The sequence below is a fragment of the Mucilaginibacter sp. genome (assembly GCF_025359345.1).
GTDB lineage: Bacteria > Bacteroidota > Bacteroidia > Sphingobacteriales > Sphingobacteriaceae > Mucilaginibacter.
Genome location: NZ_JANYGQ010000023.1, coordinates 1 through 57,671, shown reverse-complemented (window position 1 = coordinate 57,671; position 57,671 = coordinate 1). Strand labels below are relative to the sequence as shown.

53 protein-coding genes (1 of these 53 running past the window's edge) are annotated in these 57,671 nt (G+C 42.9%); 33 read left to right on the top strand and 20 right to left on the bottom strand.

Annotated features, from left to right (window positions below; all coding sequences use genetic code 11):
- Positions 1 to 622 carry the 5' portion of a beta-phosphoglucomutase gene (gene pgmB / locus Q0R52_RS15120; protein ID WP_295795732.1) on the bottom strand. Its footprint begins 29 nt before the window's first position, so 622 of the gene's 651 nt are visible here — the first part of the coding sequence; its start codon is at positions 620 to 622; its stop codon lies beyond the left edge, outside the window.
- 271 nt (positions 623 to 893) lie between these two features.
- The gene (locus Q0R52_RS15115; RefSeq protein WP_295795730.1) at positions 894 to 2,747 is read right to left on the bottom strand and encodes a glycoside hydrolase family 13 protein; all 1,854 of its coding nucleotides are present in this window, start codon (positions 2,745 to 2,747) and stop codon (positions 894 to 896) included.
- A 223-nt stretch (positions 2,748 to 2,970) separates the two neighbouring features.
- Here Q0R52_RS15115 and Q0R52_RS15110 point away from each other — a divergent pair, with 223 nt between their 5' ends.
- Positions 2,971 to 4,089: an AbiH family protein gene (locus Q0R52_RS15110; protein ID WP_295795728.1), complete on the top strand. Its 1,119-nt coding sequence runs from the start codon at positions 2,971 to 2,973 to the stop codon at positions 4,087 to 4,089.
- A gap of 10 nt (positions 4,090 to 4,099) precedes the next feature.
- Here the strand turns inward: Q0R52_RS15110 and Q0R52_RS15105 are convergent, their stop codons facing one another.
- The gene (locus Q0R52_RS15105; protein ID WP_295795724.1) at positions 4,100 to 4,690 is read right to left on the bottom strand and encodes a DUF6624 domain-containing protein; all 591 of its coding nucleotides are present in this window, start codon (positions 4,688 to 4,690) and stop codon (positions 4,100 to 4,102) included.
- 117 nt (positions 4,691 to 4,807) lie between these two features.
- Between Q0R52_RS15105 and Q0R52_RS15100 the strand changes: the two genes are divergently transcribed.
- The 8 genes from Q0R52_RS15100 to Q0R52_RS15065 all read left to right on the top strand — a co-directional run bounded on the left by Q0R52_RS15100 (position 4,808) and on the right by Q0R52_RS15065 (position 10,225).
- On the top strand, positions 4,808 to 5,245 hold the full coding sequence (locus Q0R52_RS15100; protein WP_252787707.1) for an SRPBCC domain-containing protein: 438 nt from the start codon (positions 4,808 to 4,810) through the stop codon (positions 5,243 to 5,245).
- Positions 5,242 to 5,565: a metalloregulator ArsR/SmtB family transcription factor gene (locus Q0R52_RS15095; protein WP_295795720.1), complete on the top strand. Its 324-nt coding sequence runs from the start codon at positions 5,242 to 5,244 to the stop codon at positions 5,563 to 5,565. The genes Q0R52_RS15100 and Q0R52_RS15095 overlap by 4 nt, the downstream gene beginning before the upstream one ends.
- 12 nt (positions 5,566 to 5,577) lie before the next feature.
- A complete protein-coding gene (locus tag Q0R52_RS15090) occupies positions 5,578 to 5,859 on the top strand; it encodes a hypothetical protein (protein ID WP_295795718.1) in 282 nt (93 codons plus the stop codon).
- A gap of 14 nt (positions 5,860 to 5,873) precedes the next feature.
- Complete coding sequence (locus tag Q0R52_RS15085; RefSeq protein ID WP_295795716.1) at positions 5,874 to 6,227, top strand: VOC family protein; 354 nt, start codon at positions 5,874 to 5,876, stop codon at positions 6,225 to 6,227.
- Positions 6,228 to 6,387: 160 nt separating this feature from the next.
- Positions 6,388 to 7,638 (top strand): DUF2130 domain-containing protein, encoded by a 1,251-nt coding sequence (locus tag Q0R52_RS15080; RefSeq protein ID WP_295795714.1) that lies wholly within the window; start codon positions 6,388 to 6,390, stop codon positions 7,636 to 7,638.
- A 141-nt stretch (positions 7,639 to 7,779) separates the two neighbouring features.
- A complete protein-coding gene (locus tag Q0R52_RS15075) occupies positions 7,780 to 8,478 on the top strand; it encodes an SDR family NAD(P)-dependent oxidoreductase (RefSeq protein WP_295795712.1) in 699 nt (232 codons plus the stop codon).
- 296 nt (positions 8,479 to 8,774) lie between these two features.
- Complete coding sequence (locus Q0R52_RS15070; protein ID WP_295795711.1) at positions 8,775 to 9,587, top strand: sterol desaturase family protein; 813 nt, start codon at positions 8,775 to 8,777, stop codon at positions 9,585 to 9,587.
- 35 nt (positions 9,588 to 9,622) lie between these two features.
- The gene (locus Q0R52_RS15065) at positions 9,623 to 10,225 is read left to right on the top strand and encodes an outer membrane beta-barrel protein (RefSeq protein WP_295795709.1); all 603 of its coding nucleotides are present in this window, start codon (positions 9,623 to 9,625) and stop codon (positions 10,223 to 10,225) included.
- A gap of 249 nt (positions 10,226 to 10,474) precedes the next feature.
- Here Q0R52_RS15065 and Q0R52_RS15060 read toward each other — a convergent pair whose 3' ends face one another.
- Positions 10,475 to 12,637: a glycoside hydrolase family 3 C-terminal domain-containing protein gene (locus Q0R52_RS15060; protein ID WP_295795707.1), complete on the bottom strand. Its 2,163-nt coding sequence runs from the start codon at positions 12,635 to 12,637 to the stop codon at positions 10,475 to 10,477.
- A 1,131-nt stretch (positions 12,638 to 13,768) separates the two neighbouring features.
- Here Q0R52_RS15060 and Q0R52_RS15055 point away from each other — a divergent pair.
- Positions 13,769 to 13,936, top strand: a complete 168-nt coding sequence (locus Q0R52_RS15055) for a transposase (protein WP_295795705.1) — start codon at positions 13,769 to 13,771, stop codon at positions 13,934 to 13,936.
- A 525-nt stretch (positions 13,937 to 14,461) separates the two neighbouring features.
- Here the strand turns inward: Q0R52_RS15055 and Q0R52_RS15050 are convergent.
- The gene (locus Q0R52_RS15050; RefSeq protein ID WP_295795704.1) at positions 14,462 to 15,079 is read right to left on the bottom strand and encodes a Crp/Fnr family transcriptional regulator; all 618 of its coding nucleotides are present in this window, start codon (positions 15,077 to 15,079) and stop codon (positions 14,462 to 14,464) included.
- A 106-nt stretch (positions 15,080 to 15,185) separates the two neighbouring features.
- Between Q0R52_RS15050 and Q0R52_RS15045 the strand changes: the two genes are divergently transcribed.
- Complete coding sequence (locus Q0R52_RS15045; protein WP_295795702.1) at positions 15,186 to 15,911, top strand: hydrolase; 726 nt, start codon at positions 15,186 to 15,188, stop codon at positions 15,909 to 15,911.
- Positions 15,912 to 16,072: 161 nt separating this feature from the next.
- Positions 16,073 to 16,810: a pirin family protein gene (locus tag Q0R52_RS15040; protein ID WP_295795701.1), complete on the top strand. Its 738-nt coding sequence runs from the start codon at positions 16,073 to 16,075 to the stop codon at positions 16,808 to 16,810.
- Between the two features lie 651 nt (positions 16,811 to 17,461).
- Here Q0R52_RS15040 and Q0R52_RS15035 read toward each other — a convergent pair.
- The gene (locus Q0R52_RS15035; protein WP_295795699.1) at positions 17,462 to 18,754 is read right to left on the bottom strand and encodes an Ig-like domain-containing protein; all 1,293 of its coding nucleotides are present in this window, start codon (positions 18,752 to 18,754) and stop codon (positions 17,462 to 17,464) included.
- A 729-nt stretch (positions 18,755 to 19,483) separates the two neighbouring features.
- Here Q0R52_RS15035 and Q0R52_RS15030 point away from each other — a divergent pair.
- Both Q0R52_RS15030 and Q0R52_RS15025 read left to right on the top strand, forming a co-directional pair.
- On the top strand, positions 19,484 to 20,098 hold the full coding sequence (locus tag Q0R52_RS15030; RefSeq protein ID WP_295795696.1) for a hypothetical protein: 615 nt from the start codon (positions 19,484 to 19,486) through the stop codon (positions 20,096 to 20,098).
- A 36-nt stretch (positions 20,099 to 20,134) separates the two neighbouring features.
- Positions 20,135 to 20,944: a nitrilase-related carbon-nitrogen hydrolase gene (locus Q0R52_RS15025; RefSeq protein WP_295795693.1), complete on the top strand. Its 810-nt coding sequence runs from the start codon at positions 20,135 to 20,137 to the stop codon at positions 20,942 to 20,944.
- Between the two features lie 58 nt (positions 20,945 to 21,002).
- On the opposite strand, the gene Q0R52_RS15020 is transcribed toward Q0R52_RS15025, so the two are convergent.
- The 3 genes from Q0R52_RS15020 to Q0R52_RS15010 form a co-directional block, all read right to left on the bottom strand.
- Complete coding sequence (locus Q0R52_RS15020; protein ID WP_295795691.1) at positions 21,003 to 21,962, bottom strand: nitrilase family protein; 960 nt, start codon at positions 21,960 to 21,962, stop codon at positions 21,003 to 21,005.
- Between the two features lie 152 nt (positions 21,963 to 22,114).
- Positions 22,115 to 22,921 (bottom strand): helix-turn-helix domain-containing protein, encoded by an 807-nt coding sequence (locus Q0R52_RS15015; protein ID WP_295795690.1) that lies wholly within the window; start codon positions 22,919 to 22,921, stop codon positions 22,115 to 22,117.
- 141 nt (positions 22,922 to 23,062) lie between these two features.
- Positions 23,063 to 23,245 (bottom strand): hypothetical protein, encoded by a 183-nt coding sequence (locus Q0R52_RS15010; protein WP_295795689.1) that lies wholly within the window; start codon positions 23,243 to 23,245, stop codon positions 23,063 to 23,065.
- 232 nt (positions 23,246 to 23,477) lie between these two features.
- Between Q0R52_RS15010 and Q0R52_RS15005 the strand changes: the two genes are divergently transcribed.
- The 3 genes from Q0R52_RS15005 to Q0R52_RS14995 all read left to right on the top strand — a co-directional run bounded on the left by Q0R52_RS15005 (position 23,478) and on the right by Q0R52_RS14995 (position 27,185).
- A complete protein-coding gene (locus Q0R52_RS15005; RefSeq protein WP_295795687.1) occupies positions 23,478 to 24,563 on the top strand; it encodes a hypothetical protein in 1,086 nt (361 codons plus the stop codon).
- An 84-nt stretch (positions 24,564 to 24,647) separates the two neighbouring features.
- Entirely contained in the window at positions 24,648 to 25,148 is a 501-nt protein-coding gene (locus tag Q0R52_RS15000) for a cupin domain-containing protein (protein WP_295795686.1), read from the top strand.
- 141 nt (positions 25,149 to 25,289) lie between these two features.
- Positions 25,290 to 27,185 (top strand): PAS domain S-box protein, encoded by a 1,896-nt coding sequence (locus Q0R52_RS14995; RefSeq protein WP_295795684.1) that lies wholly within the window; start codon positions 25,290 to 25,292, stop codon positions 27,183 to 27,185.
- 199 nt (positions 27,186 to 27,384) lie between these two features.
- Here the strand turns inward: Q0R52_RS14995 and Q0R52_RS14990 are convergent, their stop codons facing one another.
- Complete coding sequence (locus Q0R52_RS14990) at positions 27,385 to 28,425, bottom strand: patatin-like phospholipase family protein (RefSeq protein WP_252787726.1); 1,041 nt, start codon at positions 28,423 to 28,425, stop codon at positions 27,385 to 27,387.
- Positions 28,422 to 28,934 (bottom strand): hypothetical protein, encoded by a 513-nt coding sequence (locus Q0R52_RS14985; RefSeq protein ID WP_295795680.1) that lies wholly within the window; start codon positions 28,932 to 28,934, stop codon positions 28,422 to 28,424. Before Q0R52_RS14985 ends, Q0R52_RS14990 begins: the two co-directional genes overlap by 4 nt.
- Before the next feature lie 170 nt (positions 28,935 to 29,104).
- Between Q0R52_RS14985 and Q0R52_RS14980 the strand changes: the two genes are divergently transcribed.
- The 3 genes from Q0R52_RS14980 (at position 29,105) to Q0R52_RS14970 (ending at position 34,680) form a co-directional block, all read left to right on the top strand.
- Positions 29,105 to 31,600, top strand: coding sequence for a gliding motility-associated C-terminal domain-containing protein (locus Q0R52_RS14980; protein ID WP_295795679.1), 2,496 nt, complete (start codon positions 29,105 to 29,107; stop codon positions 31,598 to 31,600).
- Positions 31,601 to 31,754: 154 nt separating this feature from the next.
- Positions 31,755 to 34,193 (top strand): penicillin acylase family protein, encoded by a 2,439-nt coding sequence (locus Q0R52_RS14975; protein WP_295795678.1) that lies wholly within the window; start codon positions 31,755 to 31,757, stop codon positions 34,191 to 34,193.
- A 148-nt stretch (positions 34,194 to 34,341) separates the two neighbouring features.
- Complete coding sequence (locus Q0R52_RS14970; protein WP_295795677.1) at positions 34,342 to 34,680, top strand: hypothetical protein; 339 nt, start codon at positions 34,342 to 34,344, stop codon at positions 34,678 to 34,680.
- Positions 34,681 to 34,769: 89 nt separating this feature from the next.
- Here Q0R52_RS14970 and Q0R52_RS14965 read toward each other — a convergent pair whose 3' ends face one another.
- Positions 34,770 to 35,444, bottom strand: a complete 675-nt coding sequence (locus Q0R52_RS14965; protein WP_295795675.1) for a lipid-binding SYLF domain-containing protein — start codon at positions 35,442 to 35,444, stop codon at positions 34,770 to 34,772.
- A gap of 159 nt (positions 35,445 to 35,603) precedes the next feature.
- Between Q0R52_RS14965 and Q0R52_RS14960 the strand changes: the two genes are divergently transcribed.
- Positions 35,604 to 36,581 carry an acyl transferase gene (locus Q0R52_RS14960; protein ID WP_295795673.1) on the top strand — a complete coding sequence of 326 codons (978 nt, stop codon included), beginning with the start codon at positions 35,604 to 35,606 and terminating at the stop codon, positions 36,579 to 36,581.
- A gap of 58 nt (positions 36,582 to 36,639) precedes the next feature.
- Entirely contained in the window at positions 36,640 to 37,320 is a 681-nt protein-coding gene (locus tag Q0R52_RS14955) for a PH domain-containing protein (RefSeq protein ID WP_295795672.1), read from the top strand.
- Positions 37,321 to 37,392: 72 nt separating this feature from the next.
- On the opposite strand, the gene Q0R52_RS14950 is transcribed toward Q0R52_RS14955, so the two are convergent.
- The 3 genes from Q0R52_RS14950 to tyrS are packed head-to-tail and all read right to left on the bottom strand — an operon-like array spanning position 37,393 to position 39,680.
- Positions 37,393 to 37,854, bottom strand: coding sequence for an RES family NAD+ phosphorylase (locus tag Q0R52_RS14950; protein WP_295795670.1), 462 nt, complete (start codon positions 37,852 to 37,854; stop codon positions 37,393 to 37,395).
- A gap of 6 nt (positions 37,855 to 37,860) precedes the next feature.
- Positions 37,861 to 38,379, bottom strand: a complete 519-nt coding sequence (locus Q0R52_RS14945) for an antitoxin Xre-like helix-turn-helix domain-containing protein (RefSeq protein WP_295795669.1) — start codon at positions 38,377 to 38,379, stop codon at positions 37,861 to 37,863.
- Between the two features lie 17 nt (positions 38,380 to 38,396).
- A complete protein-coding gene (gene tyrS, locus Q0R52_RS14940; protein WP_295795667.1) occupies positions 38,397 to 39,680 on the bottom strand; it encodes a tyrosine--tRNA ligase in 1,284 nt (427 codons plus the stop codon).
- Between the two features lie 272 nt (positions 39,681 to 39,952).
- On the opposite strand from tyrS, the gene Q0R52_RS14935 reads away from it, so the two are divergent.
- The 4 genes from Q0R52_RS14935 to Q0R52_RS14920 all read left to right on the top strand — a co-directional run bounded on the left by Q0R52_RS14935 (position 39,953) and on the right by Q0R52_RS14920 (position 43,578).
- On the top strand, positions 39,953 to 40,624 hold the full coding sequence (locus tag Q0R52_RS14935; RefSeq protein ID WP_295795666.1) for a hypothetical protein: 672 nt from the start codon (positions 39,953 to 39,955) through the stop codon (positions 40,622 to 40,624).
- A 180-nt stretch (positions 40,625 to 40,804) separates the two neighbouring features.
- On the top strand, positions 40,805 to 42,781 hold the full coding sequence (rpsA, locus tag Q0R52_RS14930; protein WP_252787738.1) for a 30S ribosomal protein S1: 1,977 nt from the start codon (positions 40,805 to 40,807) through the stop codon (positions 42,779 to 42,781).
- Positions 42,782 to 42,886: 105 nt separating this feature from the next.
- Complete coding sequence (locus tag Q0R52_RS14925) at positions 42,887 to 43,189, top strand: hypothetical protein (protein ID WP_295795662.1); 303 nt, start codon at positions 42,887 to 42,889, stop codon at positions 43,187 to 43,189.
- Positions 43,186 to 43,578: an ACT domain-containing protein gene (locus Q0R52_RS14920; protein ID WP_295795660.1), complete on the top strand. Its 393-nt coding sequence runs from the start codon at positions 43,186 to 43,188 to the stop codon at positions 43,576 to 43,578. Before Q0R52_RS14925 ends, Q0R52_RS14920 begins: the two co-directional genes overlap by 4 nt.
- Before the next feature lie 193 nt (positions 43,579 to 43,771).
- Here the strand turns inward: Q0R52_RS14920 and Q0R52_RS14915 are convergent, their stop codons facing one another.
- Positions 43,772 to 45,394 carry an aminopeptidase P family protein gene (locus Q0R52_RS14915; RefSeq protein WP_295795658.1) on the bottom strand — a complete coding sequence of 541 codons (1,623 nt, stop codon included), beginning with the start codon at positions 45,392 to 45,394 and terminating at the stop codon, positions 43,772 to 43,774.
- 327 nt (positions 45,395 to 45,721) lie between these two features.
- Here Q0R52_RS14915 and pyrR point away from each other — a divergent pair, with 327 nt between their 5' ends.
- The 4 genes from pyrR (at position 45,722) to Q0R52_RS14895 (ending at position 49,310) form a co-directional block, all read left to right on the top strand.
- The gene (gene pyrR, locus Q0R52_RS14910) at positions 45,722 to 46,264 is read left to right on the top strand and encodes a bifunctional pyr operon transcriptional regulator/uracil phosphoribosyltransferase PyrR (protein WP_295795657.1); all 543 of its coding nucleotides are present in this window, start codon (positions 45,722 to 45,724) and stop codon (positions 46,262 to 46,264) included.
- A 128-nt stretch (positions 46,265 to 46,392) separates the two neighbouring features.
- On the top strand, positions 46,393 to 47,319 hold the full coding sequence (locus Q0R52_RS14905) for an aspartate carbamoyltransferase catalytic subunit (RefSeq protein WP_073404884.1): 927 nt from the start codon (positions 46,393 to 46,395) through the stop codon (positions 47,317 to 47,319).
- A 376-nt stretch (positions 47,320 to 47,695) separates the two neighbouring features.
- Positions 47,696 to 47,848 (top strand): hypothetical protein, encoded by a 153-nt coding sequence (locus tag Q0R52_RS14900; RefSeq protein ID WP_295795653.1) that lies wholly within the window; start codon positions 47,696 to 47,698, stop codon positions 47,846 to 47,848.
- 40 nt (positions 47,849 to 47,888) lie between these two features.
- Entirely contained in the window at positions 47,889 to 49,310 is a 1,422-nt protein-coding gene (locus tag Q0R52_RS14895) for a serine hydrolase domain-containing protein (RefSeq protein ID WP_295795651.1), read from the top strand.
- Positions 49,311 to 49,522: 212 nt separating this feature from the next.
- Here Q0R52_RS14895 and Q0R52_RS14890 read toward each other — a convergent pair whose 3' ends face one another.
- A complete protein-coding gene (locus tag Q0R52_RS14890) occupies positions 49,523 to 50,422 on the bottom strand; it encodes a LysR substrate-binding domain-containing protein (RefSeq protein WP_295795650.1) in 900 nt (299 codons plus the stop codon).
- Positions 50,423 to 50,531: 109 nt separating this feature from the next.
- Between Q0R52_RS14890 and Q0R52_RS14885 the strand changes: the two genes are divergently transcribed.
- The gene (locus Q0R52_RS14885) at positions 50,532 to 50,876 is read left to right on the top strand and encodes a hypothetical protein (RefSeq protein WP_295795648.1); all 345 of its coding nucleotides are present in this window, start codon (positions 50,532 to 50,534) and stop codon (positions 50,874 to 50,876) included.
- 133 nt (positions 50,877 to 51,009) lie between these two features.
- On the opposite strand, the gene Q0R52_RS14880 is transcribed toward Q0R52_RS14885, so the two are convergent.
- From Q0R52_RS14880 to Q0R52_RS14870, 3 genes are all read right to left on the bottom strand, one after another.
- Positions 51,010 to 51,639: a class I SAM-dependent methyltransferase gene (locus tag Q0R52_RS14880; protein WP_295795646.1), complete on the bottom strand. Its 630-nt coding sequence runs from the start codon at positions 51,637 to 51,639 to the stop codon at positions 51,010 to 51,012.
- Positions 51,640 to 51,909: 270 nt separating this feature from the next.
- Entirely contained in the window at positions 51,910 to 54,087 is a 2,178-nt protein-coding gene (locus tag Q0R52_RS14875) for a P-loop NTPase fold protein (RefSeq protein ID WP_295795644.1), read from the bottom strand.
- A gap of 667 nt (positions 54,088 to 54,754) precedes the next feature.
- A complete protein-coding gene (locus Q0R52_RS14870; protein WP_295795641.1) occupies positions 54,755 to 55,765 on the bottom strand; it encodes an aspartate-semialdehyde dehydrogenase in 1,011 nt (336 codons plus the stop codon).
- Positions 55,766 to 55,980: 215 nt separating this feature from the next.
- On the opposite strand from Q0R52_RS14870, the gene Q0R52_RS14865 reads away from it, so the two are divergent.
- A complete protein-coding gene (locus tag Q0R52_RS14865) occupies positions 55,981 to 56,931 on the top strand; it encodes an NAD-dependent epimerase/dehydratase family protein (RefSeq protein WP_295795640.1) in 951 nt (316 codons plus the stop codon).
- A 170-nt stretch (positions 56,932 to 57,101) separates the two neighbouring features.
- Positions 57,102 to 57,671, top strand: a 570-nt coding sequence (locus tag Q0R52_RS14860) for a YebC/PmpR family DNA-binding transcriptional regulator (protein ID WP_295795638.1), incomplete at its 3' end; no start/stop codon positions are given.

Below are 57,671 nucleotides of genomic sequence, written 5' to 3'. Positions count from 1 at the left end.
TTTTATCCAGCCCACTCACCACTATATTAGCTCGGTTCAGCACCGCCGGTTCACCAATGCCCACTACCTTCATGCCGCCGTTTATAGCTGCTTCCACACCTGCTATGGCATCCTCAAACACGACACACTCGGCGGGACTTACCCCTAACGCTTCAGCGCCTTTTAAAAACACTTCAGGGTCGGGTTTGGCCTTGCTTACATGGTTACCATCAACAATGGCATCAAACAGGTGCGCCATGTTTATTTTAGCCAGTATGGTTGATGAATTTTTACTGGCCGAGCCCAACGCCGTTTTTATCCCGGCAGCGCGGCAAGCCTCTAAAAATTCTTTGGCGCCCGGCAATATTTCCGCGGGTGTCATCTGGTTTATCATGTCGACATACCAGTTATTTTTCTGCGTAGCCAGTTCGGTTTGTTCTTCAGCGGTTTTGGTAACGTGATTAAGCTCCAATATTATCTCCAGCGAGCGTACGCGGCTTACGCCTTTCAGCAATTCGTTGTCGTGTTCTGTAAAGCTAAGGCCAAGCTGATCGGCCAGGCGTTTCCACGCTTTATAATGATAAACAGCCGTATCAACTATCACACCGTCGAGGTCAAATATGCAGGCTTTTATAGTACTCATTTTTTTAGTTGGCAAATTTAATTAATTAGGGTATAGTTACTTACACATTTCTCAGCGACAACTATTTTTACGAATTCCCTAATTAACCGTACAAAAATCATCGTTCAATTGTTAAATCCTAAATTACTTAGGCTCATTTTATTGTGTATCGTTCGCCTCACCCTGCCCTCTCCAAAGGAGAGGGTTCAAAAAGAGCGCAGCTAAGTCCTCTCCTTTGGAGAGGATTATTACATGAGGGCTGCGCCGTTTAGGTGAGGCGAACCCATCCTGCTTATTTATCCCCCAGCTCCAAAACCAAAGTCGATTTTGGGCCGACAGTGAGCTTCGACAAATCCAAACTTTCGCCGGTGATAACGTTTTTTGCAGTTTTTACATCTTTTATCCGTTCGTCGTAACGGGCGGTTGGGGTGGTTACTTCTTTATCATTGCTGTTGTAAACCACCATTACCGTTTTTTTGGCATCGTACCTGAAGTACACGTATATGCCATACTCCGGCAGGTATTGCATCATTTTACCGTTGTGTAAAACAGGGGTGTTTTTACGATAGTTGGCCAGTTTGCGCACATAGTTAAAGGCATCATTTTCCTTGTCGTTGCGGCCATCAGCAGTAAACTTATTGTTTTTATCACCATTCCATCCGCCGGGGAAATCCTCACGCACCAGGCCGTCGGGGTTTGAGTAATTTTTCATTAAAATCTCGTCGCCATAATACATTTGAGGCACACCGCGCAGCGTCATCAGCATAGCCATCGCCGATTTGTATTTATTAATGTCTTCGCCCACCATTGATAGCGCACGGCTCATATCGTGGTTATCTAAAAATATGGTGTTACGGGTAACGTCCTGGTACATAAAATCCTGCGCGATGGTGGTGTACAGGTGGGTAACGCCGTTATCCCAGCCGTCGTGGCCATTCAGCGCCTCATAAATGGCATCTTTAACAGCGCCATCGGTTATTGCAGGCAGGTGGGTATCAAAGCCACGGTTAATGGTGTTGCCCTGTGTAAAGTAGGCCTGTGTGTAAGGTAGCGGCGTAAGCACCTCGCCGAATATTGTCATCTTCGGAAATTCAGCTTTCACATCAAGCGCCCATTTAGCCATGTAGGCTGGGTCGTTGTACGGGTAAGTATCAAGCCTCAGTCCATCAACACCGGCGTATTCAATCCACCAGATATGGTTTTGGGTCAGGAAGTTTTGAACGTAAGGGTTGTTTTGGTTCATATCCGCCATACGGTGGTCAAACCAGCCGTCAAGCATCAGTTTACGGTCAATCGCCGATGCGTGGGGGTCCATCACAGCCTCATATTTAAAGTTCGACCTTGTATATTGGGGCCATTGGTGCACCCAGCTTTTCATTGGCATATCCAAAATGGTGTAGCCTTCGGTTCCGGCGTGGTTGTGCACCAGATCCATCACCACCTTCATGCCCATAGCGTGGCATTTATCTACAAATTGTTTATACAATGCATTGGTGCCATAACGGGCGTCAATTTTATAATGGTCGGTAACCGCATAGCCGTGGTACGACGCATGGGGTTCGTCATTTTCGATTGCCGGAGTAAGCCATATCGAGGTAATGCCAAGGTCTTTCAAATAATCAAGGTGATTAATAATCCCCTGCAAGTCCCCGCCATGGCGGCTGAACATCGAATCGAGGTGGATGCCCTGCTCGCGCATATTATTAAACGAGTCGTTTGCCAGGTCGCCGTTTGCAAAGCGGTCGGGCATTATCAGGTACATTAAATCTTTGGTGGTAACACCTTGCGCGCGATTGGGCGAATGGTCGCGGGCTTTCAGCGCATAACTATAAATTAACGGCTTTTCACCGGCTTTAAGAAACTTTATCGGGAACGTTCCCGGTGTAGTACCCGAAGAAACGCGTAAATCCACAAATAAGTAATTAGGATTTTCAACTTTGTGCACCGCAACCAGCTTTACACCGGGGTAGTTTAGCTCCACTTTGCGGGCGGCAATATCGTTGCCATGCACTATCAATTGCACGTTAGGATTCTGCATACCAACCCACCAAAACATGGGTTCTACGCGTTCCAGCGCAGGAACCTGCGCAAATGAGCCCATTGCCATACACAGGCAGCAAGCCGTAAAAAACAATACTTTTTTCATACCAGGGTTTACCAGACTATAATTGGAGAGGCCGACGAATTTTTCGGGCGGCCGCGTTTCAAATTTAAAATAAAATTGATTTGTTGTATGGAAAATTGAAATTTAGTTTGCACCGAGGATTTCAAGATGGATTATCGTTTTAATTAAATTAATGGAAACTAAAAAATTATGCGAAAGATAATGCGGCTTTGAATTTTTACATAGCTTAGAACAAAGATTTTTTATGAATAGGTTGATACTTCTCGGCAATGGATTCGATTTAGCGCATGGAATGAAAACTGGCTATAATGACTTCATTTTATGGTATTTAAAGTGCCGATTTCAAATTGCGTATGACGACCATCAATATCAGGATGAGTTGATATCTCTTAAGCGCGATTGGTTAAACGAAACTTTGCAATTCGGTAACACAATTAACGGCGTATCAGAATACATTGACTATTACTATAAAAATGGCTTCAATGACTTACTTTCAAATAGAGATCTCACAATTTATTCTACAAATTACCGCCCATTTTTTAAAGTCGAATTAAAATCCATCTTTTTGAAACGTTTGCTACTAAACTGCAATAGTGCAACTTGGGTAGACATTGAAAATGAATATTATGAAGAACTAAAGCGAATATTGGAATCGAAACATGAGGAAAACAAATTCAAAGAACTGTCTGAGCTAAATTTGACACTAAAAGTATTGATTAACTGTCTTTCAGAATATTTAAAGACAATCAACAACATTCCTACGATAAAGGGTTATTTGTCAATTTTTGAAGAAGAAATATTAAAGGATGATATAGCAACTATTGAATTGGCTGAAAATATACTGCCAATTAATACAAAAGTTCTTAATTTTAATTATACCTCTACGATCCAAAATTATCTAGTTAAGAAAGCTCCACACTTCTCTAAGTTTTCAGCTGACGTTAATTATATCCATGGTAGACTAAGCGACGACAAAAATCCTTTAATCTTTGGATTTGGAGATGAGTTAGACGAATTTTACCTAAGGATGGAACATGAAAAAACGAAAGGTTTTTTAGATTACATCAAATCTTTCTGGTATTTTAAAACATCTAACTATCACGATTTAATTCGATTCATCGATAGTGACGATTTTCAAATCTTTATCCTAGGTCATAGTTGTGGTTTGTCTGATAGAACAATGTTGAATATGATTTTCGAGCATCAGAATTGCAAATCGATTAAAATCTTTTATCATAAACACGACGAGAGAACAAACTTCACCCATCTGACTCAGGAAATTTCTAAACATTTTAGAAATAAAGGCGAAATGAGAAAAAAAATTGTGTCTTTTGATCGCTCATCGCCAATGCCGCAAATTTAAATTATGGCAATCATTCAAACCTCTTTAAATAAACCTCCAATGGCTCCATTCCCATCTTTTTCCTCAATGCGTTAACCTGTTTAGGATATTTTAACGGAAAAGGGGTCGCTTTATGCGTTTTAGGATTGGTGCGCACCTGTGTGCCGTAGATCTGCTTTTGCTTTTTGTTTACCAAAACCCTGTCGGTTAGCAAAGCATATTCTTCCTTGCCGGCGTTATTCTTCGCTACCTCAATTTTCATTAAAGCCAGAACCCGTTCCTGGAAAGCGATATCATCGTCGCAATGATCTACTATCGCCCAAAAATCTGTCGACCACTCTCCTACCAGGTTAAAACCTGGATAGCCATATTTTTTTATAATAGCTTTTGCCTTTATTTGGTTGATACTATCGGCTTCCGCCCATTTTTTTTGAATGGTTTCTTCGCTGTAAGCGGATGGCTGCTGCTTTGCAAGCTTAGCCTCTTCTTTTCGCCAAAACTGGTCGTCCTTAAACATCGAATCTATTTTTTGGATGAGCAGGGTATCATGCTTAGCTGTTTGGGCGGACGATTTTGCAGCGATGAAAATGCAGGATAAAATAATGATGATTAATATTTTCATTTTAATCGATTTAAAACTAAAGATATAGTTTTTAAATCGAGAAAAAGAATATTATAAATTTATTTGTGTAACCCAAACGTTACTTATATATTTGCGTAACCCATAAGTTACGCGTTTATGCAGCGAGACCTTGTTATTAAATGGCATTTTCCGCACCCTGCTGAAAAAGTTTGGGAGTGCCTTACCACGCCCGAACTGATTAGCCAGTGGCTGATGAAGAACGATTTTAAACCCGTGGTGGGCCATAAATTTAACTTCCACACCAAGCCGATCCCGAAAATGGGCTTCGATGGCATTGTTTATTGCGAGGTAACGGAGATTGTACCCGGTAAGAAACTGGTTTATACCTGGAAAGGCGGATCCGCGCCTGACAACCTTTCCCTTGATACCATATTAACGTGGACACTTACGCCGCGGGAAGATGGCACTGAACTGCTATTGGAACACAAGGGCTTTAAAGGGTTTAAAAACTATATTACCAGTATATTTATGGGCAGCGGCTGGCGCAAACATATTCCCGGCCGCATGGCTCAGGTTTTAAATGAAATGAAATGAGAACAATGTTAGACCCCTTCCAGGCTATTGCCGACCCGAGCCGCCGCGAGATTTTGATGCTGCTTACCAAAGACAAGCAAACTATAAACGGACTTGCCGGCAATTTTGATATGAGTCGGCCAGCTGTATCAAAACACGTTAAGGTTTTGTACGATGCCGGGCTGATCATCATAAACAACCAGGGCCGCGAACGTTATTGCGAACTAAGTCCTGATGGTTTTAATAGCGTAAAGGAATGGCTCGGTTATTTCGACAAATTCTGGAGAAACAAACTCCAAAACCTGGAGAACCTGTTGAACGAACGCTCGAAACCCAATTAAAAACCTAACTATATGGAAAAGGTACAACTAATTCATCCCGAAGGAAAAAAGGCTATCTCGATGGATAAAAATAAGTACGATGCCTTAAAATCTGCTTTAATTGAATGCCTTAAAGCCAAAAAAAACGCGCCATTTGATGAGTTGTTATTGTGCGTGAAGGCAAGCCTCGAAGGTAGAAAAATAGATATAAAAGGCGTTTTACAATGGAACCTGTTTTGGGTATCGCTTGATTTGGAAGCCAGGCAGGAGCTTAAAAAAGATAAAAAAGTAAGTCCGTACATATATTCACTTTAATGCCATTTATAACAATGAGAACGATTGAAATTATCTCGATCCCGGTAACCGACCAGGCGCGGGCAAAGGAATTTTACCAGAAACTGGGTTTCGAAGTGATAGTTGAGGCCCCCTTCGGTGGTGGCTCGCAATGGGTTCAAATGGGTTTCCCCGGCCAGGATGCAAGCATCACGCTTGTAAATTGGTTCCCCAAGATGCCTGCGGGCTGTATGCAGGGCTTTGTTATAAAAACCAACAATGTTGAAGACGATATTAAAGAACTGACCGCAAAAGGAATTGAAGTAGGTACAGTTGACAACACTCCCTGGGGCAAATTCCTTACGGTGAAGGACCCGGATGGGAATGGGTTGAGCCTTCATAGTTCATAGTTGATGGTTCATAGTTCATAGCCGCTGCAAAAAAAGGTTGATAGCTGCTACAGTTAGCGCCTTGTCTTGATTCTTGACTCTTGGTTCTTGATTCTCTTCTACCATGAACTATGAACCATCAACCATGAACTTTTCTTATCTTTAACGCCTATTTAAAACTATGGCGACAGAAGTTAAATGCCCCAGCTGCGGGTTTGGGTTCCCGATTGAGGAAGTGATGGCCGAGGAGTACAAAAAGGAGCTTCGGGTGAAGATGCAGGAGTACACACAGCAAAAGGAAGAGGAGTACCGCAAAAAGGAAAATGATTTTGTAAACCGCGAAAAACTGCAGGTACAGCAATTTGAGCAGCGCCTGGCCGACGAAAAAAAACTATTGCAGCAGCAGGTAGAGCAAAGTCTGCGCAAATCCATCGCTACCGATTTTGAAAACCAAATGCTGATGCTGCAAAACAGCGTTGCCGAAAAAGACGAAAAGCTAAAGCTCGGTCGCCAGAAGGAACTGGAATTTTTGCAGAAAGAAAAAGCTTTGGCAGAGAAAGAGGCTGAACTTGAGCTTGCCCTGCAACGCAAGCTGCAGGAGCAGCGCAACGAGCTTACCGAACAGATACGCAAACAGGAAAGCGAAAAGTTTAATCTAAAAGATACCGACTACCAGCTGAAAGTAAAAGAACTGGAAAAACAACTGGACGACCAGAAAAAACTGGCCGAAGAGATGAAGCGTAAAGCCGAACAAGGCTCAATGCAGCTACAGGGCGAGGTGCAGGAGCTTATACTTGAAGACTTGCTACGCGTTAATTTCCCCTTCGACGTAATAAGCGAAGTGGGCAAAGGTGTGCGTGGCGCTGATTGCGTGCAAACCGTGCGCAACCAGTTTGGGCAGGAGTGCGGACGGATAATTTATGAAAGCAAACGCACCAAGGATTTCGGGGCCGACTGGATTGAAAAATTAAAAAAGGACATGCGCGGCATTGGCGTTGATGTTGCCGTTATTGTGAGCCAGTGCTACCCTAAAGGCATGGACTGTTTTGGCGAACGCGATGGCGTTTGGATTTGTTCTTTCGATGAGGTGCGGGCTGTAGCTTATATCCTGCGCGACGGTATCCTGAAACTGAGCAACCTGGCTAAGTCGCAGGATAACAAGGGTGATAAAATGCACCTGCTGTATGATTACCTCATCAGCAGCGAGTTCAGCGAACAATGGAAGGCCATACGCGAGGGTTTTCTGAGCATGCGCATGAGCATACAAAAAGAACGCGATGCTATGGAGAAACTCTGGAAGGCCCGCGAAAAGCAGTTGGAAAAAGTACTACTTAATGCCGCCCATATACAAGGCTCAATAGAGGGTATCGCCGGCAGCGATGTGATACAATTGAGTTTGACGGATGATGAGGATGCATTGTTGTTGGAATAGACCCAAGCTATTTTTGTCATTCTGAACGTAGTGAAGAATGACAAATCTCGTTTTATTTGATTTTTGCAATTATCTGATTGACTTTCGCAAACTTCCTGCGCCATTTTCACCTCATCTTTGTTCCCAACAAAATAGACAACCATGAAATTATCGAACAATAAAATATTAATAACAGGCGGTGCAAGCGGCATCGGGTTAGGGCTTACCGAAAGGTTTATGAGCGAAGGCAATACTGTAATTGTGTGCGGTCGGCGTGAAGATGTTTTAAATGAGGTAGCCGCAAGGTTTCCCGGGTTGATTACCAAAGTTTGCGACCTGGCTGTTGAAGCAGACCGCGTTGAACTTTACAACTGGGTAGCTGAAAATCACCCTGACACAAACGTGTTGGTAAATAACGCCGGCATGCAAAACTGGATGAACATTACCGACGACAACTTTTTCGAGCGGGCGCAAACCGAAATAACAACCAACATAACGGCACCTGTGCATTTGACAGGACTTTTTGCCGGGTTAAAATCGTTAACTACTATTATTAACGTAACATCAGGGCTGGCATTTGTGCCGTTTACAAAAGTGCCGGTTTATAGCGCCACTAAGGCATTTTTCCATTCTTTTACGCTATCAGCCAGGTATCTGCTGAAAGGCAAAAATATCGAGGTAATTGAACTAATCCCACCCGCACTTAACACCGACCTTGGCGGCAAGGGCCTGCACGATTTTGCGCAACCGGTAAGTGAATTTATCGATTCAGTTTTTTTGCGCAACTGGCTGAAGGCAAAACCGAAATCGGCTTCGGATTTGGGGCCATTATTGCCAACGCGGGACCTGAAGAGGTATTGAGTGCTTTTAACAGGTTGAATCCGGAGCAATAAACAACACTACAACCCTAATAAATTTGTCATTGCGAGGCACGAAGCAACCGCGAACTCTGCATGGCCGCCCTGTAAAGTTCGCGGTTGCCGCGCTCGTACCTCGCTCGCAATGACAAAAGTGTAATTTGATTATCGTGAGTCCCCCTCAGCTACCCCTATATCGCCCCCCCAGGCAAGTTTATATAAATTTAATATTGGTGTACTTCAAAAATAATACAGAATTAATATTTATTTTTAGGGAGTTATTTACACCCCTATTAAACCATGATTGCCCGTACCTTTATACAGCAGCACGAAGACTTATCGCAAGTACTTTTTTATGCTTTGATAATCACTTCGTTATGGGTGGCGGAATGCTTTGTGAGCGCCATTAAGCCCAAATCGAAACTGCCACACACTTTTTTAAATGCCTCGTTTATTTTCACCGCGCTGCCGCTGCAGCTTTTGCTAACCATTTTTATCATCCTCATTTTAAATTGGACAAACGCAAATCATTGGGGCCTCATTTATTTTATTCCCTATCATCTAAATAAATGGGTGTATTACATCAGCCTGTTTTTATTGATGGATCTTGGCGAATATACTTACCACGTGATCATGCATAAGTTTGATATTTTGTGGCGCTTTCACCTGGTGCACCACAGCGATTTAAAGGTTGATGTTTCAACAACCCTGCGCGAGCACCCTGTTGAAACTTGCATCCGCACCTGCTTTTTAATGCTGTGGGTGTTTTTGCTGGGTCCCGGCATTGTGGTGCTGATGATACGGCAGGCCTTTCAAAGCTTTTTTAATGTGCTTGCGCATACCGAATTCAGGCTGCCCCGCAAACTGAACATGGTGGTTGGCGCCGTGTTTATTACCCCCAACCTGCACCATGTGCACCACCATTACCAACTGCCTTATACCGACTGTAATTATGGCGATGTCCTGTCCATTTGGGACCGCCTGTTTGGAACCTACCAGGAACTGTCAGCAGAAGAAACACATTTTGGAATTGATACCCATACCGACCCGGTTGTAACGGGCCGGTTTGTAAATATTTTAAAAATACCGTTTCAAAAGCTGGTGCGAAAGTAGGTTTACTGCGTCTGGCTAATCTTAATAAATAACAGTTGTATAGATACAGCCTTTTTACCTTTTTGATTTTTTATGCTGCGGCTGCATTTTCGCAGACCGAAAGTGCCTCCTCGCGCATTTATTTTCCGGGGATGATAGGTATTAACCTGCACCTTTATGATCAGCACCAGCATTACAAGCGTGGCTTTGTGCTAAACGCGGCAATGGAGTACCGGCCCGACAACAACCCCGTATTCTTCCGCTTTAATTACGATGGCATAAGCAGCAGTTATAAAAGCGACGGCGGCCTTTACCAGCAAACCAACGTGCAAAGCGGCACGCTGCATGTTAATTATTTTGTGGTGGGCGCCGGTTACCGAAAAAAAGTGAAGGGAATTGGCTGGTATCTTTTAGCGCAAACAGGCCTCGAGCAGCGCAACTACGACGTGGTATCAGGCACCACCACGGGTTACACAATAAAACAGATAAGCAAAACGCAACCGGCATTTAAACTGGCCGGTGGTTTCGAATACTATCTTGCACCGCATTTTGCATTGGTAGCCGAACCCGCTTATTATCCAAACCTTATCCAGCACCGCTACACCTCATCGGCAGGAAACCTAACCTTTAGCATTGGTTTCACCACCACGCTTTTCTGAGTTGAGTTCGATATAAGGATTGGTAGACCACAGTTTTTATCGTCGCCTCACCTAAATCCTCTCCAAAGGAGAGGACTTAAACTTCGCTCTTCGAAATTTACTTTTCAGAGCCTCTCCTTTGGAGAGGGCAGGGTGAGGCGACCACCAATTATTGTGGTTTCGCCCGCAACTTAATCGATCATGTTCTTATATCTAACTCAGTTCTTCTAACACACCACCCGCTACTGCCTACTCACTACTCACTGCTCACTACTTCACCACCACACTCGCCGTACCTTTAATATCTCTCGATGATGCCCCCACAAGTAACGTATATTTACCCGGTTCAACTACCCATTTATTGGTCTTATTATCGAAATAAGCTAAGTCCTTAACCGGGATGCTTAGGGTTACATTGGCGGCTTGGCCGGCGGCAATGCTTACTTTTTTGAATGCTTTCAGCTCTTTGTCAGCCCGTTCAACAGCCGAGTTTGGTTTGCTGATGTACAGCTGCACGGTTTCTTTACCAGCATATTTGCCGGTGTTGGTTACTTTTATGGTAGCAGTAATATTTTCAGTTTTGCTATAACTTTTTTTAGCGGTTTGCAGGGTTGCGTACTTATAATCAGTGTACGACAGGCCATACCCGAAGCAATACATCGGCTCGATTTTTTTAGTATCGAACCAGCGGTAGCCCACTAAAATCCCTTCCTTGTATTCTACCTTCAGGTCGGTACCGGGGTACGCGTTCAGGGCATGCGCGGGTGAATCTTTCAGCTCATTAGGGAAGGTAAAGGGCAACCTGCCCGATGGGTTTACTTTGCCCAGCAACACATCGGCCAAAGCATTGCCATTTTCCGACCCGTTATACCACGACCATACGACCGTGCTGTTGTTCTTTTTTATTTTACCAAGATCGTAAGGCGCACCGGCAACCACAACTACAATGGTTTTGGCATTAACCGCGGTCACAGCATCAACCAGTTGCTGTTCGCCAAAAGGCAGGGTTAAATCCTTGCGGTCGCGGGCTTCGCTTTCCCATTCGCGGTTGCCACCGACGAACACTATAGCGTAATCCGACTTTTTAGCTGCAGCAACAGCCTGCGCAATTAACGCCGTATCAGGCTTGTTATACTTATTGCTGGTATCGCGGCGCTGCGGTTTATAAACGCCGGAGTAGCCTTGCGCGTAGTTGATGGCGACTGCCTTACCCAGCCTGTTTTGCAACCCGGCCAGGGCAGTAACCTCGTACCTTGCCTTTACCCCTGCCCCAAACCCACCGAGGTGAAACATTTCCGTAGCATTGTCGCCAATCACAGCAATGCTTTTAAGGCCGCTCGTATTAAGCGGTAATAAATGCTGCTCGTTTTTTAATAACACTATCGACTCTGCCGCAATATCATAAGCCGTTTTGCTGTGTTCCGGGGTGTTTATTTTCCCTGCGGGTGGGTTGGTAGCCATTACCGTATGGTACATTACCCACAAAATGCGGTGTATTTTTTCATCAATAACCGCCATGCTTACCTTGCCGGCTTTTACCGAATCGAGCAGTGGCTGGGCAAAAAAGTATTTACTATAGTTGCCGCCGCTGCCCATTTCTAAATCCAAACCGTTATTGGCGGCATTTACGGTGCTGTGCGTGCCACCCCAATCGCTTATTACGATGCCTTTAAATTTCCACTCGTCTTTTAAAATAGTGTTGAGCAAATAAGGGTTTTCGGAACAGTAAACGCCCCGTATTTTGTTATAGGCCGACATTATCGTCCATGCATTTGCCTCGGTTACTGCCGCTTTAAAAGCAGGCAGGTAAATTTCGCGCAAAGTGCGTTCATCCAGTTCAACGCTTACCCGCCCGCGTTCCACTTCCTGGTTGTTGGCGGCAAAATGCTTTACACAAGCGGCTATGCCCTGGCCCTGTATCCCGTTCACGGCCTGCACCGCCAACCTCGAGTTCAAAAAAGGATCTTCCGAATAATATTCATACGTACGGCCGCAAAGCGGGGTACGGGCAATGTTAAATGCCGGTACCAGCATAATCCATTTTTTGCGCCAGCGGGCCTCTTCGCCCATATCGTGCCCGTAGCGGTAAGCCAGCCCCGGGTTCCAGGTAGCCGCAAGTGCCGACCCATTCGGGAAAAACGTAGCCGAATCAGTAGTTAAGTTGGCCGAGGCCCAGCCTTCCTTTAAATCTTCGCGCACACCAAGCGGACCATCATCCGTCATTAAACCCGGTATGCCCAGTCGCGGTACGCCAGCCGTGCCGAAAATGCTGTTGGCATGCAGCATGCTTATCTTTTCTTCGATCGTTAGTTTTTTGATGATGCCCGATATTTTGGCCTCGAGCGCCTGACTGCTTTGGGTTTGTGCATGGGCTTTGGTAAACGTCAGCATAAATGCGACGATGGTTAAGCTGGCGAAAATTTTAATTTTCATGGGTGGTGGATAATTGGTTGAATCGCGGGCCACAAGCCCCGATAAGTGTAAAGTAAACTCAATATACGACTAAATTAACAACTACCGGGGTATTGTTAAAATAGTACCGGGATTTACACGATTTAACGGATTTGAGAATGGTAGCCGATAATGCTGAGAATCCATCAGGGATTCTCTGAAAAAAAATGTGATGATGTATGAGTTGCTACGGAGATTTATTTCTTCATAGAACTTATAGTTCACCCCGCTCAATTGCCGAGGGGGCTGTTACTTTTTGTCTTGATAGGAGACTATATACCTGTTAGACCATTGGTTTAAAAACCTATTTTGTGGTATTTGATAATGTGTAGTATCTCAAAAAACAAAAACAGTCCTATTATTGAAGAAAAAAAATAAATTATAATCCACCATGTTCTAAGGATGGGTGTTTTTTCGTTAAGTTTCTTTCTATTTATAAAATATAGAATAGAGGTAATTATCAAAACAATTATTAACGCCATAGTTATTTCTTTTTAGGCTTTGGTTTCTCCTTTTCGTCCTTATCTGCCTTTACAGGCTTAACACTTGCTTTCATAATGCTATGAAAGATGTTGCTTGCCTCTTGAGGATGTTTTCTTGTCTGACATACTCAAATAAAGTTATCCCTTTATATAAAATGTGCAATAAATGCCAAAACCTATTATCAATGCTATAAAACCGAACAATATGAAATAAGAAATTAGTCGGTCAAAATTCAAAGTCCAGCCTAGCCCGTCACCCCTTTCAAGAAATATGGGTTCTTTCTTTTGCTTTTCCATTGATGTAAAGTTACCGCTTTTTCGTATATTTATTGCACAAGAAAGCCCCGTAAACCATTTGCTTCGCTGCCGCATACGTCCTCGCTTGTGGCCGGCGTTTAGGTAGCCAGCGTTCTTAACATCATCCAGGTAGCCCGCTTTACAATCAAAGCGGACTATTTTTATGACACAGAATTTGTAGCTTTAAAGCCTGAGCCGTAACTATAAATTCCCTAACCCAGAGGGGATATATTTTGTAAGTTTTGCCACCGTATTTTGGGTTGATGTGTTTGTGCGCAGGTTATAATTTGATTGCATAGTTGAAAGCCTGAACCAATGCGTAGATAAAAAGGGAATGGAAATATATGCCTGGTGCATAATGCCCAGCCATATTCATTTAGTTTTCCGGTCGGCAACCGAGAAACCGGAAGATTTGATCGGCGGGTTTAAGTCATATACATCGCGAAAGCTGATAAAACTTATTGAAGAAAACCAACAGGAAGCCGGCGCGAATGGCTGTTGAATTCCTTTAAAAAAGCAGGGGTAGCTAACTCAAACAATTCAAAAAATCAGTTTTGGCAGCAACATAACCAGCCGATTGATTGATGTACCGAAGCGGTTTTTCAGCAAAAAGTTGATTATACGCACAATAAGCCTGTAGAAGCCGGCTTTGTTGAAAACGACTTTGAATATTTATACAGTAGCGCGCGTGATTATTGCGGGGATAAAGGGATTGGTAAAGGTGATAATTGATTAAATAGTTTGCTACCTGCCGCTTTGTTACTTGTCAGCGGGCCGCAAGCGGGCTTGCGGCAGCGTAAAAAGAAAAACGCTTGCGGGAGCAGGCGCTTTTCGCAATGATATAAGTTTTATTATCGTCTGACATCTGTCGAAGTCTGACGGTTCCCTGTTGTCAGAGACTACAGGCATAATCGTTCGAAGTCACAGAACTTCGAACAGCAGGGTCAATTTGTCTTAGAAAATGGTTTTGTTCCATAAAAAAGAAGCTTTTTTGAGACAGCCTCTTTTTTTATCCAGGATTTCAAGATTACGGCTTTCGTAAGCCATTGCTTTTCATCTTGCTTAAGAATTCAGGTGTGACGCCTATATAACCGGCGATGTACTTTTGTGGCAATTTCATCATCAGGTCGGGATATTTGTTATAGAAATTCCAATATCGCTCTTCTGCACTGAGACTGAGAATTTCCATCGTGCGTGCCTGAAAATCAATTAATGAACGTTCAGTCAAAATCCGGAAGTATCTTTCGAAGACTGCACCTGACAAAAACAACTTTTCTTTAGTCTCCTTTGTAAAGAATAAGATTTCCGTATCAACTATGGCCTGGATGTTCAGTTGGCTTGGTTTGTCATTGTAGAAGTTTTGCAAACTTCCTGTCCACCAGCCAGGCGTTGCAAATCCAAGAATGTGTTCTATCCCTTTATTGTCTAATAGGTAAGTCCTAAGGCACCCGCTCAATACATAGCAACTGATGGCTGCTATTCCACCCTCATGGATGAGGTATTGATTCTTTTTTACCTTTTTATACTGAGCCAGGGAATTTAGCGCCAAGACTTCATCCTCGCTCAAACTCACATAGGTTTTAACATGATTTTCGAGTGAGGCGGTGTCAAATTTTGGATCAGTAATCTGGGTAAATTTAGTCATTTCTTAATCTAGGTTAAGTCAATTCAATAAGGTACGTTATTTCACTGACGCATGCGACGTTCTAATTTTGTGTTATTAAATAACGATAACTTTTTAAAATAAATTTATGAAAAAATTAATCAAATCATCAGTTCTAAAAGCGCTATCGATCATATTCGTTTTAAGCGTGAGTTTTACAGTATCTAACGCACAGCAGAAAAAAACTACACTGATCAATCCGGATGATGCTGTTTTCTTATTTGTCGACCATCAAAGTGGTTTAGTTCAAACCGTCCACAGTATGCCGGTTGGAGAATTAAGGAAAAATCTTGCCACTCTTGCGAAAGCATCCCAATTGTTGCATATCCCTGCCATTTATACCGCATCCGTTCCGACAGGACCAAACGGTCCTACACTTCCTGAGGTAAAAGACAATGCACCAAATGCAAAGTATGTTATCCGACAGGGAGAAATTAACGCCTGGGATAGCAAAGAATTCGTTAATGCAGTTAAAGCTACAGGTAAGAAGACTCTTATTATCTCCGGTATGTGGACCAGCGTATGTGTAGTGTATCCTGCCTTGTCTGCCCTTGGAGAAGGCTATACTGTTTATGCAGTTGCTGATGCCAGTGGAGATATCACCCCTGAAGCTCATAACCTGGCTATGCTCCGCTTAACCCAGGCAGGCGCTATCCCGGTAACCTGTGGCGCCGTGCTTCCTGAATTGATGAAAGACTGGAGAAGGAAAGAAGCCGGCGATTTTGCCAAACTGCTGGCAGATATGGTGCCTAATTTCCAGGCTGTTATCGAACAATACTATAAAGCCCAGGAAGTTGCTAAATCAGAAAAATAATTGGGGGCCCTGTATCCTAATGATACATTAAATACCAAATCAATAAGAAATGGTTGCTCCTGAAAAAGCAACCATTTTTTTAAACCGCTATTGTCATTATATAATACGGCTTAAGTCCATTACCAATGTTGTATGCCACAACATTAAAAAAGGAGATAAAAATGATACAGTTATTAAAAAAAGAAGACCAGTTTAATAGAACAATATTCAATGGTAATTTTATTGCAAACAAACCAGTAGCTAATGGAGTCAAAGATAATGTTAAACCATATTCCAGTCTATTTTATTGGAGTCACGCACGGGCAATTGACAAATGTGAGTTTGGATTGCATCCGCACGAAGGGTTTGAAATAATGACTTTTATTTTAGAAGGAAATGTAGCACATTACGACACGGCAACAAAAGTTTGGACACCATTAGAAAAAGGAGATTTTCAAGTTATTCAATCAAATAGTGGAATTCAGCACCAGGAGAGAATTACTAAGGGAACACGAAACTTCCAAATTTGGTTTGATCCTAATTTTAATGAAGCAGTAAAAAAAGCGCCATCATATACAGATTATCATAGCAAAGATTTTAAACCGATAATTGAAAATGGAATTAAAACAATTATTTATGTCGGAAAAGGAAGTATTGCCAATGTGCTTACCCCGGGCTTATCAATCAAACGCCTTTTTTTCGATAAAAAAGGTAGGTATAATTTACAATTAAATAAAAATAGTAGTTATACGTTTTATGTTTTAAAAGGCGATACCATCATAGATGGTAATGCTTTAACATCAGATGATGCGGTTCGAATCTCAAATCTTGAAAACCTGGAAGTGGAGTTTGAGATAGACGGTGAATTGTTTTACATTGAAACGCCTTTAGTTCCAAATTATAAAATGATTTGGAGCTAATTGAGAATCATATTTTGAGTATTTTTCAGTAACAATGTTTCTCGAACTCGAACCAGCACTACCTGGAAACAAACGATTTTCTTATTTAACGATATTTTATCGAATCAAAAACTCCCGCTGTCCGTAGTTTAGAAACTACGGACGACTATGCCTGGAGACTTTGTCTCCAGTAACCGCCAATTTTAATCAACCCAAAAAAGCGGAACACATTGATTACAAACAAATTACATCAACACCCCTTCTGGCGTGAGTATGCAGCGCAGGCCTTTAGAGGTGGGGTACTCGTGACACGATGAACATTTGGTTTACATTATTTGCAGTTCAATTAAAAGAACGTCTATTAAATTATGCTCCTTAGCACCCCTCGAGTTAAAGCTACGGTTTTACTTTGGTCTGACAAATTCGTTTAAATAAAGTAGTCCTCTTTGTTATAAACCGGGCTATATAAACGCTGGCTACCTAAACGCGGGGCACGAGTACGCCACCTCTAAAGGCCTCTGTGCTGCATACTCACGCGCCTGAGAAGAGGAGAGGAAAAATTTAAGCGGGCGGAGGACAAAAAGTCGGTATAGCAGCGCCAATCTTGAACGGGCTGGTTCAATTGTAATAAGGTTTCCCCTAAAAATATAAGCGGCATTTATAAACCTGAGATTATTGCACTTCAAACTGCACCCTATACTCTTTTAGCGGATAGCCATTTTGAGATTTAAAGCCTTTGCCGGTAAGTTTTAAATTATAGCTTTTTCCCGGCTGTAATGAAAGCTTGACTTTAAACGACTTCATATCATCTGCAAAGCCAATTACATCGGTCAAAGGGAAATGTTCTTTGCCTCCTTCGCCGAAAGAAATAGACACCCCCTTACCCATTGGTTCAGAAAAGTTGAAAGTGAGCTCAGTTAGGGTTGCCGGGACATTCTTTTGTGAATTGATAGCCGGATATATGCTTAAAACAGAAGGTTGTAATTTTTCAAATTCGGCTAACGACTGCTGCTTGTTGACTGGTTCCTTAAAATACCCCGACTGATTGCAGAAATCGACTACCTGTTGCTCATTGCTATAATCCAACTCTATTATGTTCCTGATAGCTTGTTTTTTGTTTGATTGTTGTTGATAATAGGCCTTGCAAATTGCATAGCCTATAAAGTAGCCCAGGTCCGCATGGGAGCTGTTAGAACCATTATACAACCAAAGGCTGGTGGCAGTACTAAACATATCAATGCTGAATTTTTGCTTCAATTCCTTTTCGTGTTCCCTGCCATAGATTGCATAAGCGCTATTATTGGGGGTTTTTGTTACGAGTTCTGCAATAAAATCTGCGGCGCCCTCTTTTATACATTGCGCGAGTACCGTGTTGCTTCCGCCTTTCTGTTGAGTATGCACATATTCATGAATATTCAGGCTAACAAGGTTGGAACTTTGTTGATTTTTAAAAACATTTTTCAACCAGTCACCAAGTTCTGAAGCATCAGTATTTTTATCAGCAGTCGCTATTTCCGCGCCAACTAAAACCATGTCGCCTGTAGTGGTACCGCCCGAACGCAAGCCGCCAATGGTGAAGTACATTTTAGCCGGCCGCATTTCGGGATACATTTCTTTTAATGTTTGAACGCCGCTAGTAATTAAATTTACCTGGCCCTTCACCGACAACGTATTGGTTTTAATACTTTGCCAGAATTTAGGATATTTATTTATGAGTTCGACCCACAATTTAGCATCGTAGTCGCGTGCTTGCATAAATGCCTTCAAGCCTTCAGTACCTTTATCTACGTAGAGTTGCCGGATAAATTGAACTTGCTTTGCTGTATCACTTGTGGTGCGTACACTGTCGAAGGCCGTCCAAAACCTATCAATATCTGAGGTGTAGACAATGGTGTTAGGTTGCTGCTGTGCCTGAACAAAAACCGGGAAAGAAATGGCAATCGCGATAATGTAAAAGAATTTCATAGTTGTGTGTAAGACGTTTCTTTTAAGACAAGGGTTACAATTTTCCCGAAATAAATTGCATAAAGAAAATATACTTTAGAAGCCATTGCAATCAACTCAAAAAGTGGAACACGCTGATTATAAATAAATTACAAAAAAACATCCAAAAACATGAAATCACATAACACTTAATTATCAGATACTTACATTTTAGTAAAAACTAAAATATCTGATAATCAGTATGTTCCATAGTGTTCCACCCGTTCCGCGGAAAAATGGAACGCTTTGCAGGCGTGTAACCTGCGAATAAGGTACTGGCGCAAGTTTTCACGAAAAGTGCTGACACCAATTTGTCAGTACTTTTCACGTTTTTTGGCATGGCAGATTATAAAAAACCGCGTTACTGATGCAGGAACCGTGTTTTTAGCATCCCGGGATGACCTTTCACTGTTCCACCCTGTTCCTTGTGTTTCACTGTGAACAGGAACATAAAATTATACTATAATATCGGTATAGCTTTACACTTTAGCGTCGGTTTCCGTTTACGTTGATGCTTATAATCTCCGTTAAAATTCCGTAATTTGTTATTCCTAACCGTCACAACCATGAAGATCATTAAAGGGTAATTTGTGATGCACCACAAATGTTAAAATGACGCCCGTCACTTAACTAATCCGCTCGTGGTCGTACCTTCGGTAACAAACCGATTCTCATTTTTCGGTTAATAACCGGTTATAAAAATAAATAAATATGTGGTGGCAGTACGCTTTGGTTTTTTTGGGGTCGTTTATATTTGATGTGGTGGCCATTCCGTTCCCGCCCGCCTTCACTATTATGATCTTTTTCCAAATAATGTATGGGTTAAACATCTGGACGGTTATTATAATTGGCGTTGCGGGTTCAATTTTAGGCAGGTATGTACTTACGCTTTATATCCCGCTGCTGGCTGGTGGCATCTTTAAAAAATCAAAGAATGAGGACATCCAGTTCCTTGGCGAAAAAATGAAGGAAAAGGGCTGGAAAGGGCAAATGGGCATTGTAGCTTATTCCTTATTGCCACTCCCCACAACGCCGCTGTTCCTGGCGGGCGGCATTGCAAAAATCCGCCCGCTGTATATTATTCCGGCATTTTTTGTGGGCAAATTCACCAGCGACGCCATTACCGTTAATTTAGGTAAGTATGCCTCGGAGCACATCGATACAATGTTCGATACCGTTTCGTGGAAATCGATTGCCAGTTTGATTGTTTGGCTGCTTTTTTTGGGCGCGGTTTTGTTTATCGACTGGCGCACGCTTATACAAAAGAAAACATTTACACTAAACTTTAGGATATGGAAGCGGCGCAAGGTTGTTAATGATGGGTAGAAAATAATACTTTTACATTCAATTTAATTAAGCCCTATGCTAAAGATCAGCCTTGTGCAATTTACCCCCGAATTTGGCGCCCCCGCTAAAAACCTGCAGCACATTGCCGGTTTGCTGAATGGTGTTGAAACTGATATTATACTGCTGCCCGAGCTTTGCACTACGGGTTACTCCTTTTTAAACCAGGCAGAAGCACTAACTGCATCCGAAGGGCTGGATGGCGAAAGCATTGCTTTTTTTAAACAACTGGCTAACGAACATAAAGCTATGGTGATAGCCGGCTTTGCCGAGCGGGATGGCGAAAAAGTATACAATTCGGCATTGATTGCTTTGCCCGGCGGGGAACTGAAGGTGTACCGTAAAACCCACCTGTTCTTCCGCGAAAAGGTATGTTTTAGCGAAGGCAACTCAGGATTTTTCATCGTCGACCACCCGCTAAAAGATTGTAAAGTGGGAATCATGATCTGCAACGACTGGCGGTACCCCGAGGCTGCCCGCAGCCTTACACTGCTGGGAGCGGATATCATCGCCTGCCCGTCGAACTTAGTGTCGAATGTGTGGGGAATTGGCATGGCTGCGCGGGCTTTGGAAAATAAAGTTTATGTAGCAGTTGCCAACCGCTGCGGCACCGAAACCCGGCAAATGGACGACGGCAGCACACAATCATTAACCTTTACCGGCGGCTCGGTACTTTATAACTTCACCGGAGAGCCCATTGAACAGGCTGACAAAACTGAGCAGCACGTAATAACTCTCGAAATAGATCCTTTACTAACCAGGGATAAATTTTTTAACGCTTATAACGATCTGTTGAACGACCGGAGGCCGAAGTTTTATTTGGGTTGATGTAATAAAATATCCTTTAACCATATTCGAGACTATAATACAGCCGTGGGCTGTGGCCCTAGCCTTCCTTCCCCATATTCAGCCAAACCACTTTCTGCTCACTGGTATGTGCTTTACCAATAATGTCCTTATACAAATCGGGCCTGCGGGCTTTTCTATAGCGGTAGCCCCCGGCCTGGGTTAATTTATCGGCAGTTATTTCGGCAATAACAAGGCTGTCGTCCATGGTGCGGCATTCAGCTATAACTTCGCCAAATGGGTCGATAATCATGGAGCGACCGTTTTTCAGCTGGTCGTGGTCCATACCAATAGCATTGGAGAATATGGCGTATATCGCGTTGTCATACGCGCGGGCTGGTAACCATTTCATTAGCCACTCACGACCTTTGGGGCCGTCAAATTCGGCGCGTAAAATTCCGGCATTGACTTCCTTATCTTTCCATAGCTCAGCATCTACAAACCCCGCACCGGGCCGGGTTGACGGCGTGCACATAGTAACGTGGGGCATAAAAATAATATCGGCGCCAAGCAGGGCTGTTGCCCTTACATTTTCGATCACGTTGTTATCGTAGCAAATCAGTATGCCACATTTCCACCCGTACAAATCAAAAACGGTATAGCTGTTGCCGGGAGTCAAGTACGGGTTTATGAAGGGGTGCAGCTTGCGGTGGCTTGCAACCAGCCCGGTTTTATCAATGCATATGTAAGGTTTGTACAGGTTGCCTTCAACATCCCTTTCGAAGAGGCCCGCCAATATGGTAATATCAAATTCGGCTGCAATTTGCCGCAGTGCTTCAACACTGGGGCTGCAGGTCAGTTCTTCCGCAAGCTCCAGCATTTGGGATTTTGAAAGTTCGCGGGCAAAGGTGTAACCTGTTATGCAACATTCGTGAAAGGCAATAACGTTTGCCCCTGCCGCGCTTGCCCGTTGCGCCAGCTTTTTAATAATTGAAAGGTTGTAGTTTTTATCACCGCTTTTGTGCTCAAACTGGGCGGTAGCAATTTTGATAGTTTCCATGTGCTTTGTTTAATGTTGGTCAAAACTAACCATTGCGACGTGGGGATACTTGGAAGAAACCGACGTTTTGAAAAAAGTCGCATGTCTTTAGTTGAAAGTCCTAAGTCGAATATTCACTTTTGACTTAAGACTCCCGACTTAAGACTCCTCCCCTACATCTGCATAAAATTAATAGCGAGCAAATTGCTGTTGCTGCGGTATTGTAATGGGGTAACGCCTGAGCTTTTTTTAAACCAGTTATTTAGATGCGCCTGGTCGTAATAGCCGCTGTCGTAAACAATAGCTGCCAGTTTGTCGTCGGGTGGGTGGTTTTTAAGCAGCTTTAAAAAATGCTGCAGTTTAACAACGTCCGCAAATCTTTTGGGATTGATGCCGATATAATGCTTGAATTTACGCTGCAACTGTCGCTCCGTAACCGGGATTATTTTTAACAGCCCCTCTACAGTTACGATACCTTTATGCTGATAAATCAGGCTGATGGCCTGGTTAAAGGCAGCATCGTTGGGGTATGCGGCAGTAGTTTTCTTCAACAGGAATTTCTCAATAACGGCAATTATTTCATTGCTGGATTTGGCACTGTGTATTTGTTCTTCTACATTGTGCACCTCGCTGCCATAAAAATCAACAAGGTCGATGGTACCGTTATTAAACTCGTCTGCCGATACCCTAAACAGAGAATTAATGCTATAAGGGTGCAAAACAACTACCACCATACCCAGGCTGCCGGTAGCCTGCAAATCGTAGTAATGGGTTATTTGCCCGTATACAAAACTGCGCGGCTGCGTTTGTTCCCTTGTATCGTTATGATAAAGTTGCTTAAACTGATTTTTATAATGAAATACAATGCCGGGGTTGCCATCCGAAAATAAACGGTAGTTTGAATGAATGTTCCTGTCGCTCTCTAAAATCAGATAGTGCTTTACGATGGATGACAGTGCTGCTGACGGTGGCAATTGCATATGGCGCGGTTTGCATTATAAAGATAGTTAATTTTATGGAGTCAAGAACCAAGATTAAAGAGCCAGGAAAAAACACGGGCCGAAGATCTCTGGTATAACCAACCTTGAATCTATTTCGCTTTAATTTTAGTTTCATCTACATTATCTATCCTGATCACCCGCCTGCACAATAATAAAGTGACGTTTACTAATGCAGTAAATACTCATAAATGGCATTACCATAGTGCCGGTGCGATTAACCAGCATCACCATGCTCAAATACCAGCTATACCGCGAGAGGCCCCGGTAAGCTTGTTTATAAAAACCTAAAACATTGGTTAACATAGTTGAACGGCTTTTGCCCGGCGTTAAATATCTGCAAAACTACTAACTAAACAACCTCCCGCATTGGAAGAAACCGACAATTTCACCAGCCGCCCGGCAAATAATACTGGTATAATTTTATAAAGCGAACGAGCAAACATTTTGGAAAACAAAAGGCTACTTGCCGGTATGTGATGTTCATCATTTTATAACTTAATCTAAACCTATACTTTGGCCGCCGTTACTGTTTTTTATGTCCCAAACTATAGTTAATCCCAAAAAAGGTTACCGTTTATCTACCCGTTCAAAGTTCGCCTGGCGTATTGCTCAAGCCTGTGTTTGGTTAGTTGGTGCAGGCATTTTATACTGCCTGCTGTTTTATCCGCGAACAGGTCTTTTGTTATTTTGGAACATACTTATACCCGCAGCACCCGCTTTGCTGGTGGTATTTACCGGCCTGTGGCGTAACATTTGCCCACTGGCAACTACAAACCTGTTACCCCGGCATATGGGGTTATCAAAAGGCAAAAAGTTAACTGCAAAACAATCGGGGATTTTAAACCTGTTGGGTGTAATTGCATTATTTGCTATTGTGCCATTGCGGCATGCCTTTTTTAACACCAGCGGCGTTGCCACGGCCTCGTTGATAATAACATTGGTTTTGGCGGGCATTATACCCGGGTTATTTTACGAATGGAAAAGTGTGTGGTGCTCTGGCCTCTGCCCTGTACATCCTGTTGAAAAGTTATATGGTGGTAATGTGCTAATGGCGGTGCCCAATGCACACTGTACCAACTGCATGAACTGCGTAGTTCCCTGTCCCGATTCTACGGTTACCACTCACCCCGTGTCGTCAGGCAAAACCATTTACCAACGACTAAGCATGTTTTTAATTACGGGTGGGCTGCCGGGCTTTATATGGGGGTGGTTCCAGGTGCATGATGAACAAAAAGCAGGTTTAAATAATCTATTTGTAGCGGTTTATAAAATGCCGCTTATTGGCTTAGCATTTACACTCACAATTTTTTCAATCTCATACACCTTTATAAGCCGGAAATTTGAAAAAAAACTGGTGAGTTTTTTTGCTGCAGCGGGTGTATCGTGCTACTATTGGTACCGCATACCTGCTTTACTTGGTTTTGGCAAATCCAGTGCCGAAGGCCTGCTGATTAATCTTGAGGGTAAATTGCCAGTATGGAGCGTACAGCTATTGGCCGGAGCGGCCGCCGCTTTCTTTTTTTATTGGCTGGTGGCACGTAAGCAAAACAATAAAAGCTGGCTCTTACGACCGCCATTTGCCCTCAAAACACAGCGTTTAAAACCCGGCGGCACTGTTTAACCTGCCCGCAAAAACACCGATGGACCTATTGTTGCTATTACTGGTCCGAAAATTGACGGTCTCGATAAACTAGCTGTACAAACTATGGAAACCTTAAAAACCGCCCCCATTACCATCAACCCAACCGAAGGACAAACCCTATCAGTAGTTGGTGATAACTACCGCATTTTGATAAGCGGTAAACAAACGAACGGCGCCTTTGCCGTTATTGATATGTTGGTGCCACCCAATGGCGGCCCGGGTCCGCATGCACATGCGGGTTTTGATGAATCGTTTTATGTGATTGATGGCGAAGTTGAGGTAAAATCAGAAGCGGGCACTTATATTGCGAAAAAAGGTGCCTTCGTAAACATACCCAAAGGTGGCATTGTGCACTGTTTTAAAAACAAAACGGATACATTAGCGCACTTGCTGTGCACTGTTACGCCTGCCGGGCTGGAAGAAATGTTTTTAGAAATTGGCAAACCGGTTGACGCCGGCACTTTCCTGCCGCCACCACCAATGGACGAAGAAAGCATTAAAAAGCTTATAACAGTTGTCGAAAAATACGGTCAAAAGGTGTACCCGCCCGATTTTTTAGGCTAAATACCGGGTGGTGACGGCCCATATCTTGTAATAAAATGGTTTATATTAGCACTTTAAAACCTGTTTAATTTTAAACAAAGGTTTTGAGCGCCTTATCGCAAGTTTGCGCTTTACAGGCATTTATTAATTACTAACCTAAGTATGCCGCCAGCCGAGAATACCACCAACACTAACAACTACTATAAAGCAATTTTTGACAATTCGCTTAGTGCCATATTTTTCACCATCCCCAATGGTACTATTTTGGATATTAACAAGGCCGCCAGCAATATTTTTGGCTACACCACCGATGAATTTAAAAAGATAGGACGCTTCGGCCTGTTTGAATTGGCCGACCCGAACTTCGTTTCATTTTTACAAACCAGGGACCTCCACGGCGCTGCCAAAGGAGAGGCTATCGGTATCAGGAAAAATGGTGAGCGTTTCCCCTGCGAAATGTCGGCAGTGGTTTTTAAGGATGAAAACGGCGAACCCCGTACGTGTGTTAATTTAATTGATATAACCGAGCGCCGCGCTACCGAAAAAGAAATATTTACCAGGCAACAGTTGCTAAATGCGGTTGTTAACAACACAAACGATGGCCTTGCTGTTGTTGACAAAAATGGCCATTTTTTGATATTTAATCAGGCAATGATTGATTTACTTGGAGTTGAGCCTGTCGATTCAAAAACTTACGATTGGTCAAAAAGGTTTAACATATACCAGCAGGATGGAGACACCTTACTGCCAACCGATAACCTGCCAATTGTTAGAGCGCTGCACGGAGAGTTTATAAAGGATGAAATATACCTTATTAAAAACCCAAAGAAGGGCAACGTGTATTTATCTATTTCTACTTCGCCAATAAAGGATGAAAAAGGGGAAATTATTGGCGCCCTGGTTGTCGACCGCGAGGTAACCGACCAGTTTTTATACCAGGAAAATTTAAAAATAGTCAACGACAAATTGCTCGCCAGCAACGAGCGGTTTAACTACGTTGTAAAGGCCACCCATGACGCTATATGGGACATGGATTTAAAAACATACCACATACAGTGGGGCGAAGGTTACGAAAAGGTGTTTGGTTACAAACTGGGACAATTGGAAGGAGACTATGCAGAATGGAAAAACAAAATTCACCCGGACGATGTCGAAAGGGTAGTTAACAGCATACAGTTTTCGATAACAAACAAAAGCAGCTATATTTGGGAAGAAGAATATCGCTACGCCAAAGCTGATGGTACCATGGCTTATGTTTACGACAGGGGCTACATCATACACGATAAAAACAACGTACCGCTACGCATGGTAGGCGCGATGCAGGATCTTACTGCCCGCAAAAACTACGAGATTGAACGAACACAATTGATTGACGACCTGATACAGCAGAACAAAAACCTGGAGCAGTTTACTTATATCATATCGCACAACTTACGGTCGCCGGTGGCAAACATTATGGGTTGCGCCGAAATGCTGAAGGACGTAGAACTTGATGCCGATGATAGGGAAATAGCCGTGCGGGGCCTTTCGCGGTCTATAACCAAACTTGATGATGTAATTACCGACCTGCACACCATTCTGCAATCAAAAAACGAGCTGAACGAGAAGAAAGAAACAGTAAAGCTTTACGAGGTTTTCAGCGATGTTAAAAGCAGCCTGAATACGATAGTAACACAGGCGGGCGCAACAATAAAAACCACGTTCGGGGTAACAGATATTAGGTCGATCAAGTCGTTTATCTACAGTATATTTTTAAATCTTATATCAAACAGCATTAAATACCGCCGCGAAAATGAGCCATTGGTTATTGAAATCAGCAGCACGCAGAACGGCAATAAATTAATACTGAAATTTAGGGATAATGGCCTGGGCATTGATTTAGCGGCGAAGGGCGGCGATTTATTTGGCCTTTACAAACGTTTCCACAGCCACGTGGAAGGCAAAGGTCTTGGGCTTTTTATGGTGAAAACGCAGATAGAAACCATGAAGGGCAAAATTACGGTAAAAAGCAAACCGGGTGAAGGAACGGAGTTTGAGATTGAATTGCCGGGGGAATAGTTATTGGTCGTCTCTTCTTGACTGGGCGTCTGGATAAATAGTTTAGTTACGCCGTAGACGCGACGCTTCGCGTCTAACGAAGGACAGGTATCACGTAACTTAATTACATCTCACACCCATTGCGAAAATTTATTTGCATGCAGGAGACGCGAAGCATCACGTCTCTACGGCTACATAGATTAATGTCCATTCATTCGCTCTACCCCCATGTAATATCCGCAGGATTCACAGTTGCAATAAACTCGTTTGCTGCGGCCACTCCCTTTTCCAGCATACCCCTCATTTCAACAGGATCAAAAGTCAGGCCGCCCGGGCCACCTCCCAATGGCGCTGTTGGCTGGAAGGTGAAAAACTTTATTGGCTGTTTACCCTGGTAAGGGTTTTTTACTTCGGGAATGTTAAAGTATTCGTCTACCGCATCACTGCTTATGCCGCCGGCTTTCATTTTCGATTTTACGGCCTCGATATACGTTAGGGCTGTGTTGTATTGCTGCGGGATAATCAAATCATCCTTGGCCACACCGTCCGAAAAAATTCCGATAGTTTTTTGCAGGATGCCAAACAGGTCCCCGTAGCTAACATTGTCGACGGCATCCTCCTCGGGCGACAGTAATATGGTGAAAATTTCGGTCGCACCGTTATCTATTGCCATTTCTATGCCCACATACTGCTTAACGCCGCCATCAACAAACTGGAAGGTTGGGTTGGGGTCACCGGGTACATCCCTGTTCACCGTTATCGGCTGCATAAACACGGGCTGGCAGGCCGAAGCCATTACCGCCCGGCGGAAATGATTGGCATCTACCATAGTTTTTATTTGGTAATTATCGGGTTCAATTGGTGCAGTATCCGTTGTAAATACCACTAACTCGCCTGATTGCATGCAGGTGGTATTGATAAACAGGCGCTTGCCGCTTGCCAGCAAGGTATTGTAACGGTCATCGGTATAATTCTTTCCCAATGTGTTCCATAAGGGTGTGGCATCAAAAATCGACTCATCCCCTATCCTATCGCCCAGCCTGTTTTGCAGCACAATATCCTTTGTGGTTTGCGTAGTGTATATTTCTTCCAGCAGCGCCATTTCGTTCATCGCCAGCAGCGGCACTATTAATGAGCCCGTGCTGGTGCCCACATACATATCAAACTTAAGATTGGGATAATTCTCCAATAATCTTTTTACAATACCCACAGCAAAGGCTCCCTTCGAACCGCCGCCGCTAATAACTAAGGCCCTGCTCATATAGGTTTAATTTTAGTTTTTTTACTGATACGGAATCCCAGCGAACTCTGCAGCCACCAATCATGCAGCCCGTAGTCCCGATGCATGGTTATGCCTAAAACCACCAGGTTACCAATGTCGGCATTTATACCGCCGCCCAGCAAGCGCTGCCTGCCCGTACCCCACAAATGGTCGATACTGAGATTGATGTTTCCCAAACTGCCAAATGGCTCGGCTTTAAGGGTCGTTAACTTTATGGATACCGTTGGGCCAAATGCGCCCTGCAACTTTTTGTCGGTATAAAACCCATCGGCTATCACACCTCCCCTTATCAGGTTGGTTACAAAGGTATACTGAGGAACCAGTTGGATCCCACCGGTATAAATGTCAGGCGTATTGCCATTAAAGGTGGTTACCATACCACTATGCAGTTTTAAATGCATAATAAACTCCTTCGGAAATTCAGGATCCTGGGCCAATAAACGAATGGAAAATAAAAGCAGCAGGAGTGCCAGGCTAAATGCTTTCATAGGATTAAAGTTTAGTTAAATAAATGTAGGTAACAATTATTTAACTTACAATACCATCCATATTTTATTTTTTAATTAATGGTTTGTCCGTTTACATGCAGGTTTATCAGGCAGAGGCTTTTACTGCCATAAATCTGATTTTTTAAATCGTATTTTTGAAAAGTACAATAATGGCACCAGGGAGACTACAATCGACTTTTATTTGTTTAATAATTCTTGTGTTTTTACAGGTTAGTTCGGGTGCAACAATTCCCCGCCTTAAAAACTATAAAAAAGCAACACATCAAAAAACAGCAAAGAAAAAGAAACCCGGTTATGTTGCCGCTACAATTCCACATTCACAAGCAAACTGTAACGACATCAACTGGGCGTCGTGGGGAAGTTTTACAGGTGCGAGCGCGACAGGTACCATTAACGACGCAGATGGAAGCCTGGTTAACGTAACAATGACGTCGAATTTTGACTTTGGCTCTACTCCCGGAATTTACAATTACTCAAAATTCAGCACTTACCCTTCGCCGATACCCGATGCACAAGTTCCGGAAACAACTTGGTCGAAGGGTGCCGGCGGGACCACTACAATGTGCTTTTCAAAAACTGTTACTAACCCTGTGTTGTTAATAGCATCACTCGGTAGTTCGGCCGGCATAAGCAGCAAACTCGATTTCTCGCTCCCTTATGTGGTTTTGTTCGATGGTGGAAATATGGTATATAACAGCAGCACTTCGTTAACCGGCACCGAGGGGTACGCGATCATTATGTTTCCGGGTGATTTTACCTGCGTCACCATAAACTCAACAACTGAAGAGTTTTATACCAATATTACCTGGGGCTTACGACCGCCGCCTTTCCCAATCAATATAAACGAGGGGACTAATAGCTGTGGCAAGGTTGTGCTCACTGCCGACGGCGGGGTAACCTATTTATGGAATGATGGCGATACCCCGGATAAGGCTACTAATACATTTCATCAAAGTGGGACGTACATTGTTACCGTCACTAATTCGGCAGGCTGCACAACGTCAACCTCAAAAACTGTGACAGTTAATCCTGATGGTTCGCCACCAGTAATTTCCCAAACAGCAAGCATCTGTGGCAGTATTACGCTTACAGCCAGCGGCGGCGTGTCTTACTTATGGGATGGCGGCGATACACCCAACAAACCTTCAAATACCTTTCATCAAAACGGCACCTATACTGTAACAACTACCAGCGCCGGGGGCTGCACTGCGTCTACTTCAAAAACAGTTACTATTGCGGCTCCCCCGGTACCAGTCATTTCGGGCAATACAACTGGTTGCGGCAGTGTAACGCTTACGGCAGGCGGGGGTAAATCTTATTCATGGGATGGCGGCGACACGCCCGGGCAACCGGCAAACACATTTCATCAAAGCGGCACTTACACGGTATCGGTAACTGATGCTAACGGGTGCTCTGCTTCTAAGTCCACAACAATTACTGTTAATCCTGATGCTGCTGCGCCGGTAATTTCGGTTACAGCAAGCACATGTGGCAGCGTTACGCTTACAGCAACCGGCGGCACATCTTACCTGTGGGATGGCGGCGATACGCCCGATAAGCAAACGAATACCTTTCATCAAAGCGGCACTTATACGGTAAACGCAACCAATGCCGGCGGCTGTACTATGCCCGCCTCAAAAACTATCACGGTTGACGTGCCTCCTATTTTAACTATTTCGGGTAACACCACAGATTGCGGTAGTGTAACACTAACAGCCGGCAGCGGCGCTGCATCCTACGCTTGGGATGGTGGCGATACCCCGGGCAGCCCGGTAAATTTCTTTCATACCAGCGGGACTTATAACGTTTTGGCTACATACGCAAACAGTTGCACAGCAACGGCGGCGGTTACGGTAACGGTAAATCCTGCTGTGTCGCCTTCCGTCAATATCAGTGCCAGCTCGTCAACGGCTGTTTGTTCAGGCACCCCTGTAAGTTTTACTGCAGGCGCAGTAAACGGCGGAAACTCGCCCTTACTTCAATGGTACAAAAATAATATACCGGTGGCGACGGGTGCTGCTTATACGGTAACCGACCCTGTAAATAATGACATCATTGAATGTAATTTAACCAGCAACGCATTGTGTGCTACGCCTTCAGTTGTGAGCAGCAATACCATTACTTTAGTGGTAAATGCAATCCCAACAATAAGCATCAGCCAGGGAGTGATTGTGAACGGCTCGGATCCTGTCAGGATAAACCCGATAGTTACTGGCGATATAGCGAAATACCAATGGACGCCAACCAGCGGGTTAGATGACCCCACTGTACCAAACCCGCTGGCAGCGCCAGACTATACTACGACTTATACGTTAACAGCAACAACCACTGCCGGGTGCGAAGCTTCGGCTTTGGTAACAGTAAAAGTGTTGAAAAATGACATTGTAATACCCAACACATTTACGCCAAATGGCGATGGCATTAATGACACATGGGATATTACTTACCTTTCGGACTACAAAGATGCAACCATCGACATTTACAACAGGTGGGGCCAGCATTTATTTCACTCAATTGGTTATTCCAAAGCATGGGATGGTACCTATAACTCAAAACGGTTACCTGTAGGCACTTACTATTACGTTATTGACCTTAAATATAATAATTACAAACGCAGGAGTGGTTGGGTGGCAATTGTGAAGTAAACCAGGCATTAAACGCACCCTTTTTGCCACCGGTGCCTCTTTGAAAGACCTGGCGGCAACAGAAAAATACTTTTTGTCGATGTCAATTATTACACATCCACCTAAAAACTGTCTGTTCTTTTCCCTATCTTGCCTCAATAAACATTATCCCGCAATGAGGTTTGTAAAAGCTTTTATAGCCATATTTTTCACAGTTGCACTTATCGTAGTGCTGGAAACAAAAATAGGCGATATCCCGGCCATGGGTGTGTTCCTTAATCCTTCAACCGGTTTCTGGCAAAATGCTGAGAGCAAAAATATTCTGCCTGCTGAAAAATTGACGCTAACCGGCCTGCAGGATGAAGTCATCATCAAATACGACGACCATCGCATCCCTCATGTCTTCGCCAAAAACGATCACGACCTGTACTACGCCCAGGGTTTTGTAACCGCCCGAGATCGCTTATGGCAAATGGACATACAAACCCGTAGTGCAGCAGGTCGGCTATCAGAAGTTGTAGGGCCCAAAGCGCTGGAGATTGACCGCTATCACCGCCGCATGGGCATGGTTTATGGTGCCGAAAACGGGCTTAAGGGCATTATGGCCAACCCGCAAACGCGCACCATGGTACTGGCTTATACCGAAGGGGTAAACAGTTACGTGCACAGCTTATCCCCAAAGAGTTACCCAATTGAGTTTAAATTGCTCAATTATGCCCCGGAAGAATGGAAACCCATCAACTGTATTTTTTTATTAAAACTGATGTCGGAAACATTGGCCGGCGGGTCCGACCAGTTTGCAATGACTAATAACCTGCGCGTTTTTGGCGCAAAAGCAGTTAACGAACTTTTTACCGATTACCCTTTCCACGAAGACCCGATAATACCTGTTGGCACCAAATGGAACTTTAAGCCGCTGCCTATCCCAAAACCATCAGCTGGTTATATTGCACAGATGACCGAAAATATCAAACCAAAAGAAAAAGTAGATGGCATTGGCAGCAATAACTGGGCTATAACAGGCAATAAATCGGCCACGGGCTACCCTATTTTAGCTAACGACCCGCATTTAAATTTAACTTTCCCGGCAATATGGTACCAAATACAGCTATCATCTCCAACCGGCAATGTAAACGGGGTTTCGCTGCCGGGTGCTCCTTGTGTAATTATTGGCTATAACCAAAAGATAAGCTGGGGCGTTACCAATGTTGACGCCGACGTGCTGGATTGGTACCAGGTAAAGTTTAAAGATAACACCAAAAACGAATACTGGTACAACAACAAGTGGAATGCCGTTAAAAAGCGGGTAGAGGTTATCAATATTCTCGGCCAGGCGCCCGAGGTCGACACTGTGCTCTACACACATCACGGCCCGGTGGTTTATGAAACAAAGGCAAAAAAACCTAAGGACGAATTTGAAAACATACCAGTTGGCGACGCTTTAAGATGGATAGCGCATGATGAATCGAACGAGTTTTTAACTTTTTACAACCTTAATCGTGGTAAAAATTATGCCGATTACCGCGAAGCCCTTACCCATTTTACCGCTCCTGCCCAAAACTTTATTTTCGCCAGCAATGATAACGATATTGCCATAACGCCAAATGGCAGGTTCCCGCTTAAATATAAAGAACAGGGCAAATACATTATGGACGGCAGCGACCCGGCAAACGACTGGCAGGGCTGGATACCCGCCGACCAAAACCCAACGGTAAAAAATCCGCCGCGCGGCTTTGTAAGTTCGGCCAACCAGTCATCAACCGACCCATCTTATCCATATTATATTAACTGGCGCTTCGAGCAATATTACCGTGGCAAACGCATAAACGACAGGCTTGGCGCCATGCAAAAGGCCACCGTGGATAGTATGCGTATAATGCAAATGGATAACTATAGCATACTGGCGCAGGATGTATTGTCGGCAATGATTAAATACGTCGACCCAACCAAATTGAGCGACGACCAGGCAAAGGCATTCAACATCATAAAAAAATGGGATAAGCATTATGCCGCCAATTCAATAGGTGCCAGTATTTTTGATAATTGGTGGCGTAAGTTTTATCTCCTGGTATGGGATGATGAGTTTAATATTAAGGGAACCTATTTAAAATATCCATCATTCGACGAAACTGAAAAGCTGCTGCTTACCGATCCCGGTTCAAAATGGTTCGACAACACCAAAACACCATTAAAAGAAACCTGCGCCGACATGGTAAACCATTCGTTTTACACCGCAGTTGACGAGTTAACACGCAACAATGGCAAGCCTGGCGACAAATGGCAATGGGGAATGGTAAAAGAAACGTTTATAAATCACCTGGCGAATTTGCCAGGATTTGGCACCGGGAAATTTTTCGCCGGCGGGCGCGGCGGCGTGATTAATGCCCTGCGAAATAATAGTGGCCCAAGCTGGCGCATGGTGGTACAAATGGGACCAACGGTTAAAGGCTATGGTGTTTTCCCCGGCGGCGAATCAGGCAATCCCGGCAGTTTTTACTACCGCGATATGTTTGATACCTGGAAAGACGGCAAATTGAATGAATTGCTGTTTTTAAACTCGTCGGATGAGAATTCGGGGAGGATAAAATCGACGTTGAGGCTGGAGAAGAAATGAGTGATGAATTGAAAGAACTAAAAAACCATGTCATTGCGAGCGAGGAACGAACGCGGCAACCGCAAACGTCACAGGGCAGCCTTGTATAGTTCGCGATTGCTTCGTTCCTCGCAATGACAAATATTTATAAAATTAAAGGATAACCACTATGCTATTTTTCATCATACTAATATTAACCTTTGCCAGCGGATTCTTTTTACCCTGGTGGGTGATTGCCATCGCGGCATTTTTACCGGCGCTGTTTATCGGCAAAACCCCGGCGCGGTCGTTTGGGGCAGGCTTTGGGGCGGTGTTCATCACATGGACGGTACTTGCACTTTTCAAGACTGTGCCTAATGATAATATATTGGCTACCCGTGTTGCCAGCCTTTTCCAATTGCCGAACTGGGTACTATTATTGCTGATAACCGCACTGATTGGCGGTATAGTTGGTGGAATGTCGGCGCTATCGGGGGTATTGCTGAAGCGTGCGCTTGCAAAAAAATAATTAACAAAAACGCCCCGGTAAAAGTACCAGGGCGTTTTTGTCAGGAAAAGAAAGCCTTTTACCTTTATCCTATCCTTTCACCTCCTCAACTACAAAGCCGTCAACGAAGCCTTCAAACCAGTAACTGCTTCCGAATCATTTTTATTGGTATCAAAAATCTCTTTCGAGGTTATATCGGAGCCGTAAAAATTGGCATTGGCATTTTTATCGATACCCAGGTTTGAGCCATTTATGCTGATGCCCGCAAATAAACCCCGGCTGCGCGAATAGGAATAAACTTCGGCATCAAGCTTGTAATCTGTATTGGCTGAAGTGCTCCTGCCAACAGGACCCGCCGCTGCCGAAGCATCGCCGCCGATGGTAAAATCGCCATTTTTAACTTTGGCCAGTACGCCCTTATGACGAAACACCAAAACCAAATCGACAGATTGCACGCCTATTTGTGCGCCTATGCTGCCACCGGTCATAGTAATAAATACGGGGTCGCTCCATTTGCCATCGCTCAATCTCACCATCGCAACTCCCCTGCCTCGTTTACCGCCAACAACAAAGCCTGCATTTATTAATTTGGGCACTATTACTACGCCCTCGCATTCTGATAGCAGGTTATGGGGGATGCTTTCCTTTATTTTACCAAAATCCTTTAAAACGTTCGACGCAGCGTGCAAACGTTCGGTTTCTTTACTGCCATCAGTAAAAGCAGAGCCGGCTATAAAAAAGATACTAAGTGCCAACGACAGCACTAAAAATTTGATTGATTTCATTATTGTGTTTTTAAGCAGATTAAATTTGTGCGCAAATATTACTGTTATAACCCTGAAATTTCAGCCTTGTTTTACCGGAATTACGGGATTTTACTGATTTATGACGCTTTTCAAATCAACCCATCATCAAATCTTCAAATCAACATTATCTTTGCCCCGATGAATAAGCAGCAGGTATTTTCAATCGATAACGAACAGGCATTTACAAATATTGCCCTGCAGATTTTTAAATACCAGGCCGAAAACTGCAAAGTTTACCACGATTTTATAACAGGACTAAATATTAATCCAGGTAATATTAACAGCATACAGCAAATACCTTTTTTACCTATCGAGTTTTTTAAATCGCATAAGGTATTAAGCTCAAACCAGCCTGCAGAGGTAACTTTTACCAGCTCGGGCACCACAGGCATGATAACCAGCAGTCACCTGGTAACCGATGTTAGCTGGTATACCGAAAGCTTTCGCAGGGCTTTTAAATTATTTTACGGCGATATTGAGGAATACACTATTCTTGCATTGCTCCCGGCGTATCTCGAACGCGAAGGGTCGTCGTTAATTTATATGGCCGATGACCTTATCAAACAGTCAAACAACCCGGATAGCGGCTTCTATTTATACAACTACGATGAACTTCACCATCAGCTTAAAAAACAGCAGGCAGCTAAAAAGCCTACACTGTTACTAGGCGTTACCTTTGCCCTGCTTGATTTTGTGGAGCAATACACACTAAACTTCCCCGAATTGATAGTGATGGAAACCGGTGGCATGAAGGGCCGGCGCAAAGAAATGATCCGGGAAGAACTGCATCTGCAACTATGTGATGGATTTGGCGTGAACGCCATCCACTCAGAATACGGCATGACCGAATTGCTATCGCAGGCTTATTCAAAAGGCGATGGCATTTTTAATTGCCCGCCTTGGATGAAGATCATCACCCGCGACGCCAACGACCCGCTGGATTTGCTGCAAAATGATAAAGCAGGGGGTATAAATATCATCGATTTGGCAAACATCAATTCGTGCTCGTTTTTAGCCACACAGGATTTAGGGAAAGTTTATACTGATGGCTCTTTCGAAGTATTAGGCAGGTTTGATAATTCTGATATAAGGGGCTGTAATTTGCTGATTGCGTAAACTTAACTTACTACTAACATAATATTATTATTTTTGCACCATACTAACTGGTATTACGATGATTGAGAAATTTTTGAACGAAGAACAGGACCCCAAAGCGGTTGAGAAAATATACATGCGCTTAACCGACCTGCTTACCACCGGCGAAGAAATAATATACATTGCGGTTCAAAAAAAACCTATAGTAAACTTATTCCCTGATTGTATTGCATTAACCAGCAAAAGAGTGCTATTTTTCACCCCCGCAAACCTGGGCCTCTCGATAAAATTTGTTGATTTTGTTTGGAAAGATATAGTAGACGTTTTTACTAAGGAAGAAATTATTGGCGCCATATTCAGCGTAAAAACCACTAATGGCGCCGAAATGGGAGTTGATTACTTGCCAAAAGTACAAGCCCGCAAGCTATACCAATACGCACAGGAACGTAAAGAATCCGAGCGCGAAGCCCGCCGTTTACGCGACCTGGAAGACAAACGTGCCGAAAGCGGGGCCATGCAATTTGAGCATGCCTCGCAACTATCATCGCAGCACCCTATCACACCTGTTGAGCCAATACCACAACAACAGGACCCTGTTCGTTTACCCGAGCCTACTTCTGCACCAGCGCCTGTTGCCCAGGCCCAAAAACCAGATGAGCTCACCGAAAAGTTGAAAAAATTAAGGATGCTGTTTGACAATGGCCTTATCTCGCAGGAAGAATACAATCACAAGAAATTGGATTTGTTGAATGACTTGTAGCTGGTGAATAGTGAGTAGAGAATTGTGAGTAGTTATTCGCTAAAACCATTCCCATTCACCACTCACTATTAACTACTCACCACTCACCAGCCTGCTATCAAAATCGAAAGGTTCTTTCTTTATTATTTTTACCTTTTGCATATCAGGGTGTAGCGGGTTCAAGAGGTAATTATATTCGGCAGGCACAATGGCCGAGGGTACTTTCAGCATAAAATGATCCTGTTTCTTTAAAAAGTCGTCGCCAATGCGGGCTAATATTTGGGGTGGAGAAATGTCTTTCCAGTTTTTGGGAAGAATATTGGCCGTAATTGTTTGTATATGTTTTTCTGGCACCTCCACCTCAACAAGGCAATAATCATCCGGAATCATTAAAGGCTGCAAATGCACCAACACCTCCAATATTGCCAGTGAGCATGAAGAGGCAAAATAAGCAGCCGGTTTACCTATGCTGTTCCACCTGCCGCCAAACAAACGGGCGCCGGTGCCGCTAAGGTCGTTGGCATAGGTACAACGTGTAATACGGTAAAGTATCATCAGCAATTAAGCAAAAATACCATGCTCAATGCGGCCCAACTCACGAAAAATCATATCAAAGCCGGCCGAAGTATCAAGGATGGTAACCGGAGCCTCGCCATTGAAAATAAGGCTCGGGGCTTTTATCCATAGCTTAAATTTATCGATAGAGCCAAAAACCTCCTCGCCGCGGGTATACAGGCGCGCAAGCTCAACGGCCTTTTCGGCATACTCTAGTTTTATAATTTCGTTGTCATCGTAGCGTTGTAAGGTGCGCTCGCTAATGTGCAGAATGTTTGCTAACTCCTGCAGGTTAAGGGATATTTTTTTTGCCAGCGCAAGCAAAGTGCCCTTTGAAAACCCTTTACGTGCCAGGTTAATGATATCAAAATCATTAGAAAACCTTAATGACCTGGCACCACCCAACAAATTATAAAAGGTATTGCCCGAGCCACCAACAGCATAAGCTACCATCGGCTCGTTGAGCATGTTTGGGGTATCTTCTATTTTTGATTTGTGCGACATAATGGCAAATATAATCACCATTTGTCGGATTATCAAATTTATTCAGCAATAATTAAAAAATAATTTTTCTTGCCTTTTTGGGCAACCAGGTATTTACCGCTTATTAAATTATCATTATTGTAAGTGTCATCAACCGAATTGATTTTCAGCTTATTGATGGCTGTACCGCCACCCTGTATCATTTTTTTGGCTTCGCCTTTTGATGGAAAAACCGTTGTGTGCGCCGCCAATAAATCGACAATATTAATTCCTTGCTCCAAATCGGCTATGTTGATGGTAAAATTAGGCACACCTTCAAACAAACCAAGCACTTCACCGTCACTCAATTCGCTCAAAAACTCAATACCAACATTGCCAAACAAAAACTCCGACGACTTAATTGCTTTTTCGTACGCAGCTTCACCATGCACGCGGATAGTTATATCTTTGGCTAAAGCTTTTTGCAGCACACGTAAATGTGGCGCGGCATCTTGCTCTGTTTCTAAAGCTTTTATAGTTTCCTCATCAAACAAAGTAAATATCCTTACATAAGTTTTGGCATCCTCATCGCTGGTGTTCAGCCAAAACTGGTAAAATTTATACGGCGATGTTTTCTCAGCATCCAGCCAGATATTACCGCCTTCGGTTTTACCGAACTTTGTTCCGTCTGATTTTTTTATCAATTGCGTAGTTAATGCAAATGCTTCGCCCGAGCCCTTGCGGCGCACCAGTTCAGTACCGGTTACAATGTTACCCCATTGGTCGGAGCCGCCCATTTGCAATGCGCAATTGTGATTCTTCCATAAATAGTAAAAATCGTAGCCCTGCACCAATTGGTAAGTAAATTCAGTAAACGACATGCCGGTTTCGCCCTCAAGTCTTTTCTTAACCGAATCCTTGGCCATCATATAATTAACGGTGATATGCTTGCCAACCTCGCGGATAAAATCAAGGAACGTAAAATCCTTAAACCAATCGTAATTATTTACCATTTGGGCGCTATTGGCCCCGCAATCAAAGTCGAGAAATTTCTCTAACTGTCCTTTTATGCCTGCCAGGTTTTTCTGCAGTACATCTTCAGATAGCAAATTGCGCTCCTGCGATTTTCCTGATGGATCGCCCACCATGCCGGTAGCGCCACCTACCAGCGCAAAAGGCTTGTGCCCCGCGCGCTGAAAATGTATCATGGTCATAATCTGGGCCAGGCTGCCCACATGCAGCGAGTCGGCCGTCGGATCAAAACCAATATAACCCGATACTATTCCTTTATTTAACAGTTCTTCGGTTCCGGGCATAATATCATGCAGCATACCCCGCCAGCGTAATTCTTCAACAAAGTTCATTTCGTGTTCAATTCAATCCCGATAGCTTTCGGGACGGCAAATATAATTATTTATGATTACACCGATTGGGGAATGATTACACCGATTATTTGTTTTGGATTTCGCCGTTTGGATGATAATTACCCCGATAGCTTCGCTCCAAATTTAAATTTCCCTTACCATTAAATCTCTGTAATCATAAAATCAAATAATCGGCGAAATCAAATAATAATCGGTGGAATCATAATATTTAACTATTTTGGGATTGTACAGGACTTTTGACGAGGACCACTATGAATTTTTTATCGCACTTTTATTTCGACCGGGAAGTTGATGATTGTTACCATATACTTGGTACCGTATTGCCCGATCTTTTGAAAAATGCTGATAAAACAATCGTTCTTCACCCCGAAAAATTACAAAGTACCAACCCATCTGTAAACTCCATTATAAACGGATGGAACAAACACTTGGAAGTTGACCGCCATTTCCATTCTTCCGGATTCTTTCTTGAACACTCGCACAAACTAAAGTTATTACTTCGGCCCGTTATCGAGGGCTCACCGGTGAAACCGTTCTTTTTGGGCCATATTGCCATCGAGCTTATTTTAGATAACCTACTGCTAACTACAGGAAAAGTGACTGCCGATGTATTTTACGATCATCTAAATGGATGCGATGTAGCAGTTGTTGATGATTTTTTAACTTTTGCCGGACTTAAAAACACGGCCGTGTTCTTTAAATTCTTCGAAGGCTTTAAATCAAGCCGGTATTTATACAGCTATGCCGAAACGCAACAGATAGCGTATGCCTTAAAAAGGATTTGCATGCGCGTTTGGCGCGACCCTTTTACGCCGGATCATGAAAATGCCATAAATGCGATTTTAACAACCTATCGCCTGGATTTACTAGGCAATTTCATGTCGGTTTTTGATGAGATAGACGGGAAGTTGGCCGCTAATTAAGTGCCGGCAATAGACTTTACCTGGTCTGCAGTCTTAGAAACCAGCTAAAAACCACTGCTTTCTGCATAAAATAGCCTTAAAATCAGCATTTAACATTAAAATATTCTTTTCTAAATAAAATTAATATACCTACCTTTGCAGTCCCAATTAAGAAATTGGGAAAAGGAGAAAATTTATTTAATGGCAAAAAAACAGGAAGCAGAAAAAGAATTAAAAGCTAAGGAGGCTGAACTCGAAGTAGTTGGAGCAACTCCTCAGGAAAAAGAAACAATTGAGTCAGAGGCTGATTCAATTTCGATCGAAGAGATCAAATCAAAAATCACAGCAGCAAACGAAGATTTCGATTGGGATGCTGATGAGAAAAAATTTGGCAATTACAGCGACAGCGACCGTGAGAAATTCGAGAAAATGTATGATGGAACTTTCAGCTCTATCACCAAAGGCGAAATCATCACCGGTACAGTTGTAAATGTTAACAGCAAAGATGTTGTATTAAACGTTGGCTTTAAATCTGACGGTTTGGTATCAGTGTCTGAATTCCGTGATACACCTGATTTGAAAATCGGTGACACAGTTGAAGTATTTGTTGAGTCGCAGGAAGATGCTAACGGTCAGTTAGTGCTTTCGCGCAAACGTGCTAAAACTCAAAAATCATGGGAGCGTATTAATTCTGCATTAGACAATGATGAAATCATCACTGGTTTTGTTAAGAGCAGAACTAAGGGTGGTTTGATTGTAGATATTATGGGCGTTGAAGCCTTTTTACCAGGTTCACAAATCGACATTAAACCTATCAGGGATTATGACGTTTATGTGGGCAAAACCATGGAGTTCAAAGTTGTTAAGATCAACCACGAGTTTAAAAACGTAGTGGTATCGCACAAAGTGCTGATTGAAGACGATTTGGAAAACCAAAAAACCGAAATTGTGGCCAAACTTGAAAAAGGCCAGGTATTGGAAGGAACCGTTAAAAACATTACCGACTTTGGTGTATTTATTGACCTTGGCGGCGTAGACGGTTTATTACACATTACAGATATTTCATGGGGCCGCATAGAGCACCCGCGCGAAATCTTAGCATTAGATCAAAAAATCAACGTTGTTGTGCTTGATTTTGATGATGAGAAAAAACGTATCGCTCTTGGTTTAAAACAACTTACCCCACACCCTTGGCAGTCGCTTGATGAAGGCATCCAGATTGGCTCGAAGGTTAAAGGTAAAATTGTTACCGTTGCCGATTATGGCGCATTCCTTGAAATCATCCCGGGTGTTGAAGGCCTTATCCACGTATCAGAAATGTCGTGGTCGCAAAACTTACGTAACCCTCAGGAATTCCTGAAAGTTGGTGACGAAGTTGAAGCACAGGTATTAACACTTGACCGCGACGAGCGCAAAATGAGCTTGGGCATTAAGCAATTAACGCCTGATCCATGGCAGCACGCTGCTGAGAAATACGCCATTGGCACTCAGCACATCGCTACTGTTAAAAACATGACCAACTTTGGTGTGTTTGTTGAGCTTGAAGACGGAATTGACGGATTGATCCACATCAGCGACCTTTCATGGTCTAAGAAAGTTAATCACCCTAACGAATTCACTAAAGTTGGTGAAAAATTAGACGTGATTGTACTTGAGCTTGATGTTGACAACCGCAAATTAAGCCTTGGCCACAAACAGCTTGAAGAAAACCCTTGGGATACTTTTGAAACCATCTTCACCATCGACTCGATACATGAAGGTACTGTATTAAAAGTAACCGATAAAGGTGCAATTGTTGCTTTACCTTACGGTGTTGAAGGCTTCTGCCCTACCAAACACCTGGTTAAAGAAGATGGCAAGAGCTTAAAGGCTGAAGAAGCTGCTGAGTTCAAAATCATTGAATTTAACAAAGAAAACAAACGCATCGTTATCTCTCACTCACGCATTTGGGAAGAAGCCCGTGCCGAGCAACGTGTTCAGGAATTTGAAACCCGTAAAAAGGAAGCAAAATCTGCAAGCAACGCTGTGAAAAAAGTGAAAGAGTCGGTTGAGAAATCAACTTTAGGCGACCTGAGCGTATTGGCACAGTTGAAAGAGCAAATGGAAGGTGCTGAAAACAAAGCACGCAAAGCTACAACAACAGCCAAAAAAGCTTCGGAAGAAGAAGCTGCTGAATAAGTTTAAATAAATTAAATCCTTATAAGCCCCTGGTAGCAATGCCGGGGGCTTTTTTGTTGCTAAATTTTACAGATATCATCTTATCCATTAATTATATTTGCTCTTATGAGCACCCGCAAGCCTTTAAATCCCTTTGTTTACATACTGCTTATTGTCATTTGCCTTATCATTTCAATAGCCTTACTTTATTTCAATTTCAGTGATTTTGTAATGCCCTACCCGTTGGTAATCGCTTTGCTTGTTATTTGCGCTTTGGTTAGCCTGGGAAGTTATATTGGCTATTTCAGGACACCAAAACATAACTATTCGTTATATGCAAAACTGTGGCGAATTGTGCTGCTGGCTTTGCTGGGCGTGACTGTAATAATTTTGATAGCATTACCGGTATTAGTAATTGAAAACGCATGAGTGGCGAAACCAATCTTCAGGCCCTGCTAAAAACTATGAGCCCCAAACTTAACGAGGGCGACTATGTGTATTGCACGGTAAGCGCCTTAAATAATTTCGACCCAAAGGAAATAATTGGTCTTTTTAAAGAAGAAGAGGGCTGGACTATTATACTTGATAAGCAATTGGCGGATAAACTGGGTTTAAATTATACCTATGTCGCCGCCTGGATTACCTTAACCATCCATTCATCATTGGAAGCGGTAGGACTGACAGCAGCTTTCGCAACGGCGCTTGGTAACGAAGGTATTAGCTGCAATGTGGTAGCTGCCTATTATCACGACCATATTTTTGTGGCTAAAGGGGATGCAGAGAAGGCGATGATGGCATTACAAAAGCTATCAAATTGACAACTTATTAAATTACGTCATTGCGAGGAACGAAGCAACCTCTACATAGGACATTCAAGAACCTTATAATTTGTGATGACCTAAATGCGGCATTCAGGTCACCATTTGTATAGCGGTTCGTGATTAGCAAGCGCAGTCCGCCAGCTGGCGGATCGTTCCTCGCAATGACGATATGGTTGAAAACACGGTTAATCTATTTCAAATCCGGTAATTTCCCGCCGTCAAAAATGCTTTTTTCGGCAACGGTCTTCTCAACATCCTGCCATTTACGGGGAGCATCTATTGATAATAGCGTGCCTTCGGTTTTACCTATCAGCACGTCATCTTCAATCCTCACGCCGATGTTCCACCATTTTTTATCGCAAGGGCTGCCGGCAGGGATATAAATGCCGGGCTCAACAGTGATCACCATGCCTGCTTTTAAACCGCCGCCATATTCCCCTTTATCATGCACATCCAAACCTAAATGGTGCGATACGCCGTGCGGGTAATATTTACCCACTTCTTTGGCATCCTTAATAATACCAAGTTGTATCAATCGCGATGAAAGCACCTCGCGGGTTTTGGTTTCCAAATCGCCGTATGGCACACCATCTTTACAAAGTTTAAATACTTCTTCCTGGGCATCATAAACTATCTGGTATATCGCTTTCTGCTCTTCGGTAAATTTACCGTTAGATGGGAACGTGCGGGTAACGTCGGCGCTGTAGCCGTGGTATTCTGCACCAACATCCATCAGTACCAACTGGTTATCTACTTTGGTAGCAGTATTTTCTTCATAGTGCAGTATACAGCCGTTGGCACCTGCGCCAACAATTGGCGGATAACCTTCATCTTCGGCGCCATAGTGTTTGTGTACATACAACATAATGCCTTCCAGTTCCTGCTCGCTCATTTGTGGTTTCACAGCGCGCATGGCCTCTGCATGGGCAATGCTGGATATTTTCACCGTTTTGCGCATTAAATCCAATTCTTCGGATGTTTTAACTCCCCGCAAATCGGTAGTAAACTTTTCATAAAGCGAGAGACCCGAAGGACTGGCGCTAATTTTTGATTTTACATCAGCCAGCGTTGCAGAATCAGGTTTTGCCACCAGTTCCTGAATGATCGGGCTGTTTTTGTATGCTTCCCGGTCGAGGCGTGGTTTCAGGAAGGCCATAATCCGGTCAAGGTTCTTAGGTGTAGCGTATTTACCTATCACATTTAAATCGTTGGTCAGGGCTTTGTCTGAAGTTTTGATGTCAGCTTTTTCTTTAAAGGCACCCAACAATTCTTTCAGACTTCCCGCACCGCCGCCACCCACGTCATCGGGCAGATCATCATACAAAACCGTATTAAATTTCTTAAAATCTATCGGGAATTTTGAGAACTGCTCGCTGTTGTAAACTCTTTTAAACCCGAGTTTGGCTTTTGCACCGGCAACACCCAGCCGGCGCCCGGTCCACTGCTCCTGCTGCGGGTCGCGGTGGCGAACGAAAAACAACTCGTTATAGCTGCTGTCGCCATCGGCTTGCGTGTCTTTAAATACCAATAGAACGGCATCAGGCTCTTTATATCCCGAAAAGTAGTATAAGTCTGGATTTTGATGATAAACATAATTTACATCTTTCGAAAAAACCCGCTCAGGGTAAGCAAAAATTACGGCTACAGAATTACCGGGCATCATATCCCGCAGGGCCTGCCTGCGCCCGGCATGAAACGCGGGGGTTAAATAATCTGTCGGCAGGTTTTGGGCCTCGCTGCCCTGCGAAAATACCTGTGCAGTGGTGCAGCAGGCCAAAGCAGCAACCAGCAGGCTTTTGTTAAAAAAATTCATAAATAATAAGTCAGTTATTTGTTCTGTTTAAATTCAGTTAAGGTACAAATTAAACATTTTGCCCGCCAACCAAATGCGTGCAAAATTTATACAAGTATAAACTTTAGTAATTAAAAACTAATCACCCTTTCCGGGTGAGATTTTTGGGGAGTCCGAAAGTCGGGAAAGTCCGAAAGACGCTACATTTATTTTCGTTTATAAGTTCCTTTAATTTCCGATTAACTAACCTCTGGTATCTAATCTCTAATCCCCAAGCCCCAACTAATCTCTAATCTCCAATTAACTAATCACCAAAAATAATTACCTTTGCCCAAATCCACCCATACGATGCAAAATCTAACACTGCTCGACGGTCAGAAATTTCAAATAACACTACAGCGTTTATGTCGTCAGTTAATAGAAAATCATAACGATTTTTCTGAATCGGTACTTATTGGTATACAACCGCGCGGCATTTATTTAGCCAAGCGTATAGCTGAAGAACTTCGCAAGATATTACCGGGCAAAACCATATTACAGGGCGATTTAGACATCACCTTTTACCGCGACGATTTTCGCCGCCGCGACCAACTGGTGCCCAATCAAACCAAAATCGATTTTATCATTGAGAATAAAAAGGTGATCATGATGGACGATGTACTGTGGACAGGCCGCACCATCCGCGCCGCCATGGATGCCCTGCAGGCATTTGGTCGCCCGGAAAAAATTGAGTTGCTGGCGCTGGTTGACAGAAGATATTCAAGGCATATACCGGTGGAAGCTGATTATGTGGGAATTGAGGTGGATTCAATCGCATCACAGAAAGTAGTAGTGAGTTGGATAGAGACGGATGGGGAAGATAGAATAGTTTTATTATCAGAGGCTAAGTAAATTATAAAAGACTCGTCATTGCGAGCGTAGCGCGGCAACCTCGTCGCTATACAAGGTGAAGAAGTACAGCGACGAGATTGCTTCGTTCCTCGCAATGACAAACTAAAATAATTCCGAAATCAAAAGAAATGGCAGGATTAAGCACAAGGCATTTATTAGGGATAAAAGATTTAAACCCGGCAGATATTCAACTAATATTTGAAACGGCCGACAACTTTAAAACGGTTTTGAACAGGCCGATCAAAAAGGTTCCTTCCCTTCGCGATGTAACTATTGCCAATATATTTTTTGAAAACTCAACGCGCACACGCTTATCGTTCGAACTGGCGGAAAAACGATTATCTGCCGATGTGGTAAATTTTGCGGCATCTTCATCATCAGTAAGTAAAGGCGAAACGCTGATTGATACAGTAAATAATATACTGGCCATGAAGGTAGATATGGTAGTAATGCGCCATCCCTACGCCGGCGCAGGTATCTTCCTGTCGAAACATGTAAAAGCACAAATTGTAAATGCCGGCGATGGTGCACATGAGCACCCTACCCAAGCATTGCTTGATGCCTTTTCCATTCGCGAAAAGCTGGGCGATGTAGCCGGCAAAAAGGTGGTTATCGTGGGCGATATCTTGCACTCGCGCGTTGCGCTGTCAAACATATTGTGCCTTAAACATTTGGGCGCTGAAGTAATGGTTTGCGGGCCCACCACGCTGATACCGAAATACATTGGCTCGTTAGGCGTAAAAGTTGAGCATAACCTATTGAAAGCCTTAAACTGGTGCGACGTAGCCAATATGCTGCGCATACAGCTGGAACGCCAGGATATAAAATACTTCCCATCACTCAGGGAATACACCATGCTTTACGGCTTAAACAAACAGATATTAGATTCGCTGGACAAAGAAATCATCGTGATGCACCCCGGTCCCATAAACCGTGGCGTTGAAATTACCAGCGATGTTGCCGACAGTAAACAATCCATCATACTCGACCAGGTTGAAAACGGCGTGGCTATACGCATGGCGGTGCTGTTTCTGCTGGCAGGGCAAACGCCGTAAAATTGCGTCATCCGTGAATTCCGGTTTTAAAACATACTTAAAAATTAGCGTCAAAGGGTTTCTATTATCCTCAATATTCCCTTTCGTACTCTACTTTTTCGTCGAAGTAAAAAGCTTTGTTTATATCAGCATCATTTTTAATATTTTAGGATTTGTTCCGGGATATTATAGATATCAGGACCAATTATTATTCCAAAAAAAACTTAAAGCCAAAGGCCTTACACCAGACGACTTAAATAACATTGCATTTGTTAAGAGCTGGGACGAAATAAGAAAAAGAGGCATTATAAAATACTCGTTAATTGATGGTGGAATCTTTTGCGGCTTTGCACTATGTGGATTGTTTAGTCTAGCAGCATTGCTGGTTATCAAAAATATGTTCACCTATATAGCCGCCGACCTGTCGAACATGTTTAATTTTATCGGGTATACATATTTAGCCGGTGCTACGACAGGTATTATTATTTACAGGATTTTATGGGCGCATAACGAGATTAAATTTATCCGCCTAACCGACCCGCTGCATTAAAGCGGTAATATGACCGTTATAAATGGCAAATGAATTTAATATGAGGTCTGCTTTTCTAATCTTTTTACTCTCCATTTTGGCAATTACATCATCAGCCCAAACCCGCCAGCAACAAAAAGTCGACTCAGTATTTAAGTTGGTAAAAACTTATTTCAACGCCAAAAATGCAGATGCCCTTTATAACCTTGCGGGTGATGCTTTTCAAAAGGAGTTTAGCATAAACGCTTTCGGTGATGTTGCCACCAAACAGCTTTTTCCGCTGGGGCAAATAAATGACGCCTTGTTAACCAGCTTTGTAAACAACAGCCTGGCAACCTACAAGGTGAGTTTTACAAATGCTACCATGAACGTATTTATCAGCCTTGATAATAAAAGCAAGCTTGAAAACTTCCTGTTTAAGCCTTACACCGATCCGACACCCGATAAAACAGCGCTTGTGCCAACCAACAACCCTATGCTAACCACAATGGATAAGCAGGTGGATACCGTTGCCCGCAAATACATCCAAAAGGCAAACACCGTGGGCCTTTGCATCGGCATTATGAAAGATGGCAAAACCACTATCTACAAGTACGGCGAAACAAAAAGAGGAAATGCCCGCCTACCAGATGGTGACACCTTTTTCGAGATCGGCTCCATCACCAAAACATTTACGGCCACCTTGCTGGCATATTATGTAAACGACGGCCAGGTTAAGCTTACCGACCCGATAACCAAATACCTGCCCGATTCGGTTGCTGTAAACCAGTCGCTTAACGGTATTACGTTGCTTAATTTGATAAACCACACCTCAGGGCTGCCCAGTGTGCCCGACAATTTAAAGGAAAGCATGACCAACCCGTTTAATCCCTATAAAGATTACACGAAACAAATGATGTACGCCTATCTAAAAACCTGCCGGCCAATTACCAAACCAGGCGAAAAGTATGCGTATTCAAACCTGGGGGTAGGCTTACTGGGCGCCATATTGCAATATGTGAGCGGCAAGACTTTTGGTGAGATGGTAAACGAACTGATAACTCACCCGCTGGTTATGCTCAGTACGGCTCAATATTTAAACCCGCTGTTTTCGCCTCGGTTCGCATCTGTTTATGATTCGAGTGGGCGTGAAACCCTGGCCTGGGAATTTGATGTGCTTGCCCCTTGCGGCGCATTACGAAGCACTGTAAACGATTTACTGCGCTATGCCCGGGTAAACATGCATCCCGGCGCCGACAAACTAGGCAGTGCCATTGCATTAACCCACCAAATAACTTTTACAAAAGATGTAAAAATAGGCCTGGGCTGGCACATAATACCGGTTAATGGTATAAACTATTACTTCCACAACGGCGGCACGTACGGCAGCAGCAGCTTTATGGCTTTTAATGCGGAAAAGAATGTGGCAATTGTAGTACTATCTAATGCTTATGAACCTACTGATCCGGTCGGCGCTGGGATTTTGGGAAAGCTGGTTAAATAGTTGATTAGTTTGGAAAGGACCAAACTTAGTTTTAACTGCATTACTATTAACAAAAGAATGATTTCAGGAAATCTTATCTAATTGTCATTGCGAGGAACGAAGCAATCGCATGCTATACAGGGCGAAAAGATAGGTATTTAGCTCGCATTGGCGGTTGTGTACTGCGTGCGGTTGCCGCGCTCGTTCCTCGCTCGCAATGACAAAATTTTATATTAACTCTCGATATGCGTCAACGCGTATCCAATAAAATCCCTCGTCAATCCATAGTCTTCTGTCCCCTTTCTTCGGATAAAAAAGAAATCGCGCGTTATTTTAAGTCCCTCTATCGGCACCTCAACTAAATCACCCTCGGCTAACTGGCGAACTATGGACGGCCTCGGCATAAAGCCAAGGCATTGGTCGGCCAGCAGGAAGTTTTTGAGCGCTTCTGTCCCGCCAAGGCGGATCTTTACAGACAGGTCTGCAGGTTTAATGTGCAGGGCCGATAGTGATTTTAACAAAGCATTTAATGTTCCCGAGCCACGCTCACGCAAAGCCAGCGGCGTTTTTACAAACTGCTTCAAACTTAGTGATTTACCTGCCAGCGGGCTTTTAGCCGAACAAACCGGTATCACCTCGTCGCTCATAAAAGGTTTGTAAGACACTGTGGTGAGCTTATTATCCACCTCGATAATGCCGATATCCACCTCGTGGTTTAGCAGGGCATTTAAAATATACTCCGAGTTCCGGTTAACCAGCTGCACATCCACATTGGCAAACTCCCGCTGAAAACCAGATAGTATAGATGGCAAAATATACAATGCAATGGTGGTACTTGCCCCCAGCCGCAAATGGCCCGATGCCTGCGACACGCTGCTCAGCACCGATAGGTCGTATTCAATTTTACGTTCAATTTCGGTGGCTTGCAACAGGTATTCGTTTAGCTTGCTACCAGCTTCTGTTAGCAATATGCTGTTTCCCTTGCGTTCAAACAAGGGCACTTTATACTGGTCTTCCAGTGCCTTGATGTGTTTGCTGATAGCGGGCTGCGTTACAAACAGCACTTGGGCCGCTTTGCTGAAACTCAAATTGGCAGCAACTTCCATAAAAACACGGTGGGCAAAAGATATCATAGGTTTCAAAGATAACGAAACGATATAAAAGAAAGTGGTAGCGTCTCAGTTTGAGTTTGCGTACTTACCCCACCATTTTAATTATCTTCGATGAATAAAAATAAGATATATGACAGCATTCAACGGTATTCAGGTTTATGAAATTTTAGAAAATGGCAATCTACTCAATGGTATTTATACAAATACAAAGTTGCAATTGAAAAACGGTATAGATTATCATATAGATATTGAAATTGCAAGAAAACAGCATACTGATAATGAAGGAGTTAAAGGAGATTATAATTGCAGGTATATTGAATCAAATAATGCCTTAGTAACAGATTGCAAGTTAAAAATCTTAAAGCATAATGGTGTATATGAATTTACGTGGAGTGATGAAAATGGAGCATTTTGGAAGGGATTAGGTTTAATGGCTGGTACTACCCACATTGCAGTGTCTTATGACGGGGTCTAAAATTTTCAAACTGATACACTACCAAATAAAGTTATAACGGAAGGGTTGATTGTCATTTAGGCTTGGGTTAACCCTTGCGGCGGGCGATATAAAGGCAAGTAGCCATATTTCGGGTAACCTGGCCGGCAAACTGTTAAGTTGCTATATTGCCTATTTCAGTTAACAGCGCGTCCCTGTCCGGGCGTATAATAATATTTGAAAAAGTTGAATAAAGTGTAACTGTTTGGCTGGCATCCAGCGCCCAATTCCATTCGGTTGATTTGTATTCGATAGCCTCGAATGCGTTTGTCCGCTCAAGTGCTGCAAGGCGGGATTTAAAGTCCAGGCCGAACGGCGTCATTCCAGGTCCTTCGGCTGGGCTCATCGGGCCTGAAAGGAGTTCTTTCGTGGCCTCATGAAATGCATCGTAGCGGTCATACACGCCAAAAACATTCCAAACCATGGCCCACCATCCACCTGGCCGCAGCAGACGGGCTATTTTCTCTAACGCCACATCCTCATTCAGCCAGTGAAAGGCAGTTGCCGAAATGCCAAAATCAAAACTATTTTCAGGGAGTTCAGCATCCTCAAATGGAACGGAAATTATCGAAAGCCCGTTTCCCTGTATTGTATTACCCAGAAAATCGGCCGACCGGCCATCGGGCTCTATAATCACCAAAGGGCTCGCCCCGAGCTCAACTAACCGTTGGGTTGCAATACCGGTACCGGCCCCTATTTCAAAAGTAGCGGTATCTTTGCCAAGGCAGCCGCGTTCGAGCAGCATTTCAAAAACCCAATCGGGATATCCAGGGCGTATAGCATGGTAACCAGGGGGGCTCCCCCGAAAGCTTCGCGGCCGAATTTGAGGTCTACGGTTGATTTTGCCATTTGAAAACGTCTTGAATATAGAATTAAAATAAAAACTGCGCGTGTATTTATCTCAAAATGGCAATCAATGCCATTTTAACTTCGTTCTGGTGTCTTTCTCTTTAATGTACTTGATGATGATCAACCCCTATTAATTAAGATATAAAATAATCTCGTTTTTGTCCGATTATTCCTTTTGTTCAAATTCCCCTACCCTATAATCAATTAACATTTCGATTTCATCCTTGTCGGCGGGGTCGACTTTAAATTGAAGTTGGGCAGGGTAATACCTATCGAAATATTTTATAATTATATCTTTAGCCATTTTAAAATATTGATTATCAGAATCATAATTTTTTAATTGATTCAAAAACTCATCTGTCCCATTAAATATTTGTCCGGCAAACGGGTCGAAAAAGTAAGTGCCTGATTCATCGCCTGAAGATTTTCGTAACATAAATAGTAGATATACTCCAAATTGAAATTCGTTGTTCAAAAGAAATTTCTTTAATAAGCGTGTCGAGTTAAGGGCAATATTAAGGCGTCTATTGTTGCCTGGTGATTCACGTTGTTGCTCGCTGTTAAAACGTAAAAAATCTTGAACTGTAAAATTGTAATTTGGGATAGTAGACAAGAACTCTTTAAATAATTTGTAAATCATTTTCAAAAGTTCTTCGGTACTAAACAGAGTTCCTTCAGATAAAGATTTAAAATCTTCTTGATTATTCGCGCGCACAAATGCACTAACAAACCTTGCACGTGAATATGCTGTAAGACTGTTATCGCCCACCACATTGCGAAAGGCTTTTCGACCGATGGTTAACTTTTCGTTCCCAACTGCCAAAAGGGTGTATCTATTGATAAATAAACTGGTCGCTCGATTAAACCACCTAGTATTAGTTTCATCCTCTAATCGTAAAAATAGGACGCCATATTTTTCAAGTGATTCCAATCCTATTGGAATCGAATATGAGTCCATAATTTTGTCTAATTCGTAGTAAAAACCGTCTTCAATCCATTCTTTAAAAGTCTCAATTATAACATCGTTATTGTCTGTGATGACCTCACGAAATTTTTTCATTGATAACTTATCATTAAACAACTGATATGAAAAGTATAAATAAAAGTTAGACACTAATTTAAATCGTCGAATATGCCCGTAGGCATTCTTATCCAAAAGCGCCTCAATTGTTTTTGTAATCCAAATTTGCTCTTTGGGACTAAAGCTTAAGTTTTCCAATGATTGTTTGAGTTCCGGCTCTAACAATTTAAAACTGTCGTAGTTATTTTCATCGGCGGTAAAAATCTTCTTTGATTCTATCAAACAGTACACCTCATAGCTTTTTGCTTTTATTAACTCGATCAAAAATAAATCTGTCCAATGAACTTCTTCTCTAAGTATGTCAAATTGAATCAAAAATGAATTGCAAAATCTCTTTACATCTCTGAGATTATTCAATAAGTTTTCGAGGATATTATCACTTGAGATACCCTCTAATACTGCGGTACTTATTGAAGTGGACTTATAAGAAAGCGAGTCTATTATAATATTTAAGCTGTCTATATCTTCCTCGCTCGATAATTTGGTCTTTATATACTCTTTAATTTGATTAGAAATAACTTCCTTCTTAAATGTTGGAAGCGTTAAGACCAATTGAAAAATCTTCTTTAAATATTCCTTTTCTTTACCAATTAAATTGGTTTTTTTCAAAGTTTCAATAACATAGTTGTGATCGATTGCTACGACAAAAAATGTGTTCGAAAAATTCGCTGTGTTTCTAATTATACGTAATACCTCCAAAATTTCGGAAGCTGTTAATCTATCCAAATCATCGATAAAGACTATAATTCTTTTTCCAGTTGATTTAATATACGTATTTATAGTATCGTAGCGCTCGGTGACGGACGGTTCGTCAATGAAATCATCTATTATAGTATCAATTAATCGAAATGATGCTTCTTTACTGGTCTGAAATATTTTTTTGGAATAGGAATTTATTTTGTCCGCGATCGTCGCATGGTAAGGTTTCAAAGAATTTGCTAATGTCTTAAAAAAATCATCAACAATTAAGTCGCCATTATTAATTCGCCAAGGATTGAATTGTACTAAAATATTTTCTTCCTGATTTTCGCTAAGCGCGCTATAAAGCCGTTTTAAAAAATCAGTTTTCCCTTGGCCCCATTCTGCAAAAATCCCAATACCAAAGGAATTATGAGTAGTTGTCGCTTCAATTCTAGTCGCTACTTTATTCGCATATCCTGTCCTATAGTAATGGTCGTTTTCCTTTATAGAAATGTCCGAATCTTCTATTAATGAGGCATTCCCCTTCTTCGATAATTGGCTTTTGAAAGTCTTATAATGCATCGTAAGTATTAAAAGACAAAAAACTATTACATCAGAATAAAAAAGTGATGAGCAACACTTGAATCCGTAGAATCTTAATGAATCGTCCGGCCGCCAAAGAATAAAATAGAATGCAAGCCCCAAGGCAAAGTAAGCGAAACTATTAATTGAAGGTAATAATTGTTTAGACAGTTTGTTAAAAACAAAAAAACACGTATAAACAAATAATCCAAAAACAATCAAATCCATGATATATGTTATTGGAATTGATTTGAGAGCCGGCTTAATAAAAATAACCGTACATAAAGTTTTTATAGGTTCGTAAAATGTATAGCTAAGGACGGCAAGTAAAATCCAATAAAATATCTTTTTATTCGATATCGCTTTATTATACAAAGCAAAGTCTAATTTCGAAAATGGATCAAATTTAACTTTAGGGTTACTCTCAGTTTTTGTTAGAACGTCGTTAGGCATTGTGATAATTAAAACAAGGTGATTTGCTATAAAGCTAACAATAAATTGAGTTATATACCTTTTCCTCAATTGGTTAAATTGCAAACTATCCTGCAAAAAAGGTTCGAGACTATAGACCTATAAATAAAAATAGGGATAATCTCCCGATCATCCCTATAATTTATATTTCACCATCGGGTCAAAACTTAATCCAACCCAATCAACTTAATCTAACTTAAGCAACTACTTCACCAGCGCCAATCAAATGCTTCGCAGCCAAATATTCAGCAATCTGCACAGCGTTAGTAGCAGCACCTTTGCGCAGGTTATCTGATACTATCCAGCAGTTCAAAGTTTTTTCCTGGCTCTCGTCGCGGCGAAGGCGGCCAACAAAAACTTCGTCTCTGTCGTGCGCATCAAGCGGCATCGGGTATTTTAAGTTTGCTGTATCATCAACTACAATGATGCCCGGCGAATTTGCCAGTAGCTCGCGTACTTCGCTCAGATCAAAATCGTGCAAAAACTCAATATTAACTGATTCAGAGTGGCCTCCCATAACAGGGATACGCACGGTGGTGGCGGTTACCTTAATGCTGTCATCACCCATAATTTTAACGGTTTCGTTCACCATTTTCATTTCTTCTTTGGTGTAGCCGTTTTCGGTAAACACGTCGATCTGGGGGATAACGTTAAGGTCGATGGTGTAAGGATAAACCTTCGGGCCATCTATTCCCTTGCGTTCGTTAAATAATTGCTCCACGGCCTTTACACCGGTGCCTGTAACGCTTTGGTAGGTTGATACCACAACACGTTTAATTTTATATTTATCGTGCAGTGGCTTAAGGGCCACTACCATCTGTATGGTTGAACAATTTGGGTTGGCGATGATCTTGTCATCAGCTGTTAATACATCGGCATTAACTTCGGGCACTATCAGTTTTTTGGTAGGGTCCATGCGCCAGGCCGATGAATTGTCAATAACAGTTGTGCCGGCTGCTGCAAAAAGCGGTGCCTGTGCCAATGATGTGCTGCCCCCTGCCGAAAATATGGCAACGTCGGGCTTCTGTTTTATCGCATCCTCAACAGAAACTACCTTGTACTGCTTACCCTTAAAAGTGATTTCTTTACCAACACTTTTCTCTGAAGCTACCGGAATTAATTCTGTAACGGGGAAGTTGCGCTCCGCAAGGACCTGCAACATTTTGGTGCCCACCAATCCTGTGGCACCTACTACTGCGACTTTCATTTGCTTTAAATTGTTATTAATTAAAAATTCCTGCAAAGATGGGAATTATTTTTGATTTGATTAACCACATTGTCTACCTTTTTAGTGGGATTGATAAGATTGAATTAAGCATAAACAAGTGTTTATTTTACACCATCAACCGCTCATTTAATCGATTTAATCAAACCTAAAAATTCAACCATTTTTCTACCTTTGCCGAAGTAAACTGGCATTTCATGAGCGAAAAAATTTTAATTATTGGCGCCAATGGTCAAATTGGTACCGAATTGGTTAAGGCATTACGAAATATTCACGGCGCAGAAGCAGTAATAGCTTCGGATATAAAAAGCCCGGCATACGCCATCCGCAATAGCGGCCCACACGAAATTGCCAATGTGCTCGATAGGGACAACCTGCACCACATATTTGACAAGCACCGCCCCACCCAGGTTTACCTGCTGGCAGCCATACTATCGGCTGTAGGCGAACAAAAACCAAAAGTGGCCTGGGATTTAAACATGACCGGACTTTTGTCGGTACTTGATTTCGCTGTTGAATTTAAAGTAGCCAAAGTTTTTTGGCCAAGCAGCATCGCGGTTTTCGGGCCGCACTCGCCGCAATATAACACCCCGCAATATTGCGTGATGGACCCCAACACAGTTTACGGTTTCAGCAAACTGGCCGGGGAACGCTGGTGCGAATATTATTTTGAAAAATACGGGTTGGATGTACGCAGCATCCGCTACCCCGGCCTTATCGGATGGCGGGCAAACCCGGGCGGCGGTACTACTGATTATGCCGTACATATTTTCCACGAAGCATTAAAACAAGGCAAATATCAAAGCTTTTTATCAGCAGGCACTGCTTTGCCTATGATGTATATGGACGATGCCATCAGGGCTACTATCACGCTGATGGATACACCGGCAGAGAAGCTTGGCATCCGTTCATCATACAACCTGGCCGGTATCAGTTTCACCCCTGAGCAACTGGCTGATGAAATTAAAAAGCATATCCCTGATTTTGAAATGAGCTATGTGGATAGTGATCCACGCCAGGCCATTGCCGACAGCTGGCCAAAATCGATAGACGACACCGAAGCCCAAAAAGATTGGGGCTGGCAGCTGGAATACGATTTGGCAAAAATGACGGAGGATATGTTGACGAATCTTAAGACAATCATCTAAGTGAGGGAAAAAGCAAAAGGTAAAAGCTGAAAGGTTTTTGCTGCTCTGATTATAGACTTAATTTTAAAACAAATATTATATTCGCTGATTATAAGCGTTAATGGGATGATAACCATTAACCAATGCACTGATGGCCATGAACTATGAACCATCAACTATGAACTAAAGAAATGGGAAGAGCATTCGAATTCCGTAAAGAAAGAAAATTTAAGCGCTGGGCCAAAATGGCGGTTCAGTTTACGCGTTTAGGCAAAGAAATTGTAATGGCTGTAAAAGCCGGCGGTGGCGACGTTAACACCAACTCGCGCCTGCGTACTGCTGTGCAGAACTCCAAGGCAGTAAATATGCCGAAGGACCGTGTGGAAGCCGCTATAAAAAGGGCCACCAGTCGCGACGAAAAAGATTACGAAGAACTGGTTTATGAAGGCTATGCACCGCATGGTGTTGCTGTATTGGTTGAAACCGCTACCGATAATACCAACCGTACTGTTGCCAACGTGCGCAGCTACTTTACCAAATATGGTGGCTCATTGGGCAAAACCGGCTCATTGGATTTTATTTTCACCCGTAAATCGGTATTTACTTTTGAGCCGGGCGACCGTGATTTGGAAGAGCTGGAATTTGAATTGATTGATGCCGGTTTGGAAGATTTATTTGTGGAAGCCGATGAAGAAGGAAACGATATTGGCGTGATACATACCGCTTTTGAAGACTTTGGTAAAATGCAGAAAGCATTAGAA

What these genes read in the sequence shown, in the direction of transcription:
- Q0R52_RS14865 (WP_295795640.1), top strand. Translation starts at nt 55,981, where the DNA reads ATGAGCGAAAAAATTTTAATTATTGGCGCCAATGGTCAAATTGGTACC.
- Q0R52_RS15060 (WP_295795707.1), bottom strand. Translation starts at nt 12,637, where the DNA reads ATGAAAATTAAAATTTTCGCCAGCTTAACCATCGTCGCATTTATGCTG.
- Q0R52_RS14980 (WP_295795679.1), top strand. Translation starts at nt 29,105, where the DNA reads ATGGCACCAGGGAGACTACAATCGACTTTTATTTGTTTAATAATTCTT.
- Q0R52_RS14960 (WP_295795673.1), top strand. Translation starts at nt 35,604, where the DNA reads ATGAATAAGCAGCAGGTATTTTCAATCGATAACGAACAGGCATTTACA.
- Q0R52_RS15050 (WP_295795704.1), bottom strand. Translation starts at nt 15,079, where the DNA reads ATGACTAAATTTACCCAGATTACTGATCCAAAATTTGACACCGCCTCA.
- Q0R52_RS15085 (WP_295795716.1), top strand. Translation starts at nt 5,874, where the DNA reads ATGAGAACGATTGAAATTATCTCGATCCCGGTAACCGACCAGGCGCGG.
- Q0R52_RS15095 (WP_295795720.1), top strand. Translation starts at nt 5,242, where the DNA reads ATGAGAACAATGTTAGACCCCTTCCAGGCTATTGCCGACCCGAGCCGC.
- Q0R52_RS15090 (WP_295795718.1), top strand. Translation starts at nt 5,578, where the DNA reads ATGGAAAAGGTACAACTAATTCATCCCGAAGGAAAAAAGGCTATCTCG.
- tyrS (WP_295795667.1), bottom strand. Translation starts at nt 39,680, where the DNA reads ATGAACTTTGTTGAAGAATTACGCTGGCGGGGTATGCTGCATGATATT.
- Q0R52_RS15025 (WP_295795693.1), top strand. Translation starts at nt 20,135, where the DNA reads ATGCTAAAGATCAGCCTTGTGCAATTTACCCCCGAATTTGGCGCCCCC.
- Q0R52_RS15000 (WP_295795686.1), top strand. Translation starts at nt 24,648, where the DNA reads ATGGAAACCTTAAAAACCGCCCCCATTACCATCAACCCAACCGAAGGA.
- rpsA (WP_252787738.1), top strand. Translation starts at nt 40,805, where the DNA reads ATGGCAAAAAAACAGGAAGCAGAAAAAGAATTAAAAGCTAAGGAGGCT.
- Q0R52_RS14875 (WP_295795644.1), bottom strand. Translation starts at nt 54,087, where the DNA reads ATGCATTATAAGACTTTCAAAAGCCAATTATCGAAGAAGGGGAATGCC.
- Q0R52_RS14900 (WP_295795653.1), top strand. Translation starts at nt 47,696, where the DNA reads ATGTTCACCTATATAGCCGCCGACCTGTCGAACATGTTTAATTTTATC.
- Q0R52_RS14955 (WP_295795672.1), top strand. Translation starts at nt 36,640, where the DNA reads ATGATTGAGAAATTTTTGAACGAAGAACAGGACCCCAAAGCGGTTGAG.
- Q0R52_RS15110 (WP_295795728.1), top strand. Translation starts at nt 2,971, where the DNA reads ATGAATAGGTTGATACTTCTCGGCAATGGATTCGATTTAGCGCATGGA.
- Q0R52_RS14905 (WP_073404884.1), top strand. Translation starts at nt 46,393, where the DNA reads ATGGCAGGATTAAGCACAAGGCATTTATTAGGGATAAAAGATTTAAAC.
- Q0R52_RS15040 (WP_295795701.1), top strand. Translation starts at nt 16,073, where the DNA reads ATGATACAGTTATTAAAAAAAGAAGACCAGTTTAATAGAACAATATTC.
- Q0R52_RS14885 (WP_295795648.1), top strand. Translation starts at nt 50,532, where the DNA reads ATGACAGCATTCAACGGTATTCAGGTTTATGAAATTTTAGAAAATGGC.
- Q0R52_RS14915 (WP_295795658.1), bottom strand. Translation starts at nt 45,394, where the DNA reads ATGAATTTTTTTAACAAAAGCCTGCTGGTTGCTGCTTTGGCCTGCTGC.
- Q0R52_RS14985 (WP_295795680.1), bottom strand. Translation starts at nt 28,934, where the DNA reads ATGAAAGCATTTAGCCTGGCACTCCTGCTGCTTTTATTTTCCATTCGT.
- Q0R52_RS15010 (WP_295795689.1), bottom strand. Translation starts at nt 23,245, where the DNA reads ATGTTAACCAATGTTTTAGGTTTTTATAAACAAGCTTACCGGGGCCTC.
- Q0R52_RS14995 (WP_295795684.1), top strand. Translation starts at nt 25,290, where the DNA reads ATGCCGCCAGCCGAGAATACCACCAACACTAACAACTACTATAAAGCA.
- Q0R52_RS15020 (WP_295795691.1), bottom strand. Translation starts at nt 21,962, where the DNA reads ATGGAAACTATCAAAATTGCTACCGCCCAGTTTGAGCACAAAAGCGGT.
- Q0R52_RS15005 (WP_295795687.1), top strand. Translation starts at nt 23,478, where the DNA reads ATGTCCCAAACTATAGTTAATCCCAAAAAAGGTTACCGTTTATCTACC.
- Q0R52_RS15080 (WP_295795714.1), top strand. Translation starts at nt 6,388, where the DNA reads ATGGCGACAGAAGTTAAATGCCCCAGCTGCGGGTTTGGGTTCCCGATT.
- Q0R52_RS14970 (WP_295795677.1), top strand. Translation starts at nt 34,342, where the DNA reads ATGCTATTTTTCATCATACTAATATTAACCTTTGCCAGCGGATTCTTT.
- Q0R52_RS15030 (WP_295795696.1), top strand. Translation starts at nt 19,484, where the DNA reads ATGTGGTGGCAGTACGCTTTGGTTTTTTTGGGGTCGTTTATATTTGAT.
- Q0R52_RS15070 (WP_295795711.1), top strand. Translation starts at nt 8,775, where the DNA reads ATGATTGCCCGTACCTTTATACAGCAGCACGAAGACTTATCGCAAGTA.
- Q0R52_RS15045 (WP_295795702.1), top strand. Translation starts at nt 15,186, where the DNA reads ATGAAAAAATTAATCAAATCATCAGTTCTAAAAGCGCTATCGATCATA.
- Q0R52_RS15075 (WP_295795712.1), top strand. Translation starts at nt 7,780, where the DNA reads ATGAAATTATCGAACAATAAAATATTAATAACAGGCGGTGCAAGCGGC.
- Q0R52_RS14880 (WP_295795646.1), bottom strand. Translation starts at nt 51,639, where the DNA reads ATGCTGCTCGAACGCGGCTGCCTTGGCAAAGATACCGCTACTTTTGAA.
- Q0R52_RS15115 (WP_295795730.1), bottom strand. Translation starts at nt 2,747, where the DNA reads ATGAAAAAAGTATTGTTTTTTACGGCTTGCTGCCTGTGTATGGCAATG.
- Q0R52_RS14920 (WP_295795660.1), top strand. Translation starts at nt 43,186, where the DNA reads ATGAGTGGCGAAACCAATCTTCAGGCCCTGCTAAAAACTATGAGCCCC.
- Q0R52_RS15035 (WP_295795699.1), bottom strand. Translation starts at nt 18,754, where the DNA reads ATGAAATTCTTTTACATTATCGCGATTGCCATTTCTTTCCCGGTTTTT.
- Q0R52_RS14870 (WP_295795641.1), bottom strand. Translation starts at nt 55,765, where the DNA reads ATGAAAGTCGCAGTAGTAGGTGCCACAGGATTGGTGGGCACCAAAATG.
- Q0R52_RS14965 (WP_295795675.1), bottom strand. Translation starts at nt 35,444, where the DNA reads ATGAAATCAATCAAATTTTTAGTGCTGTCGTTGGCACTTAGTATCTTT.
- Q0R52_RS14925 (WP_295795662.1), top strand. Translation starts at nt 42,887, where the DNA reads ATGAGCACCCGCAAGCCTTTAAATCCCTTTGTTTACATACTGCTTATT.
- Q0R52_RS15015 (WP_295795690.1), bottom strand. Translation starts at nt 22,921, where the DNA reads ATGCAATTGCCACCGTCAGCAGCACTGTCATCCATCGTAAAGCACTAT.
- Q0R52_RS15100 (WP_252787707.1), top strand. Translation starts at nt 4,808, where the DNA reads ATGCAGCGAGACCTTGTTATTAAATGGCATTTTCCGCACCCTGCTGAA.
- Q0R52_RS14975 (WP_295795678.1), top strand. Translation starts at nt 31,755, where the DNA reads ATGAGGTTTGTAAAAGCTTTTATAGCCATATTTTTCACAGTTGCACTT.
- Q0R52_RS14990 (WP_252787726.1), bottom strand. Translation starts at nt 28,425, where the DNA reads ATGAGCAGGGCCTTAGTTATTAGCGGCGGCGGTTCGAAGGGAGCCTTT.
- Q0R52_RS14950 (WP_295795670.1), bottom strand. Translation starts at nt 37,854, where the DNA reads ATGATACTTTACCGTATTACACGTTGTACCTATGCCAACGACCTTAGC.
- Q0R52_RS14890 (WP_295795650.1), bottom strand. Translation starts at nt 50,422, where the DNA reads ATGATATCTTTTGCCCACCGTGTTTTTATGGAAGTTGCTGCCAATTTG.
- Q0R52_RS14945 (WP_295795669.1), bottom strand. Translation starts at nt 38,379, where the DNA reads ATGGTGATTATATTTGCCATTATGTCGCACAAATCAAAAATAGAAGAT.
- Q0R52_RS14895 (WP_295795651.1), top strand. Translation starts at nt 47,889, where the DNA reads ATGAGGTCTGCTTTTCTAATCTTTTTACTCTCCATTTTGGCAATTACA.
- Q0R52_RS14935 (WP_295795666.1), top strand. Translation starts at nt 39,953, where the DNA reads ATGAATTTTTTATCGCACTTTTATTTCGACCGGGAAGTTGATGATTGT.
- Q0R52_RS15055 (WP_295795705.1), top strand. Translation starts at nt 13,769, where the DNA reads ATGGAAATATATGCCTGGTGCATAATGCCCAGCCATATTCATTTAGTT.
- pyrR (WP_295795657.1), top strand. Translation starts at nt 45,722, where the DNA reads ATGCAAAATCTAACACTGCTCGACGGTCAGAAATTTCAAATAACACTA.
- Q0R52_RS15105 (WP_295795724.1), bottom strand. Translation starts at nt 4,690, where the DNA reads ATGAAAATATTAATCATCATTATTTTATCCTGCATTTTCATCGCTGCA.